The sequence below is a fragment of the Heyndrickxia coagulans 36D1 genome (genome assembly GCF_000169195.2).
Classification (GTDB): Bacteria; Bacillota; Bacilli; order Bacillales; family Bacillaceae_C; genus Weizmannia; species Weizmannia faecalis.
In genome coordinates this window covers 3,165,826-3,223,496 of record NC_016023.1, presented here as the reverse complement: position 1 = coordinate 3,223,496, position 57,671 = coordinate 3,165,826, and the positions used below count along the sequence as shown (strand labels likewise).

The 57,671-nt window shown below is 48.6% G+C and carries 56 protein-coding genes, 1 other RNA gene, 1 pseudogene and 2 riboswitches (2 of these 60 only partly in view); of the genes and pseudogenes, 8 read left to right on the top strand and 50 right to left on the bottom strand.

Annotation, left to right across the window (positions count from 1 at the left end; translation table 11 throughout):
- Positions 1-1,876, bottom strand: the 5' portion of a protein-coding gene (locus BCOA_RS32695; RefSeq protein ID WP_014098210.1) for a dynamin family protein. 1,724 nt of this gene lie to the left of the window's left edge; 1,876 of the gene's 3,600 nt are visible here — the first part of the coding sequence; its start codon is at positions 1,874-1,876; its stop codon lies off the left edge, out of view.
- Positions 1,877-2,041: 165 nt separating this feature from the next.
- Between BCOA_RS32695 and BCOA_RS32690 the strand changes: the two genes are divergently transcribed.
- Both BCOA_RS32690 and BCOA_RS32685 read left to right on the top strand, forming a co-directional pair.
- Positions 2,042-2,245 (top strand): hypothetical protein, encoded by a 204-nt coding sequence (locus tag BCOA_RS32690; protein WP_014098209.1) that lies wholly within the window; start codon positions 2,042-2,044, stop codon positions 2,243-2,245.
- Between the two features lie 124 nt (positions 2,246-2,369).
- Positions 2,370-3,208, top strand: a pseudogene (locus BCOA_RS32685) (SPFH domain-containing protein).
- 46 nt (positions 3,209-3,254) lie between these two features.
- Here BCOA_RS32685 and BCOA_RS32680 read toward each other — a convergent pair.
- From BCOA_RS32680 to BCOA_RS32640, 10 genes are all read right to left on the bottom strand, one after another.
- Positions 3,255-4,568 (bottom strand): nucleobase:cation symporter-2 family protein, encoded by a 1,314-nt coding sequence (locus BCOA_RS32680; RefSeq protein ID WP_014098207.1) that lies wholly within the window; start codon positions 4,566-4,568, stop codon positions 3,255-3,257.
- Entirely contained in the window at positions 4,565-5,152 is a 588-nt protein-coding gene (locus BCOA_RS32675) for a xanthine phosphoribosyltransferase (protein ID WP_014098206.1), read from the bottom strand. The genes BCOA_RS32680 and BCOA_RS32675 overlap by 4 nt, the downstream gene beginning before the upstream one ends.
- A gap of 152 nt (positions 5,153-5,304) precedes the next feature.
- Positions 5,305-5,406, bottom strand: a riboswitch (purine riboswitch).
- A gap of 292 nt (positions 5,407-5,698) precedes the next feature.
- Complete coding sequence (locus BCOA_RS32670) at positions 5,699-7,219, bottom strand: carboxypeptidase M32 (protein ID WP_014098205.1); 1,521 nt, start codon at positions 7,217-7,219, stop codon at positions 5,699-5,701.
- Between the two features lie 81 nt (positions 7,220-7,300).
- Positions 7,301-8,446: a THUMP domain-containing class I SAM-dependent RNA methyltransferase gene (locus BCOA_RS32665; protein ID WP_014098204.1), complete on the bottom strand. Its 1,146-nt coding sequence runs from the start codon at positions 8,444-8,446 to the stop codon at positions 7,301-7,303.
- Between the two features lie 154 nt (positions 8,447-8,600).
- Positions 8,601-8,992, bottom strand: an RNA gene (gene rnpB / locus BCOA_RS34890) — RNase P RNA component class B.
- Between the two features lie 183 nt (positions 8,993-9,175).
- Positions 9,176-9,478, bottom strand: coding sequence for a cell division regulator GpsB (gene gpsB / locus BCOA_RS32660; RefSeq protein ID WP_013859462.1), 303 nt, complete (start codon positions 9,476-9,478; stop codon positions 9,176-9,178).
- Between the two features lie 80 nt (positions 9,479-9,558).
- Positions 9,559-10,110, bottom strand: a complete 552-nt coding sequence (locus BCOA_RS32655) for a DUF1273 domain-containing protein (protein ID WP_014098203.1) — start codon at positions 10,108-10,110, stop codon at positions 9,559-9,561.
- Positions 10,111-10,179: 69 nt separating this feature from the next.
- Positions 10,180-10,431, bottom strand: coding sequence for a CotD family spore coat protein (locus BCOA_RS32650; RefSeq protein ID WP_014098202.1), 252 nt, complete (start codon positions 10,429-10,431; stop codon positions 10,180-10,182).
- A gap of 338 nt (positions 10,432-10,769) precedes the next feature.
- On the bottom strand, positions 10,770-12,068 hold the full coding sequence (locus BCOA_RS32645; protein WP_014098201.1) for a ribonuclease H-like domain-containing protein: 1,299 nt from the start codon (positions 12,066-12,068) through the stop codon (positions 10,770-10,772).
- Positions 12,049-14,349: a DEAD/DEAH box helicase gene (locus tag BCOA_RS32640; protein WP_041818171.1), complete on the bottom strand. Its 2,301-nt coding sequence runs from the start codon at positions 14,347-14,349 to the stop codon at positions 12,049-12,051. The genes BCOA_RS32645 and BCOA_RS32640 overlap by 20 nt, the downstream gene beginning before the upstream one ends.
- A 149-nt stretch (positions 14,350-14,498) precedes the next feature.
- Here BCOA_RS32640 and BCOA_RS32635 point away from each other — a divergent pair, with 149 nt between their 5' ends.
- Positions 14,499-14,942 (top strand): Hsp20/alpha crystallin family protein, encoded by a 444-nt coding sequence (locus BCOA_RS32635; RefSeq protein ID WP_014098199.1) that lies wholly within the window; start codon positions 14,499-14,501, stop codon positions 14,940-14,942.
- A 65-nt stretch (positions 14,943-15,007) separates the two neighbouring features.
- Here the strand turns inward: BCOA_RS32635 and BCOA_RS32630 are convergent, their stop codons facing one another.
- The 3 genes from BCOA_RS32630 to BCOA_RS32620 all read right to left on the bottom strand — a co-directional run bounded on the left by BCOA_RS32630 (position 15,008) and on the right by BCOA_RS32620 (position 16,243).
- Entirely contained in the window at positions 15,008-15,502 is a 495-nt protein-coding gene (locus BCOA_RS32630; protein ID WP_014098198.1) for a YppG family protein, read from the bottom strand.
- A gap of 71 nt (positions 15,503-15,573) precedes the next feature.
- Positions 15,574-15,936 (bottom strand): YppE family protein, encoded by a 363-nt coding sequence (locus BCOA_RS32625; RefSeq protein ID WP_014098197.1) that lies wholly within the window; start codon positions 15,934-15,936, stop codon positions 15,574-15,576.
- 67 nt (positions 15,937-16,003) lie between these two features.
- Complete coding sequence (locus BCOA_RS32620) at positions 16,004-16,243, bottom strand: hypothetical protein (protein WP_014098196.1); 240 nt, start codon at positions 16,241-16,243, stop codon at positions 16,004-16,006.
- Between the two features lie 263 nt (positions 16,244-16,506).
- Between BCOA_RS32620 and BCOA_RS35485 the strand changes: the two genes are divergently transcribed.
- The 3 genes from BCOA_RS35485 (at position 16,507) to BCOA_RS32605 (ending at position 20,233) form a co-directional block, all read left to right on the top strand.
- Entirely contained in the window at positions 16,507-16,617 is a 111-nt protein-coding gene (locus BCOA_RS35485; RefSeq protein WP_014098195.1) for a hypothetical protein, read from the top strand.
- Between the two features lie 182 nt (positions 16,618-16,799).
- Positions 16,800-17,405: a Holliday junction resolvase RecU gene (recU, locus tag BCOA_RS32610; protein WP_014098194.1), complete on the top strand. Its 606-nt coding sequence runs from the start codon at positions 16,800-16,802 to the stop codon at positions 17,403-17,405.
- Between the two features lie 92 nt (positions 17,406-17,497).
- Positions 17,498-20,233 (top strand): PBP1A family penicillin-binding protein, encoded by a 2,736-nt coding sequence (locus BCOA_RS32605; protein ID WP_014098193.1) that lies wholly within the window; start codon positions 17,498-17,500, stop codon positions 20,231-20,233.
- Positions 20,234-20,361: 128 nt separating this feature from the next.
- Here BCOA_RS32605 and ltrA (BCOA_RS32600) read toward each other — a convergent pair whose 3' ends face one another.
- The 3 genes from ltrA (BCOA_RS32600) to BCOA_RS32585 form a co-directional block, all read right to left on the bottom strand.
- Positions 20,362-21,771 (bottom strand): group II intron reverse transcriptase/maturase, encoded by a 1,410-nt coding sequence (gene ltrA, locus BCOA_RS32600; protein WP_014098192.1) that lies wholly within the window; start codon positions 21,769-21,771, stop codon positions 20,362-20,364.
- Between the two features lie 446 nt (positions 21,772-22,217).
- Positions 22,218-22,877: an endonuclease III gene (gene nth, locus BCOA_RS32590; protein ID WP_014098191.1), complete on the bottom strand. Its 660-nt coding sequence runs from the start codon at positions 22,875-22,877 to the stop codon at positions 22,218-22,220.
- A 47-nt stretch (positions 22,878-22,924) separates the two neighbouring features.
- The gene (locus BCOA_RS32585) at positions 22,925-23,620 is read right to left on the bottom strand and encodes a DnaD domain-containing protein (RefSeq protein WP_014098190.1); all 696 of its coding nucleotides are present in this window, start codon (positions 23,618-23,620) and stop codon (positions 22,925-22,927) included.
- A 509-nt stretch (positions 23,621-24,129) separates the two neighbouring features.
- Between BCOA_RS32585 and ltrA (BCOA_RS32575) the strand changes: the two genes are divergently transcribed.
- Positions 24,130-25,539: a group II intron reverse transcriptase/maturase gene (gene ltrA, locus BCOA_RS32575; protein ID WP_014098189.1), complete on the top strand. Its 1,410-nt coding sequence runs from the start codon at positions 24,130-24,132 to the stop codon at positions 25,537-25,539.
- An 85-nt stretch (positions 25,540-25,624) separates the two neighbouring features.
- Here the strand turns inward: ltrA (BCOA_RS32575) and asnS are convergent, their stop codons facing one another.
- The 13 genes from asnS to BCOA_RS32510 form a co-directional block, all read right to left on the bottom strand.
- Entirely contained in the window at positions 25,625-26,917 is a 1,293-nt protein-coding gene (gene asnS, locus BCOA_RS32570) for an asparagine--tRNA ligase (protein WP_026683352.1), read from the bottom strand.
- 95 nt (positions 26,918-27,012) lie between these two features.
- Entirely contained in the window at positions 27,013-28,200 is a 1,188-nt protein-coding gene (locus BCOA_RS32565) for a pyridoxal phosphate-dependent aminotransferase (RefSeq protein ID WP_014098187.1), read from the bottom strand.
- 22 nt (positions 28,201-28,222) lie between these two features.
- Complete coding sequence (locus tag BCOA_RS32560) at positions 28,223-28,675, bottom strand: cell wall elongation regulator TseB-like domain-containing protein (RefSeq protein ID WP_014098186.1); 453 nt, start codon at positions 28,673-28,675, stop codon at positions 28,223-28,225.
- 192 nt (positions 28,676-28,867) lie between these two features.
- The gene (dinG, locus tag BCOA_RS32555) at positions 28,868-31,660 is read right to left on the bottom strand and encodes an ATP-dependent DNA helicase DinG (RefSeq protein WP_014098185.1); all 2,793 of its coding nucleotides are present in this window, start codon (positions 31,658-31,660) and stop codon (positions 28,868-28,870) included.
- 134 nt (positions 31,661-31,794) lie between these two features.
- Positions 31,795-32,178 carry an aspartate 1-decarboxylase gene (panD, locus tag BCOA_RS32550; RefSeq protein ID WP_014098184.1) on the bottom strand — a complete coding sequence of 128 codons (384 nt, stop codon included), beginning with the start codon at positions 32,176-32,178 and terminating at the stop codon, positions 31,795-31,797.
- Between the two features lie 26 nt (positions 32,179-32,204).
- The gene (panC, locus tag BCOA_RS32545) at positions 32,205-33,050 is read right to left on the bottom strand and encodes a pantoate--beta-alanine ligase (protein WP_041818347.1); all 846 of its coding nucleotides are present in this window, start codon (positions 33,048-33,050) and stop codon (positions 32,205-32,207) included.
- A gap of 14 nt (positions 33,051-33,064) precedes the next feature.
- Entirely contained in the window at positions 33,065-33,904 is an 840-nt protein-coding gene (panB, locus tag BCOA_RS32540) for a 3-methyl-2-oxobutanoate hydroxymethyltransferase (protein WP_014098182.1), read from the bottom strand.
- Between the two features lie 265 nt (positions 33,905-34,169).
- Entirely contained in the window at positions 34,170-35,147 is a 978-nt protein-coding gene (locus BCOA_RS32535; protein ID WP_014098181.1) for a biotin--[acetyl-CoA-carboxylase] ligase, read from the bottom strand.
- Positions 35,120-36,322, bottom strand: a complete 1,203-nt coding sequence (locus BCOA_RS32530; protein ID WP_014098180.1) for a CCA tRNA nucleotidyltransferase — start codon at positions 36,320-36,322, stop codon at positions 35,120-35,122. Before BCOA_RS32530 ends, BCOA_RS32535 begins: the two co-directional genes overlap by 28 nt.
- Positions 36,276-37,460, bottom strand: coding sequence for an N-acetyl-alpha-D-glucosaminyl L-malate synthase BshA (gene bshA, locus BCOA_RS32525; RefSeq protein ID WP_014098179.1), 1,185 nt, complete (start codon positions 37,458-37,460; stop codon positions 36,276-36,278). The genes BCOA_RS32530 and bshA overlap by 47 nt, the downstream gene beginning before the upstream one ends.
- On the bottom strand, positions 37,457-38,164 hold the full coding sequence (gene bshB1 / locus BCOA_RS32520) for a bacillithiol biosynthesis deacetylase BshB1 (RefSeq protein ID WP_014098178.1): 708 nt from the start codon (positions 38,162-38,164) through the stop codon (positions 37,457-37,459). The genes bshA and bshB1 overlap by 4 nt, the downstream gene beginning before the upstream one ends.
- An 18-nt stretch (positions 38,165-38,182) precedes the next feature.
- Positions 38,183-38,983, bottom strand: a complete 801-nt coding sequence (dapB, locus tag BCOA_RS32515) for a 4-hydroxy-tetrahydrodipicolinate reductase (protein WP_013859487.1) — start codon at positions 38,981-38,983, stop codon at positions 38,183-38,185.
- A 6-nt stretch (positions 38,984-38,989) separates the two neighbouring features.
- Entirely contained in the window at positions 38,990-39,334 is a 345-nt protein-coding gene (locus BCOA_RS32510) for a nucleotide pyrophosphohydrolase (RefSeq protein ID WP_014098177.1), read from the bottom strand.
- 151 nt (positions 39,335-39,485) lie between these two features.
- On the opposite strand from BCOA_RS32510, the gene BCOA_RS32505 reads away from it, so the two are divergent.
- Positions 39,486-40,349, top strand: a complete 864-nt coding sequence (locus BCOA_RS32505; protein ID WP_014098176.1) for a YitT family protein — start codon at positions 39,486-39,488, stop codon at positions 40,347-40,349.
- A gap of 26 nt (positions 40,350-40,375) precedes the next feature.
- Here the strand turns inward: BCOA_RS32505 and BCOA_RS32500 are convergent, their stop codons facing one another.
- The 20 genes from BCOA_RS32500 to BCOA_RS32405 all read right to left on the bottom strand — a co-directional run.
- Positions 40,376-40,858 (bottom strand): QueT transporter family protein, encoded by a 483-nt coding sequence (locus tag BCOA_RS32500; protein WP_014098175.1) that lies wholly within the window; start codon positions 40,856-40,858, stop codon positions 40,376-40,378.
- A gap of 6 nt (positions 40,859-40,864) precedes the next feature.
- A riboswitch (PreQ1 riboswitch) is annotated at positions 40,865-40,909 on the bottom strand.
- Between the two features lie 102 nt (positions 40,910-41,011).
- Complete coding sequence (locus tag BCOA_RS32495) at positions 41,012-41,698, bottom strand: zinc metallopeptidase (RefSeq protein WP_014098174.1); 687 nt, start codon at positions 41,696-41,698, stop codon at positions 41,012-41,014.
- Positions 41,699-41,761: 63 nt separating this feature from the next.
- The gene (gene ypjB / locus BCOA_RS32490) at positions 41,762-42,553 is read right to left on the bottom strand and encodes a sporulation protein YpjB (protein WP_014098173.1); all 792 of its coding nucleotides are present in this window, start codon (positions 42,551-42,553) and stop codon (positions 41,762-41,764) included.
- Between the two features lie 115 nt (positions 42,554-42,668).
- Positions 42,669-43,265 (bottom strand): DUF1405 domain-containing protein, encoded by a 597-nt coding sequence (locus BCOA_RS32485; RefSeq protein ID WP_014098172.1) that lies wholly within the window; start codon positions 43,263-43,265, stop codon positions 42,669-42,671.
- Positions 43,266-43,352: 87 nt separating this feature from the next.
- Positions 43,353-44,117 carry a menaquinol-cytochrome c reductase cytochrome b/c subunit gene (locus BCOA_RS32480; protein WP_014098171.1) on the bottom strand — a complete coding sequence of 255 codons (765 nt, stop codon included), beginning with the start codon at positions 44,115-44,117 and terminating at the stop codon, positions 43,353-43,355.
- 38 nt (positions 44,118-44,155) lie between these two features.
- The gene (gene qcrB / locus BCOA_RS32475) at positions 44,156-44,830 is read right to left on the bottom strand and encodes a menaquinol-cytochrome c reductase cytochrome b subunit (protein ID WP_013859495.1); all 675 of its coding nucleotides are present in this window, start codon (positions 44,828-44,830) and stop codon (positions 44,156-44,158) included.
- Positions 44,831-44,840: 10 nt separating this feature from the next.
- Complete coding sequence (locus BCOA_RS32470; protein ID WP_013859496.1) at positions 44,841-45,353, bottom strand: QcrA and Rieske domain-containing protein; 513 nt, start codon at positions 45,351-45,353, stop codon at positions 44,841-44,843.
- A gap of 162 nt (positions 45,354-45,515) precedes the next feature.
- Positions 45,516-45,977: a YpiF family protein gene (locus BCOA_RS32465; protein WP_014098170.1), complete on the bottom strand. Its 462-nt coding sequence runs from the start codon at positions 45,975-45,977 to the stop codon at positions 45,516-45,518.
- 45 nt (positions 45,978-46,022) lie between these two features.
- A complete protein-coding gene (locus BCOA_RS32460; RefSeq protein ID WP_014098169.1) occupies positions 46,023-46,568 on the bottom strand; it encodes a ReoY family proteolytic degradation factor in 546 nt (181 codons plus the stop codon).
- A gap of 135 nt (positions 46,569-46,703) precedes the next feature.
- Positions 46,704-47,969: a tetratricopeptide repeat protein gene (locus BCOA_RS32455; RefSeq protein ID WP_014098168.1), complete on the bottom strand. Its 1,266-nt coding sequence runs from the start codon at positions 47,967-47,969 to the stop codon at positions 46,704-46,706.
- Between the two features lie 458 nt (positions 47,970-48,427).
- Complete coding sequence (gene aroA, locus BCOA_RS32450; RefSeq protein ID WP_014098167.1) at positions 48,428-49,711, bottom strand: 3-phosphoshikimate 1-carboxyvinyltransferase; 1,284 nt, start codon at positions 49,709-49,711, stop codon at positions 48,428-48,430.
- A gap of 15 nt (positions 49,712-49,726) precedes the next feature.
- The gene (locus BCOA_RS32445) at positions 49,727-50,827 is read right to left on the bottom strand and encodes a prephenate dehydrogenase (RefSeq protein ID WP_014098166.1); all 1,101 of its coding nucleotides are present in this window, start codon (positions 50,825-50,827) and stop codon (positions 49,727-49,729) included.
- Positions 50,828-50,890: 63 nt separating this feature from the next.
- A complete protein-coding gene (gene hisC, locus BCOA_RS32440; RefSeq protein WP_014098165.1) occupies positions 50,891-51,985 on the bottom strand; it encodes a histidinol-phosphate transaminase in 1,095 nt (364 codons plus the stop codon).
- Positions 51,986-52,076: 91 nt separating this feature from the next.
- The gene (gene aroH, locus BCOA_RS32435) at positions 52,077-52,439 is read right to left on the bottom strand and encodes a chorismate mutase (protein ID WP_014098164.1); all 363 of its coding nucleotides are present in this window, start codon (positions 52,437-52,439) and stop codon (positions 52,077-52,079) included.
- The gene (aroB, locus tag BCOA_RS32430; protein WP_014098163.1) at positions 52,436-53,518 is read right to left on the bottom strand and encodes a 3-dehydroquinate synthase; all 1,083 of its coding nucleotides are present in this window, start codon (positions 53,516-53,518) and stop codon (positions 52,436-52,438) included. Before aroB ends, aroH begins: the two co-directional genes overlap by 4 nt.
- Positions 53,519-54,688, bottom strand: coding sequence for a chorismate synthase (gene aroC, locus BCOA_RS32425; RefSeq protein WP_014098162.1), 1,170 nt, complete (start codon positions 54,686-54,688; stop codon positions 53,519-53,521).
- An 82-nt stretch (positions 54,689-54,770) separates the two neighbouring features.
- A complete protein-coding gene (locus BCOA_RS32420; RefSeq protein WP_014098161.1) occupies positions 54,771-55,559 on the bottom strand; it encodes a CheR family methyltransferase in 789 nt (262 codons plus the stop codon).
- Between the two features lie 104 nt (positions 55,560-55,663).
- Entirely contained in the window at positions 55,664-56,110 is a 447-nt protein-coding gene (gene ndk, locus BCOA_RS32415) for a nucleoside-diphosphate kinase (RefSeq protein ID WP_014098160.1), read from the bottom strand.
- 151 nt (positions 56,111-56,261) lie between these two features.
- Positions 56,262-57,224 (bottom strand): heptaprenyl diphosphate synthase component II, encoded by a 963-nt coding sequence (gene hepT, locus BCOA_RS32410; RefSeq protein WP_014098159.1) that lies wholly within the window; start codon positions 57,222-57,224, stop codon positions 56,262-56,264.
- An 18-nt stretch (positions 57,225-57,242) separates the two neighbouring features.
- Positions 57,243-57,671, bottom strand: the 3' portion of a protein-coding gene (locus BCOA_RS32405; protein WP_014098158.1) for a demethylmenaquinone methyltransferase. The gene runs 276 nt beyond the window's last position; only the last 429 of its 705 coding nucleotides appear in the window; its start codon lies off the right edge, out of view — the gene reads right to left on this strand; its stop codon occupies positions 57,243-57,245.

Sequence of the window (57,671 nt, the reverse complement as noted above, 5' to 3'; positions counted from 1 at the left end):
GGTTTTTCAGGCGCCTGCTTTTGGTTCTGAGCGTTTCGGTATACCGCCCGAAACCGTGCTGGTGCTTAAGCAGCGTAATCGCCTGCTCTATTTTGGCAAGCACGGTTTCAGGCGGCAATGTGCCGGCTTGTTTTTCTGTCGGGCCCGGGCTTTCTAAAGCCTTGCCGGTTTCTTCAGGCTGTTTTGCATCCTTTTCCCCGCGATACACCCGGTAATGCGCCTTTTCACCCGCCCATTCTTTCTCTATTTCAGCCAGCAGCTGTTCCGGATGTGCGGCAGGCGCTTTCAATTCAGTCCGTTTTTCGGCAAGCTGCCTTTCTATTTTTTCGAGATTCCTGTAAGCCTCTGCCAGTTCTTTTGCCTGCACGGCCTTTTTCCGAACCATTTTAAGCTGTTCATCCGTTTCCAAGGCAGCCTGTTTCAGGACGAGCGCTTTCCAATCGTTCCAAGCCTCACGGGCGGCTCGTTTGATTTCATCCGAGACATTTTCGCAATAATGGAGGATATAGTCGCCTGTCAGCCGTGCACCCTCTTTTACCTGGGCGGCGAGCATTGCTTCGCTGAAATCTGCTTTAAGCATGCCGGCCTGTTGTTCCAGCATTTGCGCGCCAGCAAGATGCAGCGGTTTTAAAGCTTCTTGCGCCAGCGGGCGGAGATGCCAGTCGATTTGTGCTTCGGTATTGGCTTCGAGGGCGGCATAGAAATCATGGAGCCGCTGTTTTCTTGCTTCTTCGGTTTTTTTCTTCTTTGCAAAAAAACCGCCGGCATGGAAATCTTTTTGCATGCTTTCAAGATACGCCTTTGCTTTCTCTCTCGTTTCAAACGGCATTAAATAGGCGCCGTCCAGAAGCGTTTGAAGCTTTTGCCGCGTATCCTCATCCCAATTTTCAATGCGGGTAAGAAGCGCCCGTTCTTTTTCAAGCCACTCTTGTTCCGCTTCGTACGCTTCCGTTTTCCCGGTGCCCGAATATTTTGCAAGCACTTCCTCATATGCTGCTTTTTGCGGTGCGTACTGCGCTTCAAGCCAGTCGTCATGCTCTTTTTCCAAGACGCTTAAGGATGCTTCAACAGACCGTTCCAGTCGGGCGGATTTTTCGGAAACGGCGTGGTCAATGAGCGCTTTCAGCCGGCCAAATTCATTATCGGGATGATCCGGGTCTTTTAAAGAGGTGTAAAAAATGCCGCCCGGCTGGACATGCCAGGATGCAAATGCATTTTCAACCCCCCGCCGGAATGCGGAAAACGGCAGCTCTTCGCTCTGGTGCTTGTCAATCTGGTTAATAATTAAATAAAGTTCAAGCCCGTGATCGAGCAGTTCTTTTGTAAAGGTAAAATTGAGTTCCGACTGGACATGGTTGTAATCCATCACATAAAAGACAAGATCCGCCATATAAATAGCCGATTCCGTGGCAATCCGGTGCGCATCGTCGGTTGAATCGACACCCGGCGTATCCATCACCGTCAATCCCGCCGGCAAATCGGAATCGGGCTTAGTGATTTCAATTTCCTGGACATGCCCTTTTTTGCAATAATTTTTGACAACTTCAAAATCATACGGCGCGTGAAAAATCAAAGGGGCTTCCCCTTTTTCATAAACGATGGCACAGTCTTCCGTCCCCTTTTCAATTTTGACAAGATTGGCGCTCGTCGGAATCGGGCTTGACGGAAGAACACGGCTGCCTAAAAGCGCGTTAATCATGGTGGACTTGCCGGCTGAAAAATGCCCGCAAAACGCGATATGAAAGTCTTCGCGGCGGACTTTTTTCAGCAGGTTTTTCGCTTTTTCCACCCTTTGTTCATCCCCGTTTTGCCGGAAATGTTCAATTAAGCTTAAAATCCGTGTTGTGTTTTTGCTTTTTTCCTGTAGTTTGGCCATCACTTTACTCCCCATTGTGTGTTGATAGCTCTATTTTAACGAATTTTTCATCGTATTCATACTATATTAGACTCATTTTTTCCCTTGCCTGGGCGAATGCCGCGGGCCGCGGATAATTTTCCGGAAAAAAACCTATAATATGGCTGTATCAGGAGGTGACCGCAGATGGGATTATTTCGTTCCCTTTCTGCCTGGCAGTCCGCAAGACGTGAAAAATACATATCCACGATGCAGGAACAAAACAAATGTCCGGATTGCGGCGGGCGCGGTTTTATCATGCCGGCCGCATACGAATACGCTTATCCGTTTGACTGTTCCGGATGCAACGGAACGGGCTCCTTTCAGGAATGGCAGTCAAACCGGCAGTAGCCGCCACACTTCGGCGGCTTTTTGTTTTGTTAAAATAGTACGGGATTTTCCCCGCCTCAGCGTGACGGCAATATGCCGGCATGTTATGATGAAGTGAAGAGAAATTAAAAGAGGTGGGGATAAGATGTCCGAAAAGAAAGCCTGGCACATAAACGGTTTTCTCGGGATTTTAGCGATTGTCGTTTTCGCGCTTCTAGGTTTGTTTTTCCTTTTTGCCGTCAATTTTTTTGCCGGTATTGTCCTGCTTGCCATAAGCGTCCTGCTTGTCTCGGGAATTTGTGTCATCCAACCGAATCAGGCGCTGGTTGTCACTTTTTTCGGCCGCTATGTAGGCGCGATCCGGGAAAGCGGCTTTTACGTAACGATCCCGCTCAGTGTAAGGCGGCGCGTTTCGTTGCGGGTAAGGAATTTTAACAGCGCCAAATTAAAAGTGAATGACGTGGACGGAAATCCGATTGAAATTGCGGCAGTCATCGTGTTCCGTGTAGTGGATGCTGCAAAAGCCGTGTTTAATGTGGAGGACTACGAGGAATTTGTTGAGATTCAAAGCGAAACGGCGCTCCGCCATGTTGCCACAAAATACCCTTATGACAGCGCGGAGGAAGAAGGAATTTCACTGCGCGGAAACGGGGAGGAAGTCTCCAAACATTTAAAAGAGGAACTCCAGCCGCGCCTTGACGTTGCCGGCGTGGAAATTATGGAAGCGCGCCTCACGCACCTTGCCTACTCTACAGAAATTGCCAGCGTCATGCTGCAGCGCCAGCAAGCTTCCGCCATTCTTGCCGCCCGGAAAAAAATCGTGGAAGGGGCAGTCGGCATGCCCAGATGGCGATTGCGCAACTGGAAAAAGACGGCTTTGAACTGGACGAAGAGCGGAAAATGGTGATGATCAACAATCTGATGGTTTCGATTGTATCCGACCGGGCCGCACAGCCGGTCATCAATACCGGCGATTTAAATTAACCCGAAAAAAGCTGAACCGGATTCCGGTTCAGCTTTTTTCATGCTGTCAGGATGCCTGTGTCCCGACTTTTTTCACCTTTGCTTTTGCCGCTTGTTTATTCGGAAGGATATGGAAAAAAAGATTCAGCACAATCGCCGTCACACTGCCTGCGACAATCCCACTTTGCGTAAGGAGCTGGATATTCGATGGCAAACCTTTGAAAATATCCGGTACCACCGTGACGCCAAGGCCAATCCCGATTGAACAGGCAATGATAAACAAGTTTTCGTTATTGGCGAAATCGACTTTGCTTAGCATTTTGATGCCTGACGCAATGACCATCCCGAACATCGCAATCATCGCCCCGCCGAGTACGGAAGATGGAATAATCGTCGTTAGGGCGCCTAATTTCGGAATCAGCCCAAAAAGGAGCAAAAAGGAGCCGACAAGTACCATCACGTTTTTCGATTTCACGCCCGAAAGCTGGATGAGGCCGACGTTTTGAGAAAAAGCGGTGTACGGGAAAGCATTAAATAATCCGCCAAGCATGACGGCAAGACCTTCAGCCCGATAACCCCTCGCAAGGTCATCTTCATGGAGCGGCTGTTTGGTGATCCCGCTTAAAGCGAAGTAAACACCGGAAGACTCCACAAGACTGACGAGCGCCACAAGGATCATCGTGATACAAGCGCTCCACTCAAAAGTCGGCATGCCGAAATAAAACGGCTGCACGATATGCACCCATGAGGCTTCCGCAACCGGGGCAAAGCTGACCTTTCCGAACAATGCAGCCGCGACGGTGCCGATTGCCAGCCCGATTAAAATCGAGATCGAACGGATAAACCCTTTTGCAAACCGCTGCAAAAGGACAATAATGAGCAAAGTGCCGAATGAAAGAGCAATATTGGTCAGGGAGCCGAAATCTTTGCTTCCGTCTCCGCCCGCCATATCTTTCATGGCAACCGGAATAAGCGTCACGCCGATAATCGTGACAACCGACCCAGTTACAACTGGCGGGAAAAAGCGGGCCAGCTTGCTGAAAAATTTGCTGATCAAAATGACAAACAGCCCTGATACGAGAATGGCGCCGTACACAGCTGAAACGCCGTACTGCTTGCCGATTGCGATCATCGGCCCAACAGCGGTAAAGGTGCAGCCGAGCACAATCGGAAGCCCGATGCCGAAAAACCGGTTTTTCCAGATTTGCAGCAGTGTCGCAAGGCCTGACATGAAAATATCAACGGAAACAAGATACGTCAGCTGCCTGCTGTTCATCCCCAGGGAACTGCCGGTAATAATCGGCACAATGACAGCACCCGCATACATCGCCAAAACGTGCTGGATCGCCAGTACGGTCATTTTCGTTTTTTCCGGTTTCATTTGGCATGCGCCTCCTCTTGAAATGTGACCGTACCGTTTTCAAGCGACCGGATGGATGCGAGCGACTCCACGCGGATGCCCCGGTCGCGCAGCCTTTTTCCGCCCGGCTGGAATGCTTTTTCAATCACAATGCCGATGCCGCAAAGTTCAGCCCCCGCCTGGTCTATTATATCGATCAGCCCTTCTGCTGCCTGGCCGTTTGCGAGAAAATCATCGACGATAAGCACCCGGTCAGCTTGATTTAAAAAAGCGCGCGAAACGGAAATGATATGGTTTGTTTGTTTTGTAAATGAATGAACGGAAGCTTCATATACGTCCGCGTCCTGCGTGAACGGTTTTCTTTTCCGGGCAAAAACCATCGGAACGTTTAATTCAAGTGCTGTCATTAATGCGGGCGAAATACCAGAAGATTCGAGCGTCAAAATTTTGGTTACACCATCCTGCTTAAACAGCCCGGCAAATGTTTCCCCGATCTGTTTCATAAGGACAGGATCGACCTGATGATTTAAAAAAGCGTCCACTTTCAGCACCTCGTCCGAAAGCACGATGCCATCTTTTCTAATTTTTTCTTGTAAAGCTTTCAATGTTTTTCCTCCTCTTTGCCTTCGCTGCATTGATCTTGATTGAAACATGCGGCCTTCAGAAAAAAAGCCCAAAGGCCGCTGCACCCACAAAAAATGGAGTAAGCAACGCCTTTGAGCTTTTTCATGTGCAAAAAGGAAAAGGAACATCCACAACGTTCCCATTGCCCACCCATAGTCAGGCCGTTTACGGCAGCCTGGTAGAAACTTGCGGGCCATATTCCCGCGATTATATGAGTGAATGCGTTCAGTTTTTATAATAAAAGTATAAGGGTATCTTTCCGGCATGTAAAGACGAAATTTCCGAACGGCGGATTTTCCGTCTTTCTTTTTGTTCGCGTTTGGCAAAATGCAGGCAACATCCGCCGAAAATTTTACAGAAAAGTCGGCGGGCAACATGGATAGAAAAACCGGAATATCCACCGTTTTTTCCATCGTTACAATTGCCTGTGTTAGGCTACGCACACCGGATCTGCAGCATACGCAGGTTTCCGGTTTTCTTTCTGAAACCGGCGGCTGCCGCACTGTTTGTTAGCCGAAAGTTCTATCTTAATCTTTGATCCGGTATACATCGGTATATTTTTCGGTTAAGTAATCAATCAAGTATTTCGGGTTGAGCGCTTCACCAGTGGCATCGCGCAAAATATCGGCAGGTTTTTTCAATTTGCCGAACCGGTGAACATGCGCCGTGAGCCATTCTCGGACCGGCTCCAGATTGCCCGATTCCACAAGCTTGTCAAAATCTGGAAGCGATTTTAACATCGCATGTTTGAACTGGGCGGCGTACATCAGGCCGAGCGCATAAGACGGAAAATAGCCGAAATCCCCGCCGGCCCAATGCACATCCTGGAGGACGCCTTCCCCGTCATGTGCCGGCCGGATGCCAAGATAGTCCTCATATTTCGCATTCCAGATTTCCGGGAGGTCCCCGATTTCGATTTCATCATTGAGGAGCGCTTTTTCAATTTCATACCGCACCATAATATGAAGCGGATACGTCAGCATATCGGCTTCAATCCGGATCAGGGATGGTTTCGCCTCGTTCACTGCACGGTAAAATGCTTCAAGCGGCACGTCATCAAACTGCCCGGATGCAAACTGTTTCAAAAGCGGATAATTTTTCTTCCAGAACGGAAAAGAACGGCCGATGATGTTTTCAAAAAACAGGGATTGTGATTCGTGTATCCCCATTGACGCGCCTTCTGCAAGCGGCGTACCCGACAGATCTTTTGAAATATGCTGCTCATACAAAGCGTGCCCGCCTTCATGCATGACACCGAACACATCGACGCGCCAGTCGTTTTCATTATAACGTGTCGTAATCCGCACATCCCCCTGGTTGATGCCGGTTGCAAACGGATGCACCGTTTCATCCAGCCGTCCCGCCTCAAAGTCAAAGCCCATTTGCTTTAGAATTTCAAGCGTAAACGCTTTTTGCTTTTCTTTCGGGAACGGGTGAAAAAGAAATGCCGTATCCGGTTTTTCTTCCGACATACTGATTTTCTGGACAAGCGGCACAATCGCATCCTTCACTTGTTTGAACACACGGTCGAGCACATCGACCGTCATGCCCGGTTCATACAGATCGAGCAGGGGATTATACGGATGGCCTTCATACCCCCAGTAGCGGACAAATTTCTTTTTGAATGCCACGATTTGTTCGAGATAAGGCTTGAACAAGGAGAAGTCTGCTTTTTCCTTTGCTTCTTCCCAAACATTTTCCGCTTTCGAGACGAGCACCGTATAAGCCTGGTATTCGTCAGGCGGGATTTTTTTGCTGCGTTCGTATGTTTTCCGGCATTCTTCCAATGTACCGGCTGTCCGTTCCGGCAATTGCTGCTTGTGCGGCAAAAGCTTCTCCAAAAATTCGGCCATTTCTTTTGAAGTTTGCATGTCAAAGACTTCACCCGATAAAATGCCGATCACTTCCGCGCGCTGCCCGACGCCTTTTTTCGGCGCGCCGGTCCGCAAATCCCAGTATATGAGGGCGAGCGCTTCTTCATAAGCTTTGATTTTTTTGACATATGCCAAAAAGTCCTGCTCCAGTTTTTCAATCGACTCTGTTCCCATCATCATGCCTCCCGTCAAATCACTTGCACGTCCATCTTATCATGTTTCACGCGGCGCACAAACGATAACCATTCGGCTTGCTTAGTTTTCTGTTTTCCGCGGCAGGCGCGGTCCCCAAAACTGGTACAGATCGGTTTTGATCGACCCGTTATAAAGCTTTCTCTTTTTCGTCGCTTTTTTGCCGTATGCGCGTTCAAACTGTTCGTCCGACGTCAAAATATAAACTGACCACGTGTCAAGCTTGGCAAATGCCCGGCCCATCTCCCGGTACATGTTTTCCACTTCCGCCCGTTCACCAATTCTCTCACCGTACGGCGGATTGCCCACAATCGTGCCGTATGCTTCCTGCGCCGTAAAATCGGCCACTTGCATCTGTTTAAACGTGACGATGCCGCCAAGCCCTGCCTCATTGGCGTTTTGCTGTGCGATTTCAACCATCCCGGGGTCGATATCTGAACCGGCTATATCAAGCGGCTGGTCGTACTGGGCGAGATCTTCCGCTTCTTCGCGCGCTTTTTCAAAGACGGTCTCACTCATCCACGGCCATGTTTCACATAAAAAATCGCGGTTAAAACCCGGTGCAATATTTTGCCCGATGAGCGCAGCTTCGATCGGAATCGTGCCGGAGCCGGAAAACGGATCGCGAAACGGCCGGTCCGGGTGCCAGTTTGTCAGCCGGATCAGTGCAGCGGCAAGCGTTTCTTTGATCGGTGCCGGCCCTTGTGCCGCGCGATAGCCGCGTTTATGCAGCCCGGCCCCGCTTGTATCGATCGTAATCGTGGCCACGTCTTTTAATAACGCCACTTCTATTTTAAAAAGCGGGCCGTTTTCTTCAAACCAGCTCGTTCCTTTATAGCGGGACTTTAGCCGTTCAACGATTGCTTTTTTGACGATCCCCTGGCAGTCCGGGACACTGAATAGCTTTGACTTGACCGATTTTCCGGTGACGGGGAACTCGGCATCGCGCGGCAGAAAATCCTCCCAGGGAACCGCTTTTGTCCCTTCAAACAGTTCATCGAAAGTTTCCGCCTTAAATTCAGCGGCTTTGATTTTGACGCGGTCCGCGCACCTCAGCCAAAGATTGGCACGGGCAATCGCCGATTCATCCCCGGCAAATTCGATTTTCCCGTTTTCCACCGTACAGTCGTAGCCGAGTGCGCGCACTTCTTTTGCTACAAGCGCCTCGATCCCCATTGCGCTTGTCGCGATCAATTGAAAGTCAGACATTTTCCCACCATCTCTCGTCTAATATTTCTTATTGTATGGCATGCCGTACCAAATAACACGTTTTAAAAAATTATGTATAAAAAAGGCCGGGCGCCTGCTGTATATCAAAATACCGCAGCGCCGGCCCGATTCTTCCGATTCAGCCAGAATAACGTTCTGTAAGCCATGTTCTGTGCCTTTGTACTGCAAACGATGTGGCGTCATCTCGTACGAAGGCGGTAATCATCTATCTACAAGCAATACGCTTGTCTCTTTCCTCGTTCATTTCCTCAGAAAGAGTGCCTCTACCATGATTTGAGTTGCTCACTTGCGGGGTTTACCTCGTTCCACCTTTACGGTTTCCCGTAAAGCTTCGTCACTGTGGCACTTTCAAGGGTACTCCGCCATGCCGTTAAAGGTTTAGGCGTTTTCCCTGCCGTCAGCCTTGAATCAAGGCTGCCCTGGCTTATGAATTCGCCAGGCACAAACACTACGGGCATCTCAGCACCGTGCGAGCATGGACTTTCCTCAACAGCCGTTTTCAGGCTGCAGCGATTACCCGAACGTTATTCACAACGCTTATCTATTATATAAAAAGAAACCGGGACTTGCAAGCTGTAATTTTTAACGGATGTGTCAATTTCTTCCCCCTGCATTGCCATACCGGGTTCGGGCAAGCGATTGTCTGTTTTTTTATGCCGCTTCCCCGTGCCCTTTTCCACAGAAAAATTTCACACATTTTTTAGCCGGCTATTCATTTAATTTGTTGCCGAAAACATGTTTTTCAAGATTGGACAGCCGTTTTAAAATATCGAAATTCGTTGTCCCGGTCATTTGCTGTACAGGCTGCCGTTTTGCCAGTTCTTCCGCCTGCTTTTTGAGCCGGAGGTTTTCCTGCTGGAGCTCCTCAATCGTCTGATTAAACGTTTCATAATCTTTTATGATCAGATCCAAAAATTTGTCTACTTCTTCCTGCCGGTAGCCTCTGACAGCCGTTTTAAACTCTTTTTCCAAAATGTCTTTCGCCGTCAATTTAATTTGATCCGATAACATGTTTGCACCACCTTACATCTCCCAGACATAATTTCATTTTTTCAAAAACCTTTTTATTTGTCAATTGTACCACAGCTTGCCTAAAAATCTGTCTGTTCTTCTTCTATTATTGCCTGTAAATCGTAAAAGTCAATGATGCGGATGTCATACGGATGCGATTCGCTGAACTTTTTTGCAGCTTCGAACAAGTATTTCGGAGACCCTTCGCGTTCTTCGTCATACACAATCATCAGGCAGTCGCTTTTATGTAAGAAAATCCGGTTTTTATTGCGGAACTGCTGCGGGCTTTCGTACGGCCTTTTCGAGATGGCGGCAACAAAATCGGCCTGGGAAAGCACCATCTCGTAGTATGCTTTTTGTTCGTCTTTCCACTTTTCTTCCTGCCCTTCAAATGGCATTAACACAGCGAGTTTAAGTTCCGGGTATTCCGCTTGTAGATCAAAAACGGTTTCAGCGGCCCAAAGTTCGGTGCCCTGCTGCCCGGAAATGAGGACCCATTCGTACCCTTCATCGAGCAATTCCACTAACCGCCTTCTGATGGCCGTTTGGATATAGCGAATACCCGGGTGGTCCGTCCCGAATATCCCCAGTTCATACGGTTTATAACCTGTAATGGCGACAACTTTTCCCAATGCATTTCGCTCCTCGTTTTTTGTATTCCTAAAAGCAGGACGGCAAGGTTTGCCCTTGCCGTCCATTTGTCAGCAGCACTTCGGCCCGTGCGGTTTGACTGGATCAAAAAAGTTGCTGACCGTTCCCGGATCGGTTTGATTGACGTACGATTCCGTGTGCGGAAAGTAGTTTTGCTGATGAAATACATGGTGATTCACATGGGTTGTATGCGTCGGGAAAACATGCGGCACGATGACATCCTGGACGGTGTGCGTAACGCAGCATTTTGTCGGATGCACAACAGCCGGCATGATCCGCGGCGGGCAATGGTGGTGAAACATGTTCCGATCTCCTTTCATCATCAGACGTCTTTTTTCTTACACTACTAACCTATGACTCGGAAAGGGAACATGTACTAAGGAAAAAACCCAATTTGCCGTTTTAATCCACAACTCCCTCTCCCACGTCGCCCGGTGCATCGTTTTTCGACCTCTTTAACAATTCATTTTGATCAAAAACCATTTTAACGGGACTTTTGGCGGACTGCAATAAAAATGGCGGAAATCGACAAAGGACGCGCATTTTTCTCTGATCCAAAAGAAACCGACAAATCCCAACAAGGGGCGTTTCAAAATCCCGAATTCCCCGTCGAATCATGCGCTTGCCCAGGAAATAGCGGTTAAAAACCGGTTCTTTTCCCGGACATTTCCTTGCTGAAAGAGGATCTCGCCGGGATTTGGGCTTTCCGGTACAACCGTAAAAGGCGTTTTTCCGTTTCCAAACAGCATTTTTTCCATTTCCCTGAACCGAACTTGCCGTACTTTTGATAAATTTCCAGTCCCTTTTCGGCATAGCGGACGGCTTGCAAAAGGTCTTTTTTCTTGTGTTCATACAGTTTGGAAAGCTCAATGCACGCTTCGGCTCTGATCGTATCCGGCGCATTTTCGGCTAATTCAGCCCAAAGCATTCCGGCTTTCCTGTATGCTTTTTGTTTTTTATACTGGAAGGCCAGACGGTGTTTGGCAGCCAGATCATTTTCGCCGGCGGCCGCTTCAAAACTTTTCACGGCGGCATCATCTTCGCCGATATATTCAAACCATTTCCCGATAAGCCGTTTTTCCTTTGCCGTCTGGTTTGGGTCGGTCTCAAGAATTTGAAACGTAAGGTGGGTATACAAAGAAATAAGCGATAAAATGTCCTCTTCGTTATGGCGGATGACGCCAAGCAGGCCTTCCGGATTTTTGCGCTCAACGAAATCAAAATAAATCATCGGCGCCAAATATCCCGGAATATCCTCCTCGCGTTCCACTCCCAGAATTTCACGCTCCACATTCGCTAATTTCACGGACCCAAGTTCATCTTTCCACAGCCTTTTTGCCGCGTGGTACAAGTCAAAATGGCCAAATTCAGGCAGACGCGGCACGTGGTCGCGGATAAGCGTATGGCGCGTCTTTACCTGGGGCCAGTCAAACGCCTTCCCGTTATATGTAACGAGCGCAGTGTAATCGATATTTTCCAGGAAACTGTAGTAAAGCGGCACTTCAAGCCCCGGTTCCGGAAGAATATGCTGTTTTAAAATGACATTTTCTTCGGTAAAGGAAGCATATCCGAGCAAAAAAATCGTGTTGCCCGCCCCTCCCCCGAGGCCGGTCGTTTCGGTATCGAAAAAAAACAAATCAAACGGGCTGTAGCCTTTGGCGGATAAAGGGTGCCGGACCGGCTTTTGCTGCCACAGTTTGACGGCATCAAAATAGTCGCGAAAAGCATATTTGCCGTGCTTTGTTTCAAGCGGGTAGCGGACTTCACGGATGAGGCAGTACTCGCCATCCAAATCATACAGCGAAGCGCCCGCCTTTTCCCACATTTCAAAGAAAGGAACAGAATCGGTCTGGGATGCTTCCACCCGTTCGGCAGGCTCAGGCTGGTCTCTCACGATATGGTTTTTCATCCGGTTTAATTTATCTTTTAATCCCGGCATGTTGCGCCCCTCCTTTGATCGCCCCGAGCCAGAAATCAAACAGCCGGACGGCGGCCTGTTTTGCGCCCGCGGCAGCCGTTTCTGCGCCCGTACAGGAAGGGCACCCGTCTTCGCAAGGGCAGTTTACAACCATCGCTCTTGCAGATTCCAAAATTTCCCTAGCCCCGCCATAGATTTTTTCACTCAGGCCGATGCCGCCCGGATACCGGTCATACAAAAAGATTGTTGGCTTTTCGTCATGGATCGCTTTCACCTGGGGCACGGCCTGGATATCATGGGCATCACACATGGCAAAAAGCGGCGCAATCGACTGGAGTGCGTGCGCAGCGCCGGTAAGCGCGCCTTCCAGCAAATGTTTTGGCACCGCATCTTCCCCCATGGAAAACCAAACGGCATTCGTGTGCAGTTCCATTTCCGGAAGGTGGATCGGCCCCGAGCCAATGTTTTCATGCGTGTTAAATTTAATTTTTTTGAAAATCGTCGGCATCGCCCGGACCATCACATCCCCATAGCCGATGATGGCATCCTGCAAAACGGTCTTTCGGTCTTGTTCCAGCACTTTCAGCTCCACCGCCAGATTGGCATCCGTGTAATAATCAACAGCGACTTCACGGACAAATGCCTTTTTCTCTTCCCAGTCCAGCTTTTCAACCTGATACTGCACCGCCTGATGCAAATAAATCGCCTCTTCATGGAGCAATGTCATCGCGCTGAACTGGTCCATTTCACCGATCACGCGCACATCCGGCGCATGGGTCATATCGATAATGACGACATTTTCCTGCGACGCGGAACGAAGGCTGATATTGTGGGCCGGAAAAGCATCATTCATCCAGTACCAGGCATCCCCGCGCCGGTGGAGAATCCGTTCATCCGCTAAAAACTCGAGCACGTCCTCGATTTCAACGTTGCCAAACGTTTCCCCTTTTTTAAACGGTAGTTCGTATGCAGCGCATTTGACATGGTCCACTAAAATGACAAGATTATCGGGGTTGATGCGCGCTGTCTCCGGGGACCGGTTGAAAAAGAAGCCCGGATTACGGATGATGTACTGGTCAAGCGGGCTTGAGCCGGCAACAAGGATGACGAGCGATTCCCCCTGCCTTCTTCCTGCGCGCCCGGCCTGCTGCCAGGCGCTCGCAATTGTGCCCGGATAGCCGGTCATAATACAGACCTGGAGCTGGCCGATATCGACACCGAGCTCGAGGGCGTTCGTGCTGACAATCCCGTATATGTCCCCATTTCTTAATCCCTGCTCGATTTTCCGCCGCTCCGTTGGAAGATATCCTCCCCTGTAGCCCATGATCGACTTTTCCCCGAGTTCATCTTTTACGAGTTCCTGCAAGTATTTTAAGATGATTTCGACGCGCACACGACTTCTTGCAAAAACAATCGTCTGGATTTTGTTTTTCAAAAGTTCCCCTGCAATTTTCCGGACTTCAAGCGTGGCGCTTCTCCGGATGTTCAACGGCTTATTCACAAGCGGCGGGTTGTAAAAAAGAAAATGCTTCGTTCCACTTGGCGCGCCGTTTTGGTCAATCAGTTCCATTTTTTTGCCGGTTAGCTTTTCCGCCAGCTCTTTCGGGTTTTGGATCGTCGCGGACGTGCAAATAAAAACCGGATCGCTCCCGTAATAACGGCAAATCCGCTTTAATCTGCGCAACACATTGGCGACATGGCTGCCGAACACACCGCGGTATATATGCAGTTCGTCGATCACCACAAATCTTAGATTTTCAAAAAACGACACCCATTTTGTATGGTGGGGCAAAATGGCGGAATGCAGCATATCCGGATTGGTAATGACGATATGGCCGGCTTTGCGAACGCGCTGCCGGATATTTGAAGGCGTGTCCCCGTCATATGTATAACTGTTTACCGGCACGCCGGCTTCTTCAATGATTTCGTTTATTTCACTTTTCTGGTCCTGCGCGAGCGCTTTTGTCGGAAACATATAGAGCGCGCGTGCATCTGGGTTTTGAAGGATGGTCTCGAGCACAGGCAGATTATAACAAAGCGTTTTGCCTGATGCAGTCGGGGTAACGGCCGTAAAATCTTTTCCTGCCATGGCAAGCCGATATGCCTCTGCCTGGTGGGTATACAATGACGAAATTCCTCTTTTTTCGAGTGCCGAAAGCACAGCCGGTGTGATGCTGCCAGGAAAAGGCACCGTTACAGCCGGCTTCCCTTCAATCGTATGCCAATGGACGATCCGTTCCTGGAAAGAACGGTCCATCTGCAACTGCTCCAATATTTCCTGCAAATTCTTTTTTCTGAACATCTTTCCTCACCCCGCTATCTATTATATCGAATAGACGTTCGTTTTAAAAGCATTCTTTCACATTTTCCGCTTGGTTTTCATATTATACAGCGAAAGAGTGCTGTGCAACCATTCATTTTCTTTATCATCAATAAGAAAGGAGCCTGCCGATGTCCAATTTATCCGGCCCGGATGAAAAGCATCCTTTTTACGGGCTGATGCAAGCGATGGACCAATTTTTTCAGGAAAAACCGGTCAAACATTTTTTTGAGAATCTCGATGAATTTTTTTCTTTTGATACGATCCCGGTCCGCCTTGAAGAAAAAGATGAAGCTTATGTACTGACAGCCAAACTGCCCGGGTATGAAAAAGGCCAGATTGAGATTGAAGTTTATGATCAATATCTCACCATTAGCGCCAGGCATGAGGAAGCCGTTTCAAGTTTGGATGAAACGAAAAAAGCTTACGAAAAGAAAAGCGCATTCCGCCGGATAAGCCGGACGGTGCCCCTGCCGCCACTGGTGGACGGGGATCAGATTCAGGCAAAATTTGAAAACGGGCTGCTTGTGATTTTGATGCCGAAAGGAAAGAAAAAAAAGCTGAGGATTGAATAAGAGGCCGGGAGCGTCCCGGTTTTTTCCGTTTTTTGTCCCTTTTTTAAGCAAAACGGCCCGGAAGCCTATTTTGTAAACAGGCCCCCGAGCCCTTTGACCATCGATGATACTTGATTAATCGCATTGATCATCTGTCCGGCAGTATTGACCATTTTATTAAAATCAATGGAGCCATCCTGGGATTTGAAGGAATTCAAAAAAGATCCCCCCATTTGCGGCGGCTTTGGCGGAACAGGCTGATGCGGGTACGGATGGCCGAACCCTGCCGCACCGTGCTGGGTGTTTGGCTTTTCAGCTGCCTCGAGCGGGTTTCCGAACAAATGCATGGCAGCTTCTTCCCCGGCATGCTGGCCGCTTTGTCCGTGCATATGCCAGGCCTGACCGTACCCGCCCGGATGCTGGCCGTACGGATACGGCGCTGGGGGGTATCCATAAACATGCGGGGAATGCTGCCCGGGATATGGAAATTGCGGGTAATACGGACCGGCCCCCGGCATTACAGGATACCGTCCTATGTTTCTTGTGCGCCGGCTGCTGTAAGGATCTTGAAAAACGCGCATTGCCATCGCCTCCTGCCTGCTTCACCAATAATGTATGTGGCATCTGGCAATTGGTGATGTGTCCATATCCTTTACGATTTCTCCAATGCTTCCTGCAAGCATTGGAGAATATATTTCACCGACTGAAAATGGTCGAGCATCATTTTGCGGCTCGATGACGGGTAAAAAGCACGCACCGCAACCATTTGCAAATTTTCGGCCGTATGTTCAAGCTGGGACGGAAAAAGATGCGCCGGCCTCCGGGCTTCCACCCATGCTTTTGCGGCCGGGAGCCACCTGTCAATGGCATCCTGCAACGTATCGCAAAAAGGCTTGACTTCGCTGAAAAAATCCTTTTCCACCCCTGTTTCCTTTACTTCCTGGTACAGGTCGTAAAGCTCAAGCGTGTACGCAATCAGCTGCTCGTTTAACGCTTGTAATTGCCCTTCTTCCATTTCTGTTCACCCTTCTAACCGGATATTCTCCCTTCGCCGGGTTTTTTTACGGGAGACTTCTTTCATTTTAGGAAGTTTTTTTGTTTTCATCAATCCGCAAGCTTTCCGCCCTGTATGTTTTTCTGAATGCTTCCGCCCTTTTTTCCAAATGATCCAGCTTCATTTCTGCTTTTTTCAAATGGTACCACTGCTTTATCGACTGCTTTCTTGCTTCCTTCTCCGCCTTATGCCGGATCTCTGTCCCAATATTTTCGAGTGCCTCTTCCATTTTTTCCAGCCCGTTTAAAAATGCGGCTTTCGGTATCATTTGTTTTCCCCCTTGAATTTCATCATGCCTATTCATTCTCTGCCAGGCGGCCCGGTCCCTTCATGCCTGACAAAACTAGAAGCAATTCGGCAAAGAAAACGGGTTTCTTCATTTTGCGTTTTCTTTCGACAGCGTGCCTCCATTTTGGGCGCATTTTTCCCGGCTGCGCCAACTTTCGTGCCGGCATGTATGCAAAAGGCGGAACTGCAAACAATAAATATGCCGGAAAATCCGGTGACACCAATTTCAGGAGGTGGGTTTCCATGAAAACGAATGACAACAAAGCACAACAACAGAAAAAAGCACGGGAACAGAAAGGGTCTTTGGCAAAAGGAGATAAGAAGCTGAACGGCCCTGACCGCCCTTCCACCTAATGAAAGCAAAAAGCAAGGAAATGTTTCCTTGCTTTTTGTTTTGCCTGTTTTTAGCGAAAAAAACCGGGCAGGCCGGTTCCTTGTCCCCCGCCGGCGCAAAAGGGGCCGAAAGACTGTTTTTTTTATTACATATTCTTTGTCTGTTCTGCTATGATATAATTTAGCTTATGAGGTGAGGGAACATGGAATTGCGTTATCCAAACGGAAAAAAGTATAAAGGGAAAAAAAACAAAGCCGGACGGAAAAATGCGAACCAAATTTTATACGGCAACCGCGGGATGACACTGGAAGAGGATCTGAATGAAACCAATGCTTATTATTTGCAGGAAGGCATTGCCGTTATCCATAAAAAACCGACCCCGATCCAGATTGTCCAGGTCGATTATCAGTCACGGAGCACAGCCGTCATTAAAGAAGCCTATTTTAAACAGCCGTCCACAACCGATTACAACGGGGTGATGAACGGTAAATATATAGACTTTGAAGCAAAGGAAACGCAAAACCATACTTCTTTTCCGCTTCATAACTTCCATGAGCATCAAATCAGCCATATGAAACAGGTGGTGGCGCAAGGCGGAATTTGCTTTGTCATTCTCCGTTTTGCGAAGGAAGAAGAAATTTTTTTGCTGGAATCCCGCCATTTATTTTTTTATTGGGATAGAATGCTTGCCGGAGGGAGAAAATCGATAAAAAAAGAAGAAATTGAAGAAAACGGGCACCCTATACCGGTTGGATACCGGCCGAGAATTGATTACATCGCCGTTTTAAAACAATTGTATGCTTTATAGTTGTTGCCCGGCCGGATGATTGACGGATCCGGCAACAATATGTTTTGAATCTAAATCGGCTTTTTCAGATTTAGAAGAAAGGAATGCTGAGCATGGCAGAAAAATACCAATCCCGCGAAGAACGCCGGAAACAAATGCAGGCAAATCAACATAAAAAGAAGAGGAAAAAACCGAAAAACAAATTTTTAACATTTATAAATCGGCTCATTCTTGTCTGCTTTCTTGTCGGGCTGGCCGGAGTCATTGCGGGAATCAGCACTTTTGCGTATTACGCAAGCAGCTCCCCAAAACTGACGAAGAAGCAGTTATCCGACCCGATTCCATCGGTGATTAAGGATAAAAGCAACAAAACAGTCGCAACGCTCGGGGCACAGAACCGGAAATATATTGATTATGAAGAGCTTCCAAAACAGATGGAAAACGCGATTCTTTCGACGGAAGACGCACGGTTCTATCATCACCACGGGATCGACCCGATTCGGCTCGGGGGTGCGGTGGTCGCAAACTTTACCAAAGGGTTCGGATCCGAGGGGGCGAGCACCCTCACCCAGCAGGTCGTTTCCATGGCATTAAATAATAAAAACGAAAAAACATTAAAGCGGAAGGCCCAGGAAGCGTGGCTAGCGATCCAGCTTGAGCGGAAATATACAAAGCATGAAATCCTTGAAATGTATGTCAATAAAGTCTATATGTCAGACGGTGTCTTCGGCTTTGAGACAGCCGCTGAACATTATTATGGCAAATCTTTAAGCAAATTATCACTGCCGGAAATTGCCGTACTGGCCGGCATGCCGCAAAGCCCGAATAATTATAATCCGTTTGACCATCCGGATCTGACGAAGAAAAGAAGGGACATTGTCCTGTCAATGATGTACAAAAACAATAAAATTACAAAGGCAGAAATGGAAAAAGCGCAGGCCACCCCGGTTTCGGCCGGACTGGTCAAAGAAAAAGAGCGGAATACAAACGCGAACAAATATCCTGCCTTTGTCAATGAAGTCATTAAGGAAGTGCAGAAACTCGGGAACTATAATGTGTATGCCGATGGTTTAACCATTTATACAACCCTGGATTCTTCCGCACAGCAATATACGGAAAAAATCTTAAACACCAATTCGATCATCAATTATCCGGATAAAAAAATGCAGGCCGGCATTGCCCTGATCGATACGAAAACAGGCGAAATCCGTGCGCTCGGCGGCGGGCGCAATATGAAACTTGACCGCGGCTTCAACTATGCCGTTGATACGAAGCGTTCGCCGGGATCAACGATCAAACCGATTCTTGACTACGGGCCGGCGATTGAGTACTTGCACTGGTCAACCGGGCACCAATTGAACGATGTCGCAACCACTTATTCGGACGGAACGCCGATTAATGACTGGGATAACCGGTTCCTTGGCAAGATGAGCATGCGCAAGGCACTGTATTTATCACGGAATATTCCTGCCTATGAAACATATAAAGAAGTTGGAAAGGAAAGGGCCATCCGTTTTGCAAAAAAACTCGGCCTTGATTTAAACAGCAAAGAAATCGTTGAATCTTCATCCATCGGCGGAGGGGTGCAAGTTTCACCGTTGCAGATGGCTTCCGCTTACGCCGCATTCGGCAATGAAGGCATATACAACAAGCCGCATGCCATCCGGAAAATTGTCCTGCGTGACGGGGTCACGGAAATCAAACCGCATGTCCAGTCCAAAATCGCCATGAGTGATTTTACGGCTTATATGATTACGGACGTGCTGAAAGATGTGCTGACAAAAGGTACCGGGACAACCGCCCATATTCCAGGATTGCCTGCCGCCGGTAAAACGGGCACAACGAATTTTGATAAAGATGAGCTGGCAAAATACGGGATTTTGAGTTCTTCTGTGCGGGATTCCTGGTTTGCGGGCTACACGACAAGATATTCGTTAGCTGTATGGACCGGATACGAAAGCGAGAAAGGCAAAAAATATGGCGTCACAAGGCCGTATCAAACGGTTGCGCAGCAAATTTACCGCCACTTGATGCGCTATGTATCGGAAGGCAAAGAAACGCCTGACTTTACGATGCCAAAAAGTGTCGTCAGAATGGGAAGCGAATTGTATATCCGCGGCCATATCGATACAGCGATTGATAAAAAATCCGTTACCCAGGATGCGCCGGCAAATGTTCACGCAGCGTATGATGCAAACAGCAAAAAAATTACGGTTACCTGGGATTATGAAGGATCAGGTGCAACCTTTAACGTCTCCGGCACAATAAACGGCAGCGCGGCGTCATTCGGTTCGACTTCAGGAAAATCGATCACCGTTGCCAATCCGAAAGCGGGCGCAACGTATGTCTTCAATGTCACCGCCACGGTAAATGGCGTGAAAAGCAAAGCGGCATCCGCCAGTGTAACGGTTCCGGGGGATAGCACGGACACGAAGGCGGATGATAACCAAAACAAGCAACCGGAAGACAATGCCCAAAAACAACCGGATGCAAACAATTCAAATACGAATAGCAATACCGGCACTGACACCAATCAGTCCGGCGAAAACAAAGACAACACCGGCTCAGACAAGGGAACAAACAGCGGCAATTCAAACGGCACCGGCTCGGAAAACAGCGGAAACGGCAACAGCAACAAAGATAACAACAACGGTCCAGGAAACAGTTCAGGCACTGGCCCTTCAAGCGGAAATGACAGACCGGCAAACAATGGAGCAGGCACTCATGGCAAGGGAAACAGCGGTTCAAACGGAAACCAAGGGATCAATACGAACGGCGGGAACAGTTCCAATAAAGGCGAAAACAGTTCGGGCAACACGTCCGCAAATAACAATACCGGTTCTGAATAAAAAAGCACGTGATTGATGGCTTCCTGTGCTCCCGCCGGTTCGCAATCGAGTAGGAGGCTAATCATTATTTGATTAGCCGACCTCTCACACCACCGTGCGTACGGTTCCGTACACGGCGGTTCTAAAGTTTACGACCGTACAGACAGATAATAATCCAGAAAACTTATATACCTTGCTCTTCGAAAGAGTTCGTTTGTAAGGGTTCTGGCTAAGATATGGCTGCCGGAGATTCTCCAGTAGCCTTTTCTTGTGTTAGCCCATTCCCACGCCTTTCTTTTATTGATCCCTAATTTCTTGAGCCAATAAAATCTTGTGCGTACTCTCTTCCATCTTTTCCAAGTTACCATTCGCATTCTTCTTCGTGTCCATTGGTCCAGTCTGGTTACCAGACTTTTCATATCCGCTAGCTTGTAGTAATTTACCCATCCTCGGACAGTGTCATTTAGCCTTTTCTTTCTTTCCTCTATGCTTAATCCGTTGCTCCTTCCTGTGATTGTGCGAATTTTCTCCTTTAATTTTTGAACACCCTTCGGGTGTACCCGGAATTTGCATTTTCCTTCATAAAGGTAGAATCCATAACTTAGGAATTTGATGTTTCTAATATGTGTGATCATCGTCTTCTCTCGGTTCACTTTGAGTCGCAATTTCTTCTCAATGAATGGGAGAATGTTATGGTATGTTCTTTCACAGCTTCTTCGGCTTTTGCAGAATATGATCACATCATCAGCGTAACGGACAAATCGGTGATTTCTTGCTTCCATTTCTTTATCCAATTCGTTTAACATTACATTGGCAAGAAGCGGACTTAGTGGTCCTCCTTGTGGAACACCGAAATCATTTGTTGTCCTTACCCCTTTGATCATAACACCTGCATTTAGGAATTTATGGATTAAGGAGATTACACGTCCGTCGTGAATTGTTTCACTCAATATCTGGATAAGCTTACTATGGTTTACCGTGTCAAAGTACTGTTCTAAGTCCAGATCTACTACATACTGGTATCCTTCATTTACATTCTTTTGGCACTTGAGAAGTGCCTGATGTGTACTTCTATGTGGTCGGAAACCATAGCTATTGTCTGAAAACTTTCTTTCATATATAGGGACTAGGACCTGCGAAATGGCTTGTTGGATGACTCGGTCCACTACCGTTGGTATTCCAAGTTTCCTTGTTTTCCCGTTGTCTTTTGGTATTTCTACCCTTCTAACGGGTTGGGGCTTGTATGTCCCATTTCGAATGGAGAGGACGAGTTCCCTCTGGTGTTCAGTTAGGTATGCCAAAAGTTCACCTGTTTTCATTCCATCGACACCGCCCGCACCTTTGTTTTTCTTTACCTTTTTATAGGCACGGTGCAGGTTATTACTTGAAAGGATTCGTTCAAGCATCCATTCGTTCTGTCTGTTGGTGTTAGTGGTGTTGTTTTCGGTTATCCTCTTGAAACTATGCCCTCTGTCATATTCTTCCTGTTCCGCAGTATCTTTTTGACAGCAGGTTTCTTCCTGTTTTCTGCATTTGTTCGTTTCTTCGGTAACTTTCATTGACTTCCACTTCCTTTAGTTCAGCCCTTCCTTCGATGCCCCAGGCATCTCCGTACTATGGCTTCTGCTGACTTCTCACGGCAAATCTTGTTTCAACCAGGTTTCATACTCTGTTTCCACCTGTCCGTGAGACCTCCCGTGGTAAGGTGATTCACTTTCGTTCCATGTACCCGCACCATTTACGTTTCCACATCCGGATAGCTTTTGGGCTTCGACTTGTTTGGCAGCCTCACCCTGTGAGAGTACGCCTAATGATGTTCGTGTTCCTCGGGTCAGAATTTTGCCTCCAGCTTCCTTCGGATTCCATCTCACGATGGACACCCTTGCTCTTGGCTAATGGTTGGTCGCTACCTACCCCCATAGCGGACTTTCACCGCCTAGCGAATCGCCATGCACGGCGCACCCAAAAAAGCATGGAGAATCAGTTCTCCATGCTTTTTGTATTGTTATTTCTTGTTCTCTTTCTGCTTCATCCGTTTCTTCCCTTCCCTGCACAGGTCAAGAAGCGGGCAGATTTCACATTGCGGGCGCTGGGCCTTACAATGGTAGCGGCCGAAGAAGATCATCCGGTGGTGCGTGATCGACCATTCTTCTTTCGGCACTTTTTTCATTAAGGTTTGTTCCACTTCCAATACACTGTCTTTGTAGCGGCAAAAACCGAGCCGTTTGCTTACTCTCTCCACATGGGTATCGACAGCAATGGCCGGAATGCCAAAAGCAACCGACAGGACAACGTTTGCCGTTTTTCTGCCGACGCCGGGCAGTTTCATTAGTTCTTCACGTGTTTGCGGCACTTCCCGCCCGTATTCCTCGATGAGCATCCGACAAAGTTTTTGGATGTTTTTTGCTTTGTTGCGGTATAGGCCGATCGACCGGATGTCCTGCTGCAGTTCTTCAAGCGGCACGGCAATATAATCATCCGGCGTTTTATACTTTTGAAACAGATTTTTTGTCACTTTATTGACGAGCGCATCGGTGCACTGGGCGGATAATGTTACCGCGATCAGCAGCTCAAAAGGATTTGAATGATTCAATTCACAGCGGGCATCCGGAAACATTTCCCCCATTGTCTCAAGGCAATGCCGGATTTGTTTTTTTGTCAGCATTTCTCAAACTCCTGTAACTAGTTTACATAAAATTATTATTGTCACCTTTATTGTTCGAGCCAGTTATAAAACGGCACCGGATTGGTCGTTTTCGGTTTTTCTGTTTGCGGTTTTGACGATTTACGGAAATTCCTTCCATATTCACGTGCTTCATCCACCGTCCGGATTCCGTTCTTTTTCCATTCAAACAAAATGCGGTCTATGTAGCGGAAATTCAGTTTGCCGGAGATGACGGCTTCGCGCAGGGCGGCTTTGATCAGATCAGGGGATTGCCCGTCCTGGTCAATCCACATCGCCAATGTTTCGCATTCGAGCGGCGACAGCGGCCTGCCAAACTCCTGTTCAAACGTGGTGTATAAATCGGTTTCTTCGTTTACGCTTTTTTCAAGCTCGTCCTGTTTTTTCTCATAGATAAATTCATCGGCGAGTTTCGCCCACAGCGGCATGATCGAATATTTTTCATACAGGATGCCACCTTCCCCTTCCCCTTCTTCAATGGACAAAAACTGATGCTGGATTAGACGCCGCAAAATCGAAACGCACATACTTTCCGGAATGGTAAGCCTGCCTGCCAGATCTTCAGGCGTCGGAAACGCATTTCCCTCTTTTAAAAAAGAATAAACTTGCAGCAAAAGCACAAGTTCCGTTTCATTCAGGCCAAGCTGTTTGTATTTTTTCAATAAGAGCTGGGGGACGGTCAATATCCCTTCTTCCCACCAGGCAAGCAAAAGATCTTTATCCATGTTGGACACCTCAATGTAAGTATAGCAGTTTAAAAACGGCAAGGGAATTGAAAAAAACATCTGAAAAGAAAAACGGCTGCACACCGTCAATGCAGCCGTTTTTTCAGTGCGCCGTGCATGGCGATTCGCTAGGCGGTGTAAGTCCGCTATGGGGGTAGGTAGCGACCAACCATTAGCCAAGAGCAAGGGTGTCCATCGTGAGATGGAATCTGAAGGAAGCTGGAGGCAAAATTCTGACCCGAGGAACACGAACATCATTAGGCGTACTCTCACAGGGTAAGGCTGCTGAACAAGTCAAAGCCCAAAAGCTATCCGGATGTGGAAACGTAAATGGTGCGGGTACATGGAATGAAAGCAAATCACCTTACCACGGGAGGTCTCACGGACAGGTGGAAACAGAGTATGAAACCTGGTTGAAACAAGATTTGCCGTGAGAAGTCAGCAGAAGCCATAGTACGGAGATGCCTGGAGCATCGAAGGAAGGGCTGAACTAAAGGAAGTGGAAGTCAATGAAAGTTACCGAAGAAACGAACAAATGCAGAAAACAGGAAGAAACCTGCTGTCAAAAAGATACTGCGGAACAGGAAGGATATGGCAGAGGGCATAGTTTCAAGAGGATAACTGAAAACAACACCACTAACACCAACAGACAGAACGAATGGATGCTCGAACGAATCCTTTCAAGTAATAACCTGCACCGTGCCTATAAAAAGGTAAAGAAAAACAAAGGTGAGGGCGGTGTCGATGGAATGAAAACAGGTGAACTTTTGGCATACCTAACTGAACATCAGAGGGAACTCGTCCTCTCCATTCGAAATGGGACATACAAGCCCCAACCCGTTAGAAGGGTAGAAATTCCAAAAGACAACGGGAAAACAAGGAAACTTGGAATACCAACGGTAGTAGACCGAGTCATCCAACAAGCCATTTCGCAGGTCCTAGTCCCTATATATGAAAGAAAGTTCTCAGACAATAGCTATGGTTTCCGACCACATAGAAGTACACATCAGGCACTTCTCAAGTGCCAAAAGAATGTAAATGAAGGATACCAGTATGTAGTAGACCTGGACTTAGAACAGTACTTTGACACGGTAAACCATAGTAAGCTTATCCAGATATTGAGTGAAACAATTCACGACGGACGTGTAATCTCCTTAATCCATAAATTCCTAAATGCAGGTGTTATGATCAAAGGAATAAGGACAACAAATGATTTCGGTGTTCCACAAGGAGGACCACTAAGTCCGCTTCTTGCCAATGTAATGTTAAACGAATTGGATAAAGAAATGGAAGCAAGAAATCACCGATTTGTCCGTTACGCTGATGATGTGATCATATTCTGTAAAAGCCGAAGAAGCTGCGAAAGAACATACCATAACATTCTCCCATTCATTGAGAAGAAATTGCGACTCAAAGTGAACCGAGAGAAGACGATGATCACACATATTAGAAACATCAAGTTCCTGAGTTATGGATTTTACCTTTATGAAGGAAAATGCAAATTCCGGGTACACCCGAAGGGTGTTCAAAAATTAAAGGAGAAAATTCGCAGAATCACAGGAAGAAGCAACGGATTAAGCGTAGAGGAAAGAAAGAAAAGGCTAAACGACACTGTCCGAGGATGGGTAAATTACTACAAGCTAGCGGATATGAAAAGTCTGGTAACCAGACTGGACCAATGGACACGAAGAAGAATGCGAATGGTAACTTGGAAAAGATGGAAGAGAGTACGCACAAGATTTTATTGGCTCAAGAAATTAGGGATCAATAAAAGAAAGGCGTGGGAATGGGCTAACACAAGAAAAGGCTACTGGAGAATCTCCGGCAGCCATATCTTAGCTAGAACCCTTACAAACGAACTCTTCCGAAGAGCAAGGTATATAAGTTTTCTGGATTACTATCTGTCTGTACGGTCGTAAACTTTAGAACCGCCGTGTACGGAACCGTACGCACGGTGGTGTGAGAGGTCGGCTAATCAAATAATGATTAGCCTCCTACTCGATATTACGGATAGATCCGGTTTAAAAGCCTCGGGAACGGAATCGTTTCGCGCACATGCTCAACGCCCGAAATCCAGGCAACCGTCCGCTCAAGGCCCAGCCCGAAGCCGGAATGCGGAACAGAACCGTATTTTCGTAAATCAAGATACCATTTGTAAGCTTCTTCCGACAGATTGAAATCCTTGATCCGTTTCAGCAACAAATCATAGTCATTGATCCGCTCGCTGCCGCCGATGATTTCCCCGTACCCTTCCGGCGCAATCAAATCGGCGCACAGCACGACTTCCGGGCGCTTAGCATCCGGCTGCATGTAAAACGGTTTGATTGCAGCCGGATAATGCGTAATGAACACCGGCTTGTCGAAACTTTCGGCAATCGCGGTTTCATGCGGCGCACCAAAATCTTCGCCCCACTTGATATCATCAAATCCTTTTTCATGGAGCAATTCAATTGCGTCATCATACGTAATCCGCGGAAACGGCGCCGACACTTGTTCAAGCTTTGAAGTATCGCGGCCAAGCCGGTGCAGGTCGAGTTTGCAATTTTCCAAAACGGACCGGACGATATAAGAGACATACTGTTCCTGTACTTTCAGGCTGTCTTCATGTTCATAAAAAGCCATTTCCGGCTCGATCATCCAAAACTCGATCAAATGGCGGCGCGTTTTCGATTTTTCGGCGCGGAACGTCGGGCCGAAAGAAAATACTTTCCCGAATGCCATTGCTGCCGCTTCCATGTAAAGCTGCCCACTTTGTGATAGATAGGCCTCTTCGTCAAAGTATTTCGTATGGAACAGCTCGGTCGTTCCTTCCGGCGCACTGCCGGTTAGAATCGGCGGGTCGATTTTCGTAAACCCGTGCGTATTGAAAAACTCATACGTCGCCCGGATGATTTCGTTCCGGATTTTCATGACGGCGTGCTGGCGGCGGGAACGGAGCCATAGATGCCTGTGGTCCATTAAAAATTCGGTCCCGTGCGCTTTTGGTGTGATCGGGTAATCTACGGCTTCATGAATGATCTGAATGCCGGTCACCTGGAGCTCGTAGCCGAACGGGGAGCGGGCATCTTCCCGGACTGTTCCGGTAACGTAAAAAGAAGTTTCCTGGCTCATCGATTTCGCCGTTTGAAAGACCTCTTCCCCGGCTTCGTTTTTTACGACAACCCCCTGGATAAAGCCTGTCCCGTCACGCAGCTCGAGAAAAGCAATTTTGCCGCTTGAACGTTTGTTGTTCAGCCAGACCCCGATCGTCACTTCCTCCCCGATATGCTGGTGTACTTCTGAAATGGTGATTTTCACGGTATTTCCCTCCAAAACAATTTCCGGCTTGTCTCCCATATGTACCGAAATCCATTATACTAAACAAAGGCGGAAAAAGGAAACAAGCCAAAGTTTCATGCTTTTTTCCGTGTTTCCACGAACTGTTTGATCCGCTTGAGCGCTTCTTCGAGATTTTCCAAAGAAGTGGCATAAGAAAGCCGGATATTGTTTTCCGCGCCGAAACCGGAACCCGGGACGACGGCAACGCGCGCTTCCTCGAGCAAAGCCTCCACAAATGCGTCAACCGTTTGAAACCCAGTCAGCTTTGCGGCTTCTTTCACATTCGGGAATAAATAAAAAGCGCCTTGCGGTTTGATGCAGGTAATCCCGTCAATTTCAATCAGCTGGTTAAAAACAGCATTGAGCCGTGCCTCGAAAGCCTGGCGCATCTCTTCCACGGTGCGTTCATCCCCGCTATATGCGGCGAGTGCCGCGAACTGGGAAGGCGTTGCCGGATTGGAAGTCGAATGGCTGGCAAGATTTGTCATCGCTTTGATGATATCCCCGTTTCCGGCCGCATAGCCGATCCGCCAGCCGGTCATGGAATGGGATTTTGAGACGCCGTTAATGATCACCGTCTGTGCTTTCAGTTCCGGTGAAATGGTGGCGATCGAGACATGCCGGCTGCCGCCGTACACCAATTTTTCGTAAATTTCGTCCGACACGATCAAAATATCGTGTTTCAGGCAGACTTCACCGAGTTTTTCAAGTTCTTCCCTTGTATACATCATGCCGGTCGGATTGCCGGGAGAGTTGAGTACAAACGCTTTTGTCCGCGGCGATATGGCCGCTTCCAGCTGCTCTGGCGTTATTTTATACTGGTTTTCTTCTTTGCCTTCTACAAAGACCGGGACGCCTTCTGCAAGCTTTACCTGCTCGGGATAGCTTACCCAGTAAGGAGACGGAATGATCACTTCATCGCCCTGGTCGAGCAGCACCTGAAACAATGTATACAAGGCGTGTTTTGCACCGTTGGTAATGATGATTTCATTTGCTTTAAAGCCAAGCCCCTGGTCTTTTTGGAATTTTTCAATGACGGCCTCTTTCAGCGATGCCATTCCGCCGGCCGGGGTATACTTCGTCTGGCCGTCTAGCATCGACTGATACGCGGCTTCGATAATCTCCCTCGGTGTATTAAAATCGGGTTCACCTGCGCCAAGGCCGATCACATCGATGCCTTGCGCCTTCATTGCTTTTGCCTTTGCCGTAATCGCCAACGTGGATGACGGCGTTAATGCACTTACCCTTGATGCCAGTTTCATACGATTCACCTCTCCAAACGGATCAATTGGATTTTTTTAAAAAAGGAACCTCATCATAGCCGAGGCTGTTTCCTTTTATATAAGCAACTTCCCAAATGGGAACCTGGCTTTCCATGCCGAGCCGCACAGATAAAATTTTATCCGGCTGCCTTTTCTGCACCACTTGTTTCACTGCATCCTGTTTTGAGATGCCGGTATTCAAGTCTAGGACGGTCACACGTTTCGGTTTCTTTTCAGGGATCCAAACCGCTTTTTTCTTCCCGCCTTTTCCTTTCCCCACGACAACATAATAGGTGCTTTTGCCATTGTAAAGATAAAATGCATCGGCAGCCCGGATGCCGGCTTCGCTTTTGGCAACAGCGACCGCTTTGTTGTATGCTTCATGATACGGTTTCCGTGCTTTCCAATAAGTCTCTGCCGCAAATCCGGCTATCACGATGACCAAAATGCAAATCGAGATCAGTGCTTTTTTCATTCCGAACCCTCATTTTCCATGGCGTAAATCCTTTTAAGCAGATATTGTCATTCATATCAGTTCCCATGCAGGCCATCCTAAGCTTAGAATCATTTCCTTCATCATTATACAGCAAAAATGAATGAAAAAATGATGCATTTGATCATTTTTCCGGTCCACCCTGTTTTGTGCTGCATTGTCGCAGCACTTTTTTTACAGCCAGCTTTCAATGACCTCAAGCGTCTCGTTCAGATTCAGGTGCCTGATGCGGACCGGCGGCAGAGACTTTGTGAACGCCGGCCCGTATGTGGCCGTTTCAATCCTCCGGTCGAGGACAAGAAAAATGCCGCGGTCATGACGCGTCCGGATAAGCCTGCCAAACCCTTGTTTGAACCTGAGCACGGCTTCCGGCAGCGCATAGGCGGAAAACGGGTTTTTCCCCTTTGCCCTGAAATAATCAGACTTTGCTTCAGTAACCGGTTCATCCGGGGGCAAAAACGGAAGGCGGGCCATCACAAGGCAGGAAAGGTCATCGCCAGGGATGTCGACCCCTTCCCAAAAGCTGCTTAAACCGAAAAGAATGGCTTTGCCAAATTTTTGAAAGCTTTTCGTTAACCTAGATCGGCTGCCGCTTGATATGCCCTGGGCGATAAACATATAATCTTCAAGCATTCCGCTTTCTTTCATCAGGTGGTACACGTTTTTCAGCAAATCAAAGGATGTAAATAAAATCATCATCCTGCCTTTTGTGGCCTCCGCAACGGCAAGCAGATAACCTGCCATTTTTTCCGCAAAGTCTTCTATACTGACGGATCCGATATCGGGAAGGTCGTTCGGGATAATAAACTGCACCTGCCTGTCGAACCGGAAAGGCGACGGAATGCGGACCGTTTTTGTGGTGTGCGCTAGCCCCGTCTCGTCCAGAAAATAGCGGAAACTTCCGCCAACGGTCAATGTCGCGGAAGTAAGCACAACGCTCTTTTTTCGCGAAAAAAAAGCTTTTTGCAATATTTCTCCGGCATGCACCGGCTGGCAATAGATGACAAGGCTGTTCGGGAGGGCGCGCAAATCCCCTTCCACCCAGACGACATTTTCATCCCCGCCGTTTTGGCCGGCGAAAATGGCCAGGTTGTCGCGCAAAAGGCGCCAATCTTCCAAAAAGCTGTACATTTCTTCGATAAATGCGAGTGCCTGTTCTTTCATCTGTTTTTCGGAAAGCAACTGCGAAAGTCTTTCTTCCAAAGCCTGTGAAATCTCTTTCATGGACGCCCTGATCCGTTCCGTACAGAGCAGAACTGCCTGCCATGCTTTTTGTTTCCAATTTTCTTTTTTAATTCTTAATTTGATTTTCTGGTAACCATTTGTTTCCCGGTTCGCGCGCAACACTTTTTGAGCGAGCATGCCGAATAAATCATCGAGCTCGGCATCAAGGGCCTGCAGGATTGCATCGCATTCAAACGCGTGCAGGCTGGCTTTTAGCCCGTATTTTTCCATCACTTTTTCCAATTTGTAAAACAGTTGTTTTTGTTCGTACAGGCCGAGCCTTGCCATCATATATTTCATTTGGTTGTAACTTGCGCGTTTCCCGATCGTTTCCCGGGCCGCTTGTTCAAGGCGGTGGGCTTCATCAATGATGACGTATTGAAATCCGTCAAACACCGACTGGTCCCTTTCAAGTTCCGCGCACAGCATCGCATGGTTCGTGACGGCGATGTCAGCAGAGGCTGCGCAGGCTTTGGCGTAAAGATAAAAATCCCGCGATTTCCACGGATCTTTTTTATCCGTATGCCAGCCGTCCTGTTTAATCCGCTGCCAAAAATGTTTTCCGCCGCCAGATAAATGAAGCTCGTCAAGATCGCCGCTTTCTGTTTCGGTAAGCCAGACCAGGATTTGCATTTTGGCAAATACGGCGTCGTACTGCCGGTCCGGTTCTTTTAACGACTGTTCAAACTTAAACAAATGCAGGTAATGGCTCCTCCCCTTTAGCAACACGGTCCTGACCGGGGTTTTCAGCATCTGTTCAAGCCTTTTGATTTCCTTATTTAAAAGCTGGTGCTCAAGCGCAACCGTATACGTGCTGATTAACACCGGTTTCTGTTCCGAAATCGCTTGGAAAGCGGCCGGCACAAGATAGGCAAGGGATTTGCCGATGCCCGTGCCTGCTTCTAATGCGACATGCTCCTCAACAGAAAAAGCTTCCCGGACATGGTCCATCATTTCAAATTGGGCGGGGCGCGCTTCCATCCCAGTACCTGAAGCCGCAAACCAGGATTCTTTTTCAACTGCATCCTGCGGGTAACGGCCAATCTCACGCGGTCCGTTATCCGGCGGGAGGATTTTCCGCTTTAATGCAATGCCACGGTATACTTCCATATCCGGCGGCAAATGCTCGATATGCCGCCGTTTCTCTTCCAGTATATCCTCAAAAATGCCGGCAAGGTCGTTTTTCAAGGAATAAGAAAGCGGCACGAGTTGTTCAAGTGTGACGACAGGAAGGGACGCACACTTTTCCATGCAGGCAAGAAGCAGCTTTGCCGTCACAAAAGCATCACTGTCCGCCCGGTGCGGCCGTTCATGATAAAGAGACAAAGAATCGGCCAGATCCCCCAGTTTATAACTGTTCAAAGTTGGAAATGCAATTCTCGAAAATTCAACGGTGTCAAGGCTCGGCCCGCGAAACGGCGGAAACCCCGCAGCCTTTAATTCCTGCTGCAAAAACGGCAGGTCAAACAGCACATTGTGGGCGACAAATATGCTGTCTTCCAAAATTTCCATAATGCGCGGGGCGATCTCCGAAAATACCGGCGCTTCTTCAAGCATGCCGTTATCGATCCCGGTCAATTCCGAAATAAACGGCGGTACCGGCTTTTCGGGATTAACGAAGCTTGTAAATTGCGTTTTTATCTCCCGGCCTTCAACCACAACAGCGGAAAACTGGATGATGCGATCGCCTTTTTTTGCTGAATTTCCTGTTGTTTCAAGATCTACGACTACATAGCGCTGCATAACATCACCTGACTAAAAATAATTGCCCCGTTTCTTCCATATTGTACTATTTTAACATAAAATCGATCATTCGCCACAAGCAGATGCAGAAATTAAAAAACCGCCCTGCCGGAAAAAGCAGGTGCGGTTTTACCTTACAAAATCGTGGAAGCCGGTTCTTCCGATAACATTTTTTCAATTCGGTTTTTTGCATCAAGCAGGACAATTTTCGGATGGTGGTTTTTCATTTCTTCTTCCGTCAAAAGGGCGTACGAAATGATAATCACAATATCGCCGGGTTGTGCAAGCCGGGCGGCCGCGCCGTTCAGGCAGATGACACCGGATCCCCTTTCACCCGGGATAATGTACGTTTCAAATCGCGCCCCGTTGTAATTGTTCACTATTTGCACTTTCTCATTGGGCGCCATTCCCGCAGCATCCAGCAAATCCGCATCAATCGTGATGCTTCCGACATAGTTTAAATTCGCTTCCGTCACGGTTGCCCGGTGGATTTTTCCGTTCATCACAGTCCGCAGCAAAGCAATCTCTCCTATTCTCATGTTGTTTATTCTGCAAAAATGATATTGTCGATGAGCCGTGCTTTTTCAAATTGGACGGCGACTGCGAGGATACAGCGCCCATGTATGGCATGGACCGGTTCGAGGTCAGGATATGAATACAATTCTACGTAATCGATTTTCCCGGACAGATGCGCGGAAAGATGCGCTTTCACAAGGGAAATCACTTTTTCCGGGTTTCTCTCTCCCTGTTCAACCGCTTTGTTTGCCAATTGCAAACTTTTGTATATTTCGGGTGCTTCTTTCCGCTCCGCCTCCGATAAATAGACGTTTCTCGAACTTTTTGCAAGGCCGTCCGGTTCGCGCACGATCGGGCACGGGACAATGTCAATGGGAAAATCCAAATCGCGAACCAAATTTTCGACAACGGCCACCTGCTGGGCATCTTTCAATCCGAAATAAGCGCGGTCCGGCTGAACGAGGTGAAACAATTTCGAAAGAACCGTCGCCACGCCGTCAAAATGGCCCGGCCGCTTTCTTCCGCAAAGGACATCCGTCCCTTTTGTCACTGTCATTTGAACCGATAAAGCGCGCGGATACATTTCTTTAACAGACGGGATAAACAATACATCAACGCCTGCTGCTTCCGCTTTATGCCGGTCCCCTTCCGCATCGCGCGGGTATCGGTCGAAATCTTCATTCGGCCCGAATTGGAGCGGGTTTACAAAAATACTCATGATGACAATATCGTTTTCTTTTCTTGCCTGCTTTGCCAGGGCGAGATGGCCTTCATGCAAGTAGCCCATCGTCGGGACAAACCCGATCGACTTGCCTTCTTTTTTATACCGGGATACAAGCGTCCGGATTTTCTGCTTCGTTTCTGCAACACTCATTACCTGCACGGTTTTCATTTTGCATGCCCCCCGTACAGTGTTGCCAGTTCTTCTTCTTTCATCGTGTACGTATGCTTTTCTTCGGGGAACGTCCGGTTTTTTACTTCCTGTACGTATTGGCGGAGCCCCGCGCGCATCACGGCATCCGCATCGGCAAATTGCTTCACAAATTTTGCCACTTTTTCGCTTCCGTATTTTACCAGGTCATGGAATACAAGGACCTGCCCGTCTACATCAAGGCCGGCCCCAATTCCGATGGTTGGAATGGAAAGTGCGGCTGTCACTTCTTCCGAAAGCTGCCGCGGGACGCATTCCAGGACGACAGCAAAAGCGCCGGCCTCCTCGCACGCTTTCGCATCTTCCAGCAGCTTTTTGGCGGCTTCCGCTGTTTTCCCTTGGACTTTATAGCCGCCGAAAATCCCGACCTTTTGCGGCGTCAGCCCGATATGAGCCATCACCGGGATGCCTGATTCCGTAAGCGCTTCAATTTGAGCCGCGACTTCTTTCCCGCCCTCCAGTTTTACGGCATGGGCACCGCCGTCCTGAATGATGCGGGCGCCGTTTTTTAATGTTTCTTCGCGGCTCAAATGGTACGACATAAACGGCATATCGGTGACGATAAAAGTGTTTTTCGCCCCGCGTTTGACCGCTTTCGTATGGTGGACCATGTCCGCCACGGTCACCGGAATGGTCGAATCATAGCCGAGCACGACCATGCCGAGTGAATCGCCGACAAGAATCATGTCAACGCCCGCTTCTTCCGCAAGCTTTGCAGAAGGATAATCATAAGCGGTCACCATTGCAATTTTTTCTTCTTGCGCCTTCATCTTCACAAAATCCGTCGTTTGTTTCATTTTCCAACACTCCTCACCTGTCATGGATTGACCGGTGCAGAGGAAACAAACAATTGGAAAAAGGAGCCCGTCACTGGACAGACGGGCTCCCTGTTGTTTCAATTGTTCATTTTGGCCCTCTGTCCCCGTCCGTTTAAGGATCAAGGCAGAATCTATTTTGTATAAAAAGCTGAATTGGTATAGTTCCGAAATAGATACTACCCAAGTTGATTATAGCAGGAATGGCCAGATTGCGCTATATCCGGCCAAAAATTTTGTCAATTTTTTAACGTTCGATTTCAATATCTGCGGAGTAAATGGCATGCATCTGTCCGTCTTCCCCTTCAAGCTGGAGCACGCCGTCATCCGTGATGCCGACCGCACGCCCTGAAATATCCCCTTTTAACGTATGCGCCGTGATTTTTTTCCCTGCCACATTGGCATAGCTTTCCCATAAAATTTTAAGCGGCGCAAAACCGTTTTGGAGATAAATTTCCTCGTATTTTTCCAATTTCTCAAGGATGCGCTGAATGAGCAGCGCGCGTTTTACTTTTTTACCAGAAGCAAGGGAAAGGGATGTTGCGATCGATTTTAAGGGGTCCGGGAAATCGGTTTCGTTTACATTGATCCCGATCCCTGTGATCACCGCCTGGATCCGATCCGTGTCCGCTTCAAGCTCTGTCAGGATCCCTGCGCATTTTTTTCCGCCGATTAACAGGTCATTCGGCCATTTGATCTCCGGCACAATCCCCGCTGTTTCTTCGATTGCCTGTGCGACCGCAACGGCGGCAATGAGCGTAAACGGGGGCGCCATTTGCGGCGGAAGATCCGGCCGCAGGACAATACTCATCCAGATACCGGTATATTTAGGGGAATACCAGGACCGCCTGAGCCTGCCCCTTCCTCCCGTCTGCTGCTCTGCAATCACAAGCGTGCCATCAGGACAGCCTTCCTGTACGAGCTGGTGCGCAAGCCGCTGGGTAGAATCGATCGTTTCCCGGTAATGAATGTTTCTTGCAAGCCGTTTTGTCCCGAGCCCGTACCGGATTTCATTTTCCGTCACTTTGTCGCCCGTTCCTTTAATCCGGTAGCCTTTTTTCCGAACCGCTTCCAATTCAAAACCTTCTTTGCGCAGCTCTTCCATATGCTTCCAAACCGCCGCCCGCGAGCAGTTCAGCTTTTTCGCCAGCGTTTCTCCCGATACAAAGCCGTCCCCAGCTTCCGTCAGCAATTCTATTATTTTTTCTCTTGTGGATATTTGCACAAAACCCACCTCCGGATTGCCTCATATTGGTTTTCGATTTCGCCGTTTATCAGCGCTTTTTCAATCTCACGGAGCATTTCTTTCAGCCACGGGCCGCCTTTTTTCGAAAAAAGCGCCATCAGCTTTTTCCCGTCGATTGCCAGCTCGCTGCGGTTTTTCACCGGCAATTTCTGGAAAGCCTGCCGGAGAGCGGAAATGCGGGGCGCCGGGTTTTCGCGGCGAAAAGCACAGAAAACCGCTTCAGCATCCAATGCCGTTTGTTCGCCGGCATCGTAGAGCATAAGCGGATCCCACTTTCGCCCGGCGCGCATCCTGAAAAAACTGAGCGTACGCACGATGGCTTTCCGTTTTTCATTCGGCAGTTTCCATTTTCGCAAAAAAGCGTTGGCATCTTCCGGGTTCGCGGCGGCAACAAGGTACACCCAAAGCTGCTGTTCTGACAATTCGTTTAACACCGGGTGCAGGGCGGAAAAAAGTTGCGCTTCCCTGCCGCAAAGACCGGGGAGAAACCCGAGCAGCCCGGTTTCCTGAAGCAGTTGAAGTGCTTCATACGGATGCTCTCCTTCCAGCAATTTGATGAATTCCTGGGTTATCCGCTCAACAGCAATATGTCGGATAAGCGGTGCATGGCGCTTGATGGCCTGCTTCGTCCCGGGTTCAATACCAAAACCGAGCTGACTTGTAAACCGGGCGGCCCGCATCATCCGGAGCGCGTCTTCCCGGAATCTTTCTTCAGGGGATCCGACCGTTTCAATCCGCTTCATCCGGATGGCTTCACTGCCTCTAAACGGATCAATCAGTTTCCCGTTTTTATCCATCGCCATCGCATTCATCGTGAAGTCGCGCCGTTTTAAATCTTCAAGCAATGAGTCCACATATTCAACCGATTCCGGGCGCCGGTAATCTTTATAGGCCGACTCGGTCCGGAACGTCGTGATCTCGTACTGGTTTCCTTTATATAATACAAGCACTGTTCCATGTTCAATGCCGATGTCAACAGTATGTTTAAAAAGCGCCTTTACCTCTTCCGGTTTTGCCGAGGTGGCAATATCGACATCGTGCACCGGCCGCCCGAGCAGGCTATCGCGGATCGAGCCCCCGACAAAAAAAGCTTGGAACCCTGCGTCTTCAAGCGTCCGGATAATGGGAAGCGCCGTCTGAAATGGCGGGAGCATGTCCATCAACCTCATTTACCGTTTGTTCATATATTTGTTCGTATTGTTTCAAAATGTTGCGGGAATAAAATTTCTCTTTTACCGTCTTTTCGCACGCTTTCGAAAATGCAGCATAAAGGCCTGGATCCTCAAGCAGCCGGACGGCTTTTCGGGCAACGTCGCTCACATCACCCAACGCGCACAAATAGCCGTTCACCCCGTCTGTGATGACTTCCGGAATGCCGCCAACCCGGGTGCCAATGCACGGGACACCGCACGCCATCGCTTCAAGCGCAACAAGGCCGAAACTTTCCTTTTCCGATAAAAGCAGCATCAGGTCGCTGATTGCGTACAGCTCCTCGAGCCGGTCCTGCTTTCCTAAAAACAAGACATCTTTTTCTATACCGAATTGGGCAACGAGCCGGGAGACGACGGTCATTTCCGGCCCGTCGCCGACAAGAAGCAGTTTCGCCGGCATTTGTGCCCGCACTTTCGCAAAAGCCTTGACGACATCGGGCACGCGCTTTACCGCCCGGAAATTGGAAACGTGAATCAGCACTTTTTCCTTTTCCGAAATGCCGTAATCCTGTTTTAAATGGCCTGCCTCCCTTTTCCGGTATACGCGTTCATCGACAAAATTATAAACCGTCGAAATGTTTTTCTGCGGCCGGATCAAATCGTACGTTTGCCGGACGAGCGCTTCAGAAACGGCCGTTACTGCATCCGACTGTTCAATCCCGAACCGGATGGCGGAAACAAGCGACGGGTCATACCCGAGCACAGTGATGTCCGTGCCATGCAGGGTGGTCACGATTTTCATCCGGGTGCCGGCCATCATTTTGCCGAGAATGGCGCAGATGGCGTGTGGAATTGCATAATGGACATGGAGCACATCCAGCTTTTCCCTTTCCGCCACTTCTGCGATCTTAGAGGCAAGCGCAATATCATAAGGCGGATATTGAAAGACGGCGTACTGGTTCACTTCCACCTGATGGGTATAAATATTCGGGTACATTTTATTGAGCCGAAACGGGACACTCGAGGTAATAAAATGGATCTCGTGGCCGTTTTCGGCAAGCAGCTGGCCGAGTTCCGTTGCAATGACGCCGGATCCGCCTACGGTCGGATAGCACGTAATCCCGATTTTTAACTTTTTCATAAGTCGAGCACATCCAAATTCACAAGAACCGGTTTTTTGCTTAAAAACCCTTCTGCATATTTCACCCCGAGCTCTTTCCCGAACATCCTCTCACGCGCGGTGACCGCTTCAATATAGCCATCCGTAAGCGGTGTATGGACACTTCTTTCCCGTATCGAAAACTGGCTTTCATAGGCATGGAGGCTCTCAAGTTTTTTGTCCATAAAATTGGTGACATCGACGACAAAATCGGGCGGATGAAAACCGTTTACCATATAAAAATAAAGATGTTTCGGTTTATGGGAAGGAAGATCCGGTTCAGAACGGTATTTCCCGATGCCGGCCGAAAAAAAGGCTTCCTCTGTAAGCCTGCCGCAGTTACCGTGATCGGGATGGCGGTCTTCATGAAAAGGCGCAAACACGACATCCGGCTGAAACTTCCGGATGACACCGGTAACGGCGCGGATAGCGTCCGCTTGCATAAAAAGGCCGCGGTCCGGCAATTTCAGCGTTACTCTTTCTCTAACCCCGAGGCAGGCTGCCGATTTTTGCGCCTCTTTTTTGCGGTTTTCAACCGTCCCGTTCGAAGACAGCTCCGCTTCTGTCAAATCGCATATCGCAATTTTTTTCCCCATTGATGCCCATTTGGCAATAGATGCCGCCATGCCGATTTCGACATCGTCGGCATGGGCCCCGAAAGCGAGAATATCCACCTTGCCGGCCATTTCCTTTCCTCCTTCCGGTTAATCCAAAATATTTTCGAGCCCATAAACAAATGTATTGAGGTTCATCACCGTTTCAACGGCTACTTTCACCCCTGACATGAAAGAGGCGCGATCCATCGAGTCATGGCGGATCGTAAGCAGCTGGCCGTCCCCGCCGAACAGCACTTCCTGGTGGGCGACAAGGCCGGGCAGGCGGACGCTGTGGATATGCATGCCTTCAAAATCCGCGCCTCTTGCACCTTGTAATGTTTCTTTTTCATCCGGATGCCCCTGTGTTTTTTTTCTTCTTGCTTCCGAGATCATTTGCGCCGTTTTTACGCTCGTGCCGGACGGGGCATCTTTTTTCCGGTCATGGTGTAGCTCGATGATTTCCACATCCGGGAAATATTTCGCCGCCATTTGCGCAAATTTCATCATCAGCACTGCCCCGATTGCAAAATTTGGTGCAATGATACAGCCGATTCCTTTTTGTGCGGAAACGGCCTTTAGTTCTTCCAGTTCCGCATCGGTAAACCCGGTCGTCCCGACAACCGGGCGGACACCATGTGCAAGGGCCGTTTTCGCATGGAGGAACCCTGCTTTCGGCACCGTCAAATCAATCCATACATCCGCCGGGCAATTTTCAAGGCATGCTTCCGGGTCGGTATACACCCGGACCGGTTCGCCGTTATAATCGGATACATCATTGAACAGTTTGCCATCAAAAGTCCTGTCCACTACGCCAACGAGTTTAAAATGTTCCGTCCGCTCGATCAGCCGGACCGCCTCGCTCCCCATTTTCCCGCGGGCCCCGGCAACAATAATCCGAATATCATCCATGTTTCATTACTCCTCCTGCTCTTTTCGCGTCCATCTGTCTTTATCACGCGTGTTAAATTTCTGCAAAACCATTGTATGGGCTTCCTGTAAATCAATATGTAAAGCATTTGCCATGCAAATGACGACAAACAGCAAATCGCCGAGCTCTTCTGCTACGGTTTTCGGCTTCTCATCCGGTTTTTTCGGTTTTTCCCCGTAATAATGATTGATTTCGCGCGCCAGCTCCCCAAGTTCTTCCGTCAGCCTTGCTGTAAGCGCAAGCGGACTGAAGTACCCTTCTTCAAACTGGCTGATATAATCATCGACTTCTTTTTGCATTTGCCGGATCGATTTGTTTTCTGCCATTTTCATCCCCCAATCCTGTAATCCTCTTCCATGTTAGCCAAAAACGGCAGATTTTACAAATCATATATTTGCTTTTCTCTCTGCCTGATTGCCCTTTTGTACCGCTTTCGCTATAATGGGAACGCCGGATATATACCGGGGAAGGAGGATACGGATTATGCTGAAAATGAAAAACATCTTTTTTATCCTGCTCGGCTCTTGCATCTTTGCCTTTGGCATTGTCCATTTTAATATTCAGAACCATCTGGCGGAAGGCGGTTTTACCGGAATTACGCTGCTGCTTTACTATTTATTTCATATCAACCCCTCTTACTCCAATCTGATTTTGAATATTCCCGTATTTTTTGTGGGATGGAAGCTACTTGGAAAAAAATCGTTTTACTATACACTGGTCGGGACGGTCGGCTCCTCTCTTTTTTTATGGATTTTTGAGAAGAAACATTTCCATATTCCGCTTCGCGATGATATGTTTCTTGCGGCGCTGTTTGCCGGGGTATTTATCGGCGTCGGTCTCGGCATTATCTTCCGCTACGGGGGGACATCTGGAGGCGTCGATATCATTGCCAGGCTCGTGTTTAAATATAAAGGCGTGGCGATGGGCAGGACCATGTTCATGTTCGACGCATGCGTGATTACGCTGTCGCTTATCACCTATCTGCATTACCGTGAAGCGATGTACACGCTCGTTGCCGTTTTTGTCGGCTCGCGTGTTGTCGATTTTCTGCAGGAAGGGGCCTATACGGCAAGAGGCGCTTTTATCATTTCGGACAAGCATGATGAAATTGCCGAGAAAATTATGAAGCAGATGGACCGCGGCGTTACGGTTTTTCGCGGGCACGGTATGTTCACGAAACAGGACCGGGATGTGCTGTACTGTGTCGTCGGAAAACATGAGGTGTCCCGTTTAAAAGGCATTATCCATTCCGTTGACCCCCATGCCTTTGTGTCGATGATGGAGGTCCATGATGTGCTCGGGGAAGGCTTTACACTCGATGAGAACAAACAGCCGATTGAAGATTAAAAAAGAGCTGCCGCGGCAGCTCTTTTTTAAATCTGTTTTTCAAAATGCAGGCGTTTGTTGATCAGGTAGATGACCGGCATACCAATCAGCATCACAGCAAGTTCACCGATCCCTGCCGTCAGCCAGCCGAAAAAGAAAGGCACGCCGTTAAACCATTGCATTTCCCATGCGATAATAAACATGGAGGCCGTAAAAGCAATGGAATTAAGGATCATCTGCCCCCAGACACCCTTTATAAACCGTGCGGATAAAATGGTAATCGCAAGCGCAAGGACGGACTGACCCGTGCCGATGAACATATCATACTTGATCGGCGAGAAAAACAAGTTTGAGAGAAAAACGCCTAATACAATGCCAATCATATACTTCTTGTTAAACACAACGAGATGGTTAAAAATTTCAGAAACACGGAACTGGACGTTCATAAACGCAAGCGGCTGAATAAAAAATGTCACCGCAATATACAGCGCCGCGACAATCCCGTTGACGACGAGTGTTTTCAGTTTCATATGCATCTCTCCTTAGTTTTTTTACGTGGGATGGTTTCGAACCACGGGTTGGAAACAACCAAACCTCTTCATTATAATGCAAACTAGAACATGCAGCAAGACAAAAAAAGCTTTCCGGGTTGCCGATTCATCCCCGGAAAGCTTTTCGTACTGTTAATTATTGTTGTTATTGCCGTTTAAGTTGGTAAAGATAAGGATTAAACGCAGCAGTTCAATGACCGCAACAGCCGCGGCAGCCACATATGTGAGCGCGGCAGCCGATAACACTTTGCGCGCTTCCCTTTCTTCCCCGCCGCGGACAATGCCGAGCGATGTGACTTGTGCAAGCGCACGGGACGATGCATTGAATTCAACCGGCAATGTCACAAGCTGAAACAACACGGCAAGCCCCATGAGAATAATCCCGAGCAGGAACATGCCTGTCGCATGCGTGAACATCCCGATCAAAATAAAAATCCAAGAGGCATTGCTGCCGATATTCGCCACAGGCACGAGGCGGTGACGGAAACGGAGCGGCCCGTAATTGACTTTATCCTGAATGGCGTGTCCGCATTCGTGCGCCGCAACAGCAGCCCCCGCAATCGAACGCCCGTGGTAGTTGGCAGTCGACAAATTGACCGTTCTGTTAATCGGATTGTAATGGTCGCTAAGAAAGCCGCTATGTTCTAGCACTTTCACATGGTATAAGCCATTTTCGTCCAAGATCATCCTTGCCACCTCGGCGCCTGTCATGCCGGATGCATTTGCGACCTTTTCATACTTACTGTATGTGTTTTTTACCTTCAGCTGGGCCCAGATCGGAATGATCGCCAAAATGAGATAGTAAATCAAAAACGACATTTGCCACCCTCCATACCCTCCATGGTAATCTTACTTTTATTGTATCCGAATAAGGTCAAAAGGTCAATCCATATGATCGGTCTCGTGACGCTCTTCTTTTTGCCCTTTGTATTTTCTCCATCCGACATACGATAAAGTAAGAATGATGATGCTGCCGGTGGAAATCATAATCCACCAGAGGGAGGGGTCGGCTTCATCTTCCTTCATGGCTTCAAACAGCTGCTTTAAATCTGTCCGGAGCGCCTCCAGCTCCTTTTTTCCGGACCCGCTGCCTGCCACCTTGTCCCGATAACGGTCAATATAAGCGATTTTCGAATCGAGCCGCTGTATTTTTTCAACCGGCAGATCCACTCTTAAACTCGGCTCGATCACTGCATATTGTTTGAGGAACAGGTTTAATTTTTCGTTGTACGTTTCGCGCTTCCCTGTTGCGGCTGCTTTTTGCACCTCTGTAAATGAAGACATCACCGGCCCTTCCATCTGCGTCCAGAGCGGCTGATACTTCGATTGGATCGCATCCACCACGAGCCGGAATGACGTGCAGGCATCCACTTTCTCCTCAGGCTCTGCGCTTACTTTCGTCAACGCCTTTACCGCTTCATCATGGGTGACGGTCAAAACTCTCAATTCATCCATCGTTAAACGTTTATTTTTAAACGATTGCCTGGAAAATGTTTTCGAAAATTCATTCAGCACATTTTTTGCTTCTGCATATTGCCCGTTTTTCGCCAGCTGCAATGCCTCGTCGCTTAGGTCATTTAAATGTGCCAAAGCATCATCCGAACCTTTTGCAAAACTTTTTCCGGCAAAACTTAACATGAACACACAAAGAAGGATCACTACTTTTCTCCTCATCCTTGTCCCCCCTCATACTGTTACTAACTTATGAAGGGAGGGACAAGAGTAGACCATAAAAACAGCCCGGCGTCCATTTCGGGGATTCCTGCTTTCTGCCGACGGAAAAAGCGATTTAAAGTTCGAGGCGGAGCCGCCTTTTGTGCACGGCAAACCGGTATGCAAGCAAAAGAGAAAGGATGCTCAGCCAAAAGGTAAAATAGCCGATTTCACGGATATACCGGTATACATCTTCGTACCGGGGAAACTGCATAAAAACGTAGTCAATAATATCATTGTGCAAAGTCCATACCGCCGCAACCAAAAGATGCTTCCATTTGAATTGGTAAAGCGGCGCATACAATATTCCCTCTATCGCCATTGCCAAATGGGAAGCCATCAGCATATATCCCTGCCGTGGCAATGAGCCGTTTACGATCAATACGAGAAGGTTCATCGCAACCGCCCAAATCCCGTATTTAAAAAGCGTCACCATTGCAAGTGCCTCCACATACGGCCAGTGTTTCCGCCATAAAAAGGCAAGCAGCACAAACAGAAAGAACAGGCTTGCGGTCGGGCTGTCCGGGACAAACAGCCAAAACGCAGGCGGCGTATCGCGAAGCTGCCACCCGTACCAAATGTAACCATAAATGGTCCCTGCAGCATTGGCTAAAAAAAGCATCCAAAGGACACGCCTGTCTGCCAGCGCCGCATACAATGCCGGTACATTCATCGTCTTCCCCCATTTCAAAAAAGATAGATTCATTTTAACAAAACAGAAAGCACGAAAAAAGCCGGCTTCTGCCGGCTTTTTTTGCTTTTATTTCGATTTTAGCCCGGCGATATAATCCGCCAGTTTTTTCAAATCCTGATCCGAGCCTTTAAATTGGTTAGGCGGCATTTTCCCCTTGCCTTTTTTGGCGATTTTTGCGATTTCATCCGCACTTAAGCCTGTGCCGACTAAAGAAGGGGCTGCCGCACTGCCCTGGAGATTTTCTCCGTGGCACGTCACACACGTCTGCTTGGCAAATATTTTATAGCCTTCTGCGTTTTTGTCAATGGCAACCTGTTTCACGATTTTCCCCTGCTCTTTCGCTTTTTTCCAATCGTGGTGGGCCGCCGCTTCCCATGTCAGGTAGAATATTGCACAAACCGCGAGCAGCATAAACCCGGTTGCAAGGGGCCTGTCAAGCGGCCGCCGCTTAGGGCCGCGGTCAATAAACGGTGCCAACAGCAGTGCAAGAAAAGCAACGCCCGGGATCGCGAGCCCGATCACCTGGTACGGGCCGGAAGAATAAGTATACTTTAATAGTTCATACAGGAATAGAAAATACCAGTCCGGCATCGGAATATAACTCGTATCCGTCGGGTCCGCAATTCGTTCAAGCGGCGACGGGTGTGCGGCAGTGAGACATAAAAAGCCGACGAGAAAAACAGCGCCGACGAGCCACTCTTTCAGCAAAAAGTTCGGCCAAAAAGCTTCCGTTTTACCGGGATACTCCGAGTAATCCTTAGGAATATTCGGTTTGCGGTCCGCATTAATTCTGGAATCACCAACAAATCTCATTCCTTTTCCGCGATGCATCCTTCCCCCTCCTTTTGCCCGTTATGGATACTTATTCATTACAGCGGTCCGGAAATTCCCTGCTTGCGGATCATCAAAAAATGGGCTGCCAAAAGCAGCATCAGCACCGCTGGCAGGAAAAAGACATGGATGGCAAAAAATCTCGTCAGCGTCTGGGCACCGACAATATCCGGATGGCCGGCCAAAAGCGTTTTAATATACGGCCCGATAAACGGCACCGAATCCGCAATCTGCAGGCTGACTTTTGTCGCAAAAAGCGCTTTCATATCCCACGGAAGCAAATAACCGGTGAGGCCGAGCCCGAGCATGACGAAAAAGATGAGCACGCCGACAATCCAGTTCAGCTCGCGCGGCTTCTTGTATGCGCCCTGGAAAAACACCCGCAGCGTATGTAAAAACATCATGACGATGACGAGGCTTGCCCCCCAGTGGTGCATTCCTCTCACAATCTGGCCGTATGCCACATCATGCTGCAAATAATAGACAGAGTGCCAGGCATTTTTAATATCCGGAACATAGTACATCGTTAAAAACATACCCGACAGAATCTGGATGGCTGTTATAAAAAAAGTGAGCCCCCCAAAACAATAGACAAAAGCGGAAAAATGGTGCGCCGGGTTGACATGCTCCGGCACTTCATGGTCAGCAATATCCCGCCAAAGCGGCGTAATATCAAGGCGCTCGTCGACCCAGTCATACAATTTGCTAAGCATCTCTTCCCCCTCACTTCACATATGGATTTTTCTGCGGTTTGCCCAGGTACAGATAGCCGCCCTTTGTTTTGACAGGGTATGCATCCAAAGGCGCGGAAGGTGGTGTTCCCGGTATGTTTTTCCCGTTTTTCTCATACCGTCCGCCGTGGCAGGGGCAAAAAAACTGATTCGGATGCGCTTTGTTCGTATTCCAGTTCACGGTACAGCCAAGATGTTTGCAAACCGGTGAAAGCGCCACAATATCGCCTTTACTGTCTTTATACACCCAGGCCGTCTGGGTGACATCCGACTTATACCAGCCGTCCGTCTGTTCGTATTTAAAATCGACACGCACCGGTTCGCTCTTAATATCAGAAACTTTCAATTTGGTTGGATGAAAGTCGCCGGCTGCTTCCGCCTCGAGCACCGGGTCGACGGCAAAACGGAGCATCGGCATCAGCGCACCCGCAGCCATAAATCCGCCTACGCCCATCAGCGTGTAATTTAAAAACTGCCTCCTTGACACCGGATCTTTTTTGCTCAACCTGTTCCCCCCCTTACAGAACTGTTGGTTTCCTAATATTTTCAAGATGTAGCAAATACACTCTTATGATAAAACAAAGATATTTGCCGGTCAATAAATATTGTCTATTTTATGTCAAGTATCTTTCTACTCGAAATAAACTGATATTTTAATATAACTTTTTCAGTTTTCTCCCCATGACCGGACAATAATGGAGATAAGCTGTTTTACCTGTTCATCTACAATGGCATCCTGCTGTTTTTGTTCCATATGTTCAAGCGGAACAGCCGGCAGCCAGACCACATTCCCATTCAGTTCGGCCTGAAGCCTTTGCCAGCCGGGATCGCTGGTCAAATAAAAAATATGCCGGAACCCGCTTTCAGTCAATTCGGCTTCCCATGACTTGATGGCAGGCCCCGCACTGTCCGGGATCGTCTGCTGCAAATAAGGGAAAGCGGGCAGCAAAACAATCCGGCCTTTAAATTGCGACTCGAGGCAGCCTGCGATCATCTGGATCCATTCATATCCGGAAGCGAGCTGTCGGATATGGTCTCCGAATGAAACCGGGACAAGCGGCAGGACTGCCGTGTCAATAAAGTAACGTTCCTGTTGATACAATTCCATGTCTTTTGCACGCCAGCGCACAGATGATACCCCTTTCATTTTCCCCGCGGGCAGAAACCGGAAAGATTAATCATCCAGTTTTTTCATCTCCCCGCTTAATTCGACAAAACGGCCGTAATCTTTCTCATCGAGCGCTTTGTCGATTTCTTCCCGCAGTTTATTCCGTTTAAAGTCTTTCATGCTTTTTTCCAATAATTTTTCCGCCATTTGCCGGTCTGTCTCGTTTATATGGAGATCTTTCGGCATATACGGGTTTTCTTCAAGCACAGCCGCATACTGGTACGATAAATGGGATTTTTTGAAATTGAGCTGGATATAAATGTCTTCCTCACGGTTCAGCCGGATATCATGGAAAGACTTTTCCGCATCCGTTGTCATAATATTATCTTTATAAAAGCGGAACGGCACATTGTCCACGCAATGCGTCGACATGATAATGCCGCGCGGGCAAAGATGCGCTTCCTCGACGAAATGGACTTTTTCCATCAGCTGGTCGTGGCTCATTAAATAATTCAAAATCCAGACTGACTCCCGTCTTTTTAATTGGTAATGATTTAAAAACCAACGGATAAACTCCTTTTTCTCGTTGATTGAAACAGGGGTGAGAGCCATCGTAATCCCTCCTCTGCAAATTGAATGGCCGTGTTTACAGCGGGCAGCTTTTTTGATAAAACATTGGTTTACACCTTCATTATACCTTTTCCCGTCTAAACCGCCTACGAAAAAGTCCGGCAACGATGGCCGCAATTAATTTCCGTCTTCAAGCCTTTCAAGAAGTGCAATCCATTCATCATTTGCCGGATCTTCGCGCAAAAGCTTTTGGAAAATGCCGTAAGCCTCTTTCCTTCTCCCTTCTTCAATCAGGAAATAACCGTAATCCTCCAGAAACACCGTGTCGTTTTGTAAATCATTATATGCATATCCATAATACTTTAATGCCTGAGAATATTCTTCCAAATGCTTAAGCGATATGGCCAGATCCCAGTAAAGCCGAGGGTCGGTATCCCCTTCTTTTTCCATGCTGAGGGCCCGGTCACGGACTTCTTCGTACCGCTCCTTTTGAAGCAGCAGCTCGTTGTAGGAAAGGGCCGCATCCAAATAGCCGGGATCCAGTTCCAGCGCTTTTTTAAAATAATTTTCCGCTTTTTCCTCATCGCCTGCTTTTGTAGCCATTTTTCCAGCAAAATGATAAAGTTCTTTATCATACTCGTCTTCTTTTATGCCCTTTTCAGCAGCAGCAAGCGCTTCTTCCGGCATTTGTTCGTGCTCATATGCACGGCCAAGATACAGGTAAAGCGGATGGTAGCCGGGATCCGTTTCCCGCAATTCTTCAAACAGCTCTATCGCTTTTTCATAAAATCCTGCCTGGTACGCGGTTAAGGCATATCCAAATAATGTGTTCGCCTCAAAGCGGCCTTCCATCGCATGCTCATATTGGTGCAAGGCCTCTTCAAACGCGCCCGCTGCGCTCAGCACTTCTGCAAGGCGCCCGTGGATGTTTGTATCCGCAAATGTATCGATCCCTTTGCCCAAAAGCCACTCATATTCACGGGAAGCTTCCGCATATCGGGCACAGGAAGCGTAAAACTCGGCAAGCGCAAAATGGATGACAGGTTCTTCCGGCAAAAGCGATGCAGCTTCCATCAGTTTGTTTTCGCTGACCTCATACAGGCCCTGCATTTGATACAAATCCGCAAGCAAAAGCAGTGCACGCGGGTAATCGGGGTCCGTCTCCGGAATGCGGTCGAGGTATAATATGGCTTCTTCTTCATTGTCCATATCAATAAGCGTTTCCGCCATTAAGATCACAAGCTCGCCGTCATCCGGATAAGACGCAAGCAAATCTTTATATAATTGCTGTGCTTCATTCAGAAAACCGAGGCCCTCAAGTTGCCCGGCAAGCGCATATTTCTCTTCGTCCGTGCCGAGCGCGAGAAAATCTTCAAATGTTTTTTTCGCCTCCTCGAGCCGGCCTTCTTCCAAATGATCCAACAATTGTTCCATTAAGCTCATGAAAATCTTCCTTTAATCTTTGATGTGTTTCCTTTTGCTGAACCTTTTGCAACGTTAGCCGCGGGATTTTTGCAAAGCCAGAATCTTGCAAAGCCAAAATCCCCGGTTGCCGCTAAAAGCGCTCCCCCGGTCCCCTGGTAAAATGGCAATCGCCCTTTCCCTGGAGCCCACTTGCCTGCAGGAAAAACCGCGGGTGGCCTTTGGCTAAATCATAATGAATTTTGAAGGCCAGGGCAAATCATTTGCCTTTCCGGGTTCCCTGTTTAAGTATTTCTCCGCCGTGCATGAAAATCCCTTTTTTTCACAGCAAAAATAAAGCGGGGCACGGGATTTTGAATTTCCGCACCCCGCTTTTCCACGGGCATCATGATCAAGCTGTTCTCTGTTATCCTGAAAACAGGCGCCGGCTGATTTTCATTCTTTTGCTGGTGCCTGTTTTCAATAGGCGTCTAAAGCCGTTACAGAACGGATTTCAGATCATCAAAAAACTGCGGGTATGATACGGCGATTGCTTCCGCCCCTTTCAGGCAGACAGCATCCTTTGCCACAAGTGATGCAACGGCAAGCATCATCCCGATTCTATGATCCCCGTGGCTTTCCACCGTCCCGCCTGAAAGCCGGCAAGGGCCTTCAATGATCATGCCATCCGCTGTCGCTTCAATATGGGCGCCCAGTTTCTTTAATTCCCGGACAACCGTGTCAATCCGGTTTGTCTCTTTCACTTTCAGTTCTGCGGCATCTTTTATGACCGTCCTGCCTTCCGCCTGTGTAGCAAGAAGGGCAATGATTGGAATTTCATCAATGAGGCGCGGAATCAGCCCGCCGCCGATTTCAACGCCTTGTAAAGCAGCCGGACGGATCACCAACGTGCCTGTTTGCTCGCCGTCAGATGGGGCATGTGTTTCGATCACTTCCATATCCGCGCCCATTTGCTTTAAAACGTCAATGATCCCGGCACGGGTCGGATTGAGCCCGACATCCGGCAAGACGATTTCACTCCCGGGCACGAGCGAAGCAGCAGCCATAAAAAAGGCGGCGGATGAGATATCGCCGGGCACAACGATCTCCGTGCCATGGAAAACCGTGCCGCCCCGGACGGAAATCGTTCTCCCTTCCGTCCTGACCTCGCCGCCAAATGCCCGGATCATTCGTTCAGTATGGTCGCGGGTGGGCTGCGGCTCATGCACGATTGTAGTGCCGTCTGCCTGAAGACCGGCTAAAAGAAGCGCGGATTTTACCTGCGCGCTTGCAACAGGCAGCCGGTATTCGATTCCCTGAAGCGCCCCGCCCCTTATAGAAAGAGGGGTGAAATTGCCGCCCATTCTTCCGTCAATGTGCGCGCCCATTTCGCAAAGCGGTTTTGTGACGCGCTGCATTGGGCGCTTTGCAATCGATTCGTCGCCGGCAATGACCGAATGGAAGGGCCGGCCGGCAAGAAGACCGAGCATCAGGCGGGTCGTCGTACCGGAGTTTCCGGTATCGAGCACCGTTTCCGGCTCCGCCAAACCGTCCCATCCTTTTCCAGCAATCACCACCCGGGTGCCATCCCGTTCGATCGGCACGCTCATTTGCTGAAAACAATGAATGGTGCTCAAACAGTCGGCGCCGGGGAGAAAATTTTCTACCATCGTTTTTCCCCTGGCGACAGCGGCAAACATAACCGACCGGTGGGAAATCGATTTATCCCCCGGAACTTTAATCGTACCTTTTAACCCTGTTTGCGCGGGTGCCAATTTTTCCATTGCAGCCACCACCTTCTATTGGATATAGACTTCATGCGGGGTTTCTTTTTTTAAAAGATTCATGGCTAGATCGCGGTCGTTTTCCGAGCGAAAACTGATCCGGAGCACGCCGTATATATCTTCCCGCGCCTCAAGGATGCGGATATTCGTAATAGAGATTCCTTTTTCCGCCAGTTTATTGGTAATTTGAGAAACAACCCCCGGGACATCCGGAATATCGACAAATAAATCGTAAAAAGACGGGATTGCGCCCGATCCGCTGATTGGAAGGCAGTCGCGGTATTGTTTCGCTTCCGCATAAAAGCGGTGGAGAAGCTCATACTTGTTGTCTGCAAGCGCCTTTTTCACTTCCTGAAGATTTTTCGCCCATCTATCCAAAAGCCTGATCAGGTTTTCCCTGTTACCGCAAGAGATGTCCGCCCACATTTGCGGGCTTGAGGAGGCAATCCGTGTAATATCACGGAAACCCCCAGCAGCAAGCCTTTTTAAAAGGGGATATTCCGCATCTGCATCTTTCACAAGATGGACAAGTGACGCTGCGATAACATGCGGAAAATGGCTGATGACCGCAACCATTTCATCATGCATTTCCGGAGAAACGGTGATGAAATTTGCCTTTGTTCCTTTCAGCCACTGTTTCAATTCTTCCGTCCGCTGATCTTGTTCATGGAAAGGCGTAAGCAAATAAAAGGCATTTTCAAACAGGGACAGGCTGGCGGCCGTAACGCCGCTTTTATGGGAACCGGCCATCGGATGCCCGCCGATAAAAACGGTGTTGTTGCCGGCGAGCCGCTGCGCCTTTGCCATGATGCTTTCTTTCGTGCTGCCCGTATCGGTGATGATCACATTTTCCTTCAATTCCATTTGCCCGAGCTGCCCGATCAATTTTTCCGTTACAAGCACCGGCGTGGCCAATATAATTAAATCCGCGCCACGCACGCCGTCTTGGATCGTTTCCACGTAATCATCCACGACCATCAGGGCTTTTGCCATTTTCATTTCTTCCAATTTGGCATCATACCCTGTGACCTTGGCTTCCGGATGTTCCTTTTTAATCGCTAGTGCAATGGATCCCCCGATTAACCCGAGCCCGATCACAAACACATTTCCTTTCAAAGGTGCCACCTCTTTTTGTAAAAAGGCGGCCTTTTGCTGTCAAAAGGCCCGCCGTTGTCAAGTTCATTTGCGGCTTTCCAGAAAAGCCCCGATCGCCCCGAGTACGCCCCGGTTCTGTTCTTCCGACCCGATGGTCACCCGGACCGTCCCCGGCATCCCGAGCGCTTCCCCGGAGCGGACGATATATCCCCTGCCAAGCAAAAACCGGCAAACTTCCTCACTATCGCATTGAAAATCGATTAAAATAAAATTTGCCTGCGACGGGTAAAATGCAAGGCTGTTGCGGCGGCAAAACGCATAAAAGTGTTCGAGCCCCTGCCGGTTTTTGTCGCGGCAGCTCTGGATAAACGCCTGGTCCTCCAACGCCGCCTGGGCAGCCAGCTGGCCAAGGACATTGGTATTAAATGGCGGGCGCACCGGCTCGAGCTTTTGGATGATCGTTCGATCGGCAATCCCGTAGCCGACGCGTAAACCGGCCAGTCCGTAAATTTTCGAAAATGTCCGGCTGACAATCAAATGATGATACCGGCGGAATAATGTCAGCGCCTGTTCGTAATCTTTTGCGACCACGTATTCGCTGTACGCTTCATCGATAAAAACGAGCACGTCTTCCGGCACGCGGTCAAGAAAAGCGGTCAACTCCTGTTCGGTCGTATACGTCCCCGTCGGATTGTTCGGGCTGCAAATCCAGACAACCGCCGTGTTTTCATCAATTTGCCCGAGCATCGCCTCCAGGTCATGCCGCCCGTCTTTTAAGGGTACTTCACGGACTTCGGCGCCCTCGATGATGGCATTATGTTTGTATTGGGAAAATGTCGGTGCGGCCATCACCGTATTTTTGCCTGGTTCGAGGAGTGACCTGGAAACGATTTGGATCAGTTCGTCCGTCCCGTTTGTAAAAATCAGTTCGGTTGGATCAACGCCGAGATGTGCGGCCATTTTCTGTCTCAGTTGTAAGGCGTGCCCGTCCGGATAACGGGTAAAAGCAGGCTGAAAGTTTTTCAAAGCCTCATCCACTTTCGGGGAATAGCCGAACGGATTTTCATTGGATGCCAGTTTCACGATTGAATCGAGCCTGTATTGTTTTTTCACTTCATCAATGGTCTTTCCGGGCACATATGCATGCAAATCCGTAATTTTTGTTCTCCATTTCATCATCTTTAGCGAGAGTCCCCTGCTTCCATGCAAGAGCGCAAGCCAGGGGGTGATCGCATTCTCTCCTTTCGGTTCGTGACACGTTAGCATTCTCTTATTTTGTTAAATCCGGACGAAGCACGGCTGCACGGCGCAAATACACATGTTTTATGTCCTCCTGCCCAATGTCCGTGTCGACATGGATCAGGATACGGATGCAGCGGACAAGGCTTCCTTCAACCGGAATTTCTTGCATATTCATAATCGGGACATACTTCCAGCCGCTGAATTGGCGCATGACTTTCGAAGGAAAAGCCGAACGGATATCGGCTGTTGCCGAGAACAAAAGGGAAGCAACGCGGTCCGGCTTGATCCCGTTTTTTTCGATCAAGGCATTCATCAGCTCAGAAGTAGCAGCAAGGACTTCGCTTTCGTGATCGCGCTCGACCGTAGTCGCTCCGCGTATTCCGCGTATCATGTATGCAAATCCCCCTTTTGCTGCAGCAGAAACAGACGGCTCAGCCGGTCTTTGTCCACTTCAGCCAGCACCGGTTTGCCGACAGACTCAAGCAGGACGAAGTGAATATTGCCGGCAATTGTTTTTTTATCGCGTTTCATATAAGCATAGATTTCGTCAAATGCTGCGCCAGCCGGAATTTTCCAATCATAGCCGAGCGTTTCGATCCAGCTGAGAAATTGCGGCAAATCAAATTGAAGGCCGGTCTGTTCCCTGCTGATCAAAAGCGCGTAGACGATACCGGTCATGACCGCTTCGCCATGGGTGATTTTCCCGAACCCGCCGTGCGCCTCAAGGGCATGCCCAAGCGTATGCCCGAAATTCAAAAAGGCACGCACACCCGTTTCTTTTTCATCTTTGCGGACAATATCTGCCTTTACTTTGATCCCTTTTTTCAACAAGTCCGGAAGATGCGGGGATAAAAGATGCCCGCCGTCCGGAATCTTTGTTTGCAATTCTTTAAGGAACTCCTTATCCGAAAGAAGCGCATGCTTTACAAGTTCGGCAAATCCGCTTAACAGCTGCTTTTTGGGGAGCGTGCGCAGGAAATCTGTGTCATACAATACAAATTCCGGCTGGTAAAAAGCGCCGACGAGGTTTTTTCCAAGCGGGTGATTGATCGCTACTTTGCCGCCGACCGCGCTGTCATGGGCCAAAATGGTTGTCGGGATTTGAATAAACGCAATGCCGCGCATATAGGTTGCCGCCACAAAACCGGCAAGATCGCCGACCGCGCCCCCGCCAAAGGCAAGAATGCATGATTTCCGGTCTAAATGATGTTCCACGGCAAACGTCAAAGCTTCTTGGTAGACTTCAAACGTTTTGGCATCTTCCCCAGCTGGCACGGTCAGTACACACTGTTCCGCGCTTTCCGGAAGCTGTGAAAGCAGTTTGTCCAAGTGAAGCGGCCGGACATTTTGATCTGTTATGACCATGCAGCGCGTATATTTGCGGACGAGCGGACCCAGCTCCTGGAGCGCGCCGCTTGCTATGTATACCGGGTACTGTTTTGTTTCTGTATCAATGATGATCGTTTCCATTTAAAACAACCTTCCGTATTCTCTTTGCTCCGCAACCGTTTTTTTCAGCACATCCATCCTGTCGCTGTAAAACTGGGCAGTGATCGCTTCCGCCAGCTCCCAGGCGACAACGGCCTCACAGACGACGCTCGCTGCCGGCACCGCACAGCTGTCGGAACGTTCGATGCTCGCTGCAAAAGGTTCCTTCGTTTCGATATCAACGCTTTGAAGCGGCTTATACAATGTCGGGATCGGCTTCATGACACCTCTTACGACAATCGGCATGCCGGTTGTCATACCGCCTTCAAAGCCGCCGAGCCGGTTCGTTTTGCGCGTATAGCCCGTTTCTTCCGACCAGGCGATTTCATCATGGACTTCGCTCCCGGGCCGGTGTGCCATTTCAAAGCCAAGCCCGAATTCCACCCCTTTAAACGCATTGATGCTGATGATGGCGCGCGCCAGCTTTGCATCCAGCTTCCGGTCGTAATGAACATAACTGCCGACACCGGCCGGCATCCCGGTTGCGATCACTTCGACAATGCCGCCGATCGAGTCGCCGTTTTTCTTTGCCGTGTCGATGGCTTCCATCATTTTTTGCGCCGCCCCGTCATCCAAACAGCGTACCGGTGAACCGTCCGCTTTTTCCTGCAAGGAAGCAAGGGAATCATATGACACCTTTTCCGCGCGGACACCCCCGATTTCAAGCACATGCGAGGCCACTTCAATGCCGAGCTCTTTCAGCAGTTTTTTCGCGACAGCCCCGGCGGCCACACGAACGGTGGTCTCGCGTGCGGAAGAGCGTTCGAGCACATTGCGCAAATCCCTGTGCCCGTATTTGATCCCGCCGGCAAGATCGGCATGCCCCGGGCGCGGACGGGTCACACGCCGTTTCACATCGTCCGCATCGTCTGGAAGGGGCTCAATGCCCATGATCTTATTCCAGTGCACCCAGTCCCTGTTTTCAACCGTGAGCGCAACCGGCGAACCGAGCGTCAATCCGTGGCGAACGCCGGCAGAAATGATTGCCCTGTCCTTTTCTATCTGCATTCTCCGTCCCCGGCCGTAACCTTTCTGCCTTCTGGCAAGGTCAGTGTTAATTTCTTCAGCTGTCAGCGGCATGCCCGCTGGAAGGCCTTCAATAATGGTGGTCAGCGCCGGGCCGTGCGACTCGCCTGCTGTCAAATATCTCATTCTGCATCCCCCTTCATCACTTTAAAGCATTACATATCTATTACTATACCACAATCGCTATAAATCGAATAGATGGAGCGCTTTATATTTTTCTATAGAAAAAGGTGTCTACAATTTCAAATCCATACGCAGCCGGATTGAAAATCTGCTCCGTGCTGCCGACAAATAATATGCCGTTTGCCGACAGCGTTTTGCTGAAATTCCGGTAAACAGACACTTTGGCTTCTCCTGTAAAATAAATCAGCACGTTCCGGCAAATAATCAGATCCGCTGCCGGATAAGGGTCGTGCAGCAAATTATGTTGTTTGAACACCACCGCCCGCCTGATTTCGTCCGCAATTCGATAGAACGGACCTCCGCTGCTTTTTTGAAAATATTTTTGTTTCATTTCGCGCGGCACTTCCAGGATCGAACGTTCGGAATAAACGCCGGCTTCTGCTTTCTGCAGGGCTTTTTGATCAATATCGGTCGCCAGAATCTGAATCTTATTAAGCGGTAAATACTTGGACAAGATCATCGCCATCGTATACGGTTCTTCGCCCGTAGAAGAAGCGGCACTCCAGATTTTCAGTTTTTCTCCTTTTTCTTTCAGCAGCCCGGGCAAAATGTTCCGTTCGAGCACATCCCATCTTGACTTATTTCTATAAAATTCTGAAACATTAATCGTCATTCTGTCCAAAAATTCTTCCAGCAAATGTTCGTTTTTGTCCAATCCGTGAAAAAATTCACTGAAAGATGAAAAACCTCTTTTTTCATATAATGTCGTCAGCCTTCTTTTCATTTGCGCTTCTTTATACAAAGATAAATCGATCCCCGTTTTCTTTTTGACTTGCGCAATGAACCGGCCGTAATCATCCAGTTCTGTTTTCATTATGCAATCCCCGTATTTTTATTCAGATTTGTTGGTTCATACCGTTTATTTTAACATAAAAAAAGATTGGCGCGGAGAGGATCGCCAATCTTTTTTTGCATGATTTAATAAATCGAAGCATCCGCCGGCCGACTGTATGAGATCAGCTCATCTTCCCGGAAAAACAGGGAAATTTCACGTTTCGCGCTTTCTGGTGAGTCGGAACCGTGAATAATGTTTTTGCTGACAATCACGCCGTAATCGCCGCGGATCGTCCCCGGGGCGGCTTCGGCCGGATTCGTTTTGCCCATCATTTGCCGTGCGGTAGCGATGATGTTTTCGCCTTCCCAAACCATGGCAAAGACCGGACCGGAAGTAATAAATGCCACGAGATCATTGAAAAAAGGGCGTTCTTTATGCTCAGCGTAATGCTTTTTTGCAAGTTCATCCGAAATTTGCATCAATTTTGCCCCCGCAAGCCGAAACCCTTTCTTTTCAAAGCGGGAAACGATTTCGCCGATCAGCTGGCGGCTGACCCCATCCGGTTTTACCATTAAAAAAGTCCTTTCCATCTTCATCCACTCCATTCGCATTTCTACTATGTAAGACATCTTGGCCATAGAAAATCGTACCATGGTGGCGGGAAAATCTCAATATGTTTGAAGTAAGCGCTTCAAAACCGGGCCGCCAACGCAGGGCACTGCCCGGCAGCCCTGCTTTCTTTTAAAACTTTCTTTTTCCCATATAACGCGCCAAATCTGCCAGCATTTTTTTAAAACGGGTATCCGGAAGCTGCTCAAGCGTACCGAGCGCTTTCTCTAGATAGCAGTTGCTCACTGCATAAGACCGTTCGATCGCGCCGGACTGTTTGACCAGTCTGACAACGTCTTCAAGCTCCGCTTTTGGCATGTGCTCATGGACATATTCCAGCTTTTTTCTGATTTTTGGGTCTTCCCTTGCAAAAAGCACCGGAAGCGTTACATTGCCCTGGCGCAAATCTTCGCCTGCCGGTTTTCCAAGCTGCTTCTCCGTGCCGGTAAAATCCAGGATATCATCAATAATTTGATAGCTCATCCCGACATTGTAGCCAAACCGGTACAATTGGCGGTGGATGTTTTCGTCGGCGCCCGATGCAATCGCCCCGAGCTGGCAGCTAGCTGCAATCAGCAACGCCGTTTTCCGCTTGATCCGCCTTAAGTAACAGCGCAAATTTTGATGAAACCGGTATTTATCCTTAATTTGCTCAATTTCGCCGACGCACACTTCAACAAGTGTATCCGCCAGAATTTGGTGGGCGGAGAGATCCTCCACTTTTGTAATATATTCAAGCGCGGTTGCGAGAATATAATCGCCTGTATACATGGCAATCCGGTTGTCCCATTTGGCTTTTACGGTCGGTTTTCCCCGGCGCAATTCGGCATCATCAATGACATCATCGTGCACGAGCGATGCCATATGGATCAATTCCAGTGCAACAGCGACATTTTTGACACGTTCGATTTCGTAATCTCCGAATTTCGCGCCGAGCAGTACAAATACGGGGCGGATCCTTTTTCCTCCCGCTTTCAGCAAACTTTCAGATGCCTGCTGTATCAAAGCAGCGTTTGATGCGACAGCGTTGGCCAGCTCTTGTTCAATAAGCTCAATATCCGTTTTTAAAAACGAGTACAGCATTTGTACCTTCATTCCGTCTCCATCCGATCATCATTTCTCTTTCAAGGCAATATGTGCAGCTGCGGCCCCGCCGGCAAACGGCTTGTACAAAATCCGGCCAAAACCCGCATCGGAAAAAGCAGCCGCCAGTTCTTCCATTCCCGGAAACTGCAGTGCCGATTCCTGAAGCCAGGAATATTCCCGGTAGCTTTTTGCGAGCCATTGTCCGAGAAGCGGCATGATCCGGCGGAAATAAAAGTAATAAAGCTGCCTGTACCCGGGAATCACCGGCTGGGAGGTTTCCAGGCAGGCCGCCATGCCGCCGGGCTTCAGCACCCTGTACATTTCCTGCAAAACCTGTTTGTAGTCCGGGACATTCCTGAGTCCGAACCCGACCGTCACATAATCAAACGTTGCATCTTCAAATGGCAGTTCCATTGCATTTCCGTAACGGAGCGCGACATTTTTTAAGCCAAGCGT

Excerpts from the sequence above, each read along its gene's own strand:
- BCOA_RS32460 (WP_014098169.1), bottom strand. The coding sequence starts at position 46,568 with ATGGCTCTCACCCCTGTTTCAATCAACGAGAAAAAGGAGTTTATCCGT.
- BCOA_RS32455 (WP_014098168.1), bottom strand. The coding sequence starts at position 47,969 with ATGAGCTTAATGGAACAATTGTTGGATCATTTGGAAGAAGGCCGGCTC.
- BCOA_RS32650 (WP_014098202.1), bottom strand. The coding sequence starts at position 10,431 with ATGTTTCACCACCATTGCCCGCCGCGGATCATGCCGGCTGTTGTGCAT.
- BCOA_RS32510 (WP_014098177.1), bottom strand. The coding sequence starts at position 39,334 with ATGAAAATGGCAGAAAACAAATCGATCCGGCAAATGCAAAAAGAAGTC.
- aroB (WP_014098163.1), bottom strand. The coding sequence starts at position 53,518 with ATGGAAACGATCATCATTGATACAGAAACAAAACAGTACCCGGTATAC.
- BCOA_RS32690 (WP_014098209.1), top strand. The coding sequence starts at position 2,042 with ATGGGATTATTTCGTTCCCTTTCTGCCTGGCAGTCCGCAAGACGTGAA.
- hepT (WP_014098159.1), bottom strand. The coding sequence starts at position 57,224 with ATGAAGGTACAAATGCTGTACTCGTTTTTAAAAACGGATATTGAGCTT.
- BCOA_RS32665 (WP_014098204.1), bottom strand. The coding sequence starts at position 8,446 with ATGTCTGACTTTCAATTGATCGCGACAAGCGCAATGGGGATCGAGGCG.
- BCOA_RS32485 (WP_014098172.1), bottom strand. The coding sequence starts at position 43,265 with ATGAATGTACCGGCATTGTATGCGGCGCTGGCAGACAGGCGTGTCCTT.
- BCOA_RS32565 (WP_014098187.1), bottom strand. The coding sequence starts at position 28,200 with ATGAAACTGGCATCAAGGGTAAGTGCATTAACGCCGTCATCCACGTTG.
- BCOA_RS32480 (WP_014098171.1), bottom strand. The coding sequence starts at position 44,117 with ATGCATCGCGGAAAAGGAATGAGATTTGTTGGTGATTCCAGAATTAAT.
- BCOA_RS32530 (WP_014098180.1), bottom strand. The coding sequence starts at position 36,322 with ATGCTCCCGCCATTTCAGACGGCGCTTCCCATTATCCGGACGCTTGAA.
- dinG (WP_014098185.1), bottom strand. The coding sequence starts at position 31,660 with ATGCAGCGCTATGTAGTCGTAGATCTTGAAACAACAGGAAATTCAGCA.
- BCOA_RS32560 (WP_014098186.1), bottom strand. The coding sequence starts at position 28,675 with ATGAAAAAAGCACTGATCTCGATTTGCATTTTGGTCATCGTGATAGCC.
- bshA (WP_014098179.1), bottom strand. The coding sequence starts at position 37,460 with ATGAAAAAGTTAAAAATCGGGATTACGTGCTATCCGACCGTAGGCGGA.
- BCOA_RS35485 (WP_014098195.1), top strand. The coding sequence starts at position 16,507 with ATGAAAACGAATGACAACAAAGCACAACAACAGAAAAAAGCACGGGAA.
- BCOA_RS32495 (WP_014098174.1), bottom strand. The coding sequence starts at position 41,698 with ATGTCGTTTTTGATTTACTATCTCATTTTGGCGATCATTCCGATCTGG.
- recU (WP_014098194.1), top strand. The coding sequence starts at position 16,800 with ATGGAATTGCGTTATCCAAACGGAAAAAAGTATAAAGGGAAAAAAAAC.
- aroH (WP_014098164.1), bottom strand. The coding sequence starts at position 52,439 with ATGATACGCGGAATACGCGGAGCGACTACGGTCGAGCGCGATCACGAA.
- BCOA_RS32500 (WP_014098175.1), bottom strand. The coding sequence starts at position 40,858 with ATGAAACTGAAAACACTCGTCGTCAACGGGATTGTCGCGGCGCTGTAT.
- BCOA_RS32420 (WP_014098161.1), bottom strand. The coding sequence starts at position 55,559 with ATGAAAACAGAACTGGATGATTACGGCCGGTTCATTGCGCAAGTCAAA.
- nth (WP_014098191.1), bottom strand. The coding sequence starts at position 22,877 with ATGCTGACAAAAAAACAAATCCGGCATTGCCTTGAGACAATGGGGGAA.
- BCOA_RS32645 (WP_014098201.1), bottom strand. The coding sequence starts at position 12,068 with ATGCCGGGATTAAAAGATAAATTAAACCGGATGAAAAACCATATCGTG.
- dapB (WP_013859487.1), bottom strand. The coding sequence starts at position 38,983 with ATGGATGATATTCGGATTATTGTTGCCGGGGCCCGCGGGAAAATGGGG.
- aroA (WP_014098167.1), bottom strand. The coding sequence starts at position 49,711 with ATGGAAAAATTGGCACCCGCGCAAACAGGGTTAAAAGGTACGATTAAA.
- panB (WP_014098182.1), bottom strand. The coding sequence starts at position 33,904 with ATGAAACAAACGACGGATTTTGTGAAGATGAAGGCGCAAGAAGAAAAA.
- BCOA_RS32505 (WP_014098176.1), top strand. The coding sequence starts at position 39,486 with ATGCTGAAAATGAAAAACATCTTTTTTATCCTGCTCGGCTCTTGCATC.
- qcrB (WP_013859495.1), bottom strand. The coding sequence starts at position 44,830 with ATGCTTAGCAAATTGTATGACTGGGTCGACGAGCGCCTTGATATTACG.
- BCOA_RS32635 (WP_014098199.1), top strand. The coding sequence starts at position 14,499 with ATGTCCAATTTATCCGGCCCGGATGAAAAGCATCCTTTTTACGGGCTG.
- BCOA_RS32640 (WP_041818171.1), bottom strand. The coding sequence starts at position 14,349 with ATGTTCAGAAAAAAGAATTTGCAGGAAATATTGGAGCAGTTGCAGATG.
- ltrA (WP_014098192.1), bottom strand. The coding sequence starts at position 21,771 with ATGAAAGTTACCGAAGAAACGAACAAATGCAGAAAACAGGAAGAAACC.
- BCOA_RS32620 (WP_014098196.1), bottom strand. The coding sequence starts at position 16,243 with ATGATACCGAAAGCCGCATTTTTAAACGGGCTGGAAAAAATGGAAGAG.
- gpsB (WP_013859462.1), bottom strand. The coding sequence starts at position 9,478 with ATGTTATCGGATCAAATTAAATTGACGGCGAAAGACATTTTGGAAAAA.
- BCOA_RS32605 (WP_014098193.1), top strand. The coding sequence starts at position 17,498 with ATGGCAGAAAAATACCAATCCCGCGAAGAACGCCGGAAACAAATGCAG.
- ndk (WP_014098160.1), bottom strand. The coding sequence starts at position 56,110 with ATGGAAAGGACTTTTTTAATGGTAAAACCGGATGGGGTCAGCCGCCAG.
- bshB1 (WP_014098178.1), bottom strand. The coding sequence starts at position 38,164 with ATGGCCGGCAAGGTGGATATTCTCGCTTTCGGGGCCCATGCCGACGAT.
- BCOA_RS32630 (WP_014098198.1), bottom strand. The coding sequence starts at position 15,502 with ATGCGCGTTTTTCAAGATCCTTACAGCAGCCGGCGCACAAGAAACATA.
- ypjB (WP_014098173.1), bottom strand. The coding sequence starts at position 42,553 with ATGAGGAGAAAAGTAGTGATCCTTCTTTGTGTGTTCATGTTAAGTTTT.
- panC (WP_041818347.1), bottom strand. The coding sequence starts at position 33,050 with ATGAGTGTTGCAGAAACGAAGCAGAAAATCCGGACGCTTGTATCCCGG.
- BCOA_RS32585 (WP_014098190.1), bottom strand. The coding sequence starts at position 23,620 with ATGGATAAAGATCTTTTGCTTGCCTGGTGGGAAGAAGGGATATTGACC.
- BCOA_RS32680 (WP_014098207.1), bottom strand. The coding sequence starts at position 4,568 with ATGAAACCGGAAAAAACGAAAATGACCGTACTGGCGATCCAGCACGTT.
- aroC (WP_014098162.1), bottom strand. The coding sequence starts at position 54,688 with ATGAGATATTTGACAGCAGGCGAGTCGCACGGCCCGGCGCTGACCACC.
- BCOA_RS32670 (WP_014098205.1), bottom strand. The coding sequence starts at position 7,219 with ATGGGAACAGAGTCGATTGAAAAACTGGAGCAGGACTTTTTGGCATAT.
- hisC (WP_014098165.1), bottom strand. The coding sequence starts at position 51,985 with ATGATGAAATGGAGAACAAAAATTACGGATTTGCATGCATATGTGCCC.
- ltrA (WP_014098189.1), top strand. The coding sequence starts at position 24,130 with ATGAAAGTTACCGAAGAAACGAACAAATGCAGAAAACAGGAAGAAACC.
- BCOA_RS32625 (WP_014098197.1), bottom strand. The coding sequence starts at position 15,936 with ATGGAAGAAGGGCAATTACAAGCGTTAAACGAGCAGCTGATTGCGTAC.